Consider the following 57484-nt stretch of genomic DNA (forward strand, 5'->3'; position numbering starts at 1 on the left):
TATCATAATGCCAACTTGTCCATAACCTTAAAAGTAGAGGCGATCAATTGCAGCAAGTTTGCATATCGCCAAGCTTGGTGGCAAGGCAGTACCCCAACTGACGGGCCATTAAAAATAGTTGATGATGCGTTGAATACCAAAACAGAAACCTAAGGATACAGGGGTCATTCCTGTATCCTTTCCTAAATAAAGGAGCAAAACTGATGAGATGAGTGTTCTACCGGTTAGGAAAGTAGAATACTGATTTGATGAGCTTTGATAAAAAGGAGGGAATCACAACCAATTAAGGAAGTACATACGTGTTAATGGAAGCAGACATCCGTGAAGTGACTGCCTCTAGGAAGTATTCAATTCACCAACCAGCTGTAATGATGAAGGCAACAAAATCAAATCGCAATAGACGAAAGGGGTAAATAATCGGTGGTATACATTTTATTACTAGTGTTAGGGCTTGCCTTGCTGGTTCAAAGCTACTTAATCATTACCATACTTAAAAACCAGCGAGAATTACAAGGTAAGGTAAGACACCTGTTTCGTCTAGTACAAACGCCGCGGGTTAAGTCTAAAGTTGCCCCAGCCAAACGAAAAGTACCAACAGAAGGGGGAAGGTCACGATGAATCTAGGCTATGCACGTGGATTTCGATTCACTCAGCAACTGGACCTGCTGGAAGATTATCCAGTAGATGAACTTTTTTCCGACGGCCACGAGGAATCGGAGGCTTTATCTTCCCCAACCAGTGAATTCCAAGCGCTATTGAACTTTGCTCAACCAGGTGATCATCTGGTTATCTCCTCTTGGGAAGTAGTGTCTCGCGACTATCGTCAGCTGCTGAGCTGCTTAGACCGCTTAGAGGCACTGGAGATGACTCTCGATGTCATCAATATGCCGCAGCTGTCGATCGAGGAGTGGCGCCAGCTTTTTCGCTGGTCGCAGCACAATGATCGCCTGCTGCATCCTATTTTACTAAAGTCAGGCAAAGAAAGAGACCGCAACAAGGATGCATACACGCTATTCAGCAAAGAACCAGAAGCGCGGAAATTGTACCGCGAAATTATTTGGCTGCTGGTGGAAAAACGATCCATCCGCCAAGTCTCGCAACAAAAACGTGTACCGCTGGAGACAGCCTATCGAATCCAGCAAGAGCTGAAACAAATTCAATTAGCCGTTGTTTTAGTCGTTTGCTTCCTGCTGGCTATCTTCAGTATCAAGCTGGCAGAATCGTATTTCGATCAACTGTGGGTACAAGTGGTCATTTGTGTAGTCGTGACATTGATTATTTTGTGGAATGTTTTAATTGATACGGAGGAAAATGAAATAAAACCGCCAATCAAAGAAAAGAAGATACCGAAAACATAAAGAGAAGAGGAACCCTCATGATGCAGCATGCACTAGTTTTAACTAAAAATACATTATCAGAAGAAGAAATTATAAAAAAATTGCAGCAGCTAAACTTTGAAACATTATGTTCGGCTGACTTACTAGATATTCTTCAACAAACGGGAACAGCATCCGTCCTATCTTATTTCCAATGGGTCATTTTAAGTGAAAGCTTATGTGACGAGGAGGTAGAGCAATTATTGTTCCAACTTTACGGCCATACGCTGGTGATTTTACGCTTAACAGAAAGCTATCCTAGTGAAGAAGAAGAAGCACGCTGGCAGAACTTAGGACTGACCGACTGGCTGCTGAAGACCTCTGACTTTAGCTCAATGCGGGAAAAAATTAATGTCTTACAAAAACAACTGCCAAAAGGAATGCCTGCTGAAAGACAAATTTTAAACTTCCCAATCAGCAACAACGCCGATACCAGCAATGAGCAAGAAGCGCTAATGAAGTGCTTATCCAAAACGGAGAAGAAGGTCTTTGAAAACCTAGTAGAGGCCTACCCAAGAACCGATATTCTTTCCCGTAAAGAATTGTGCGAATCGCTGTGGCGCAGCGGTGAAACAGCATCAAACATGAGTCAGCTTTCTTGTTTGATAAACAAATTAAAACGCAAATTTGAACAGCAAGGAATTACCGGTGAAACCATTACTACGCTGTGGGGCCGAGGATATAAACTAAGTGATGAATTTTATGAATACTGGATGCAGTGTACCCAACAGGCAGAAAGAATAGCTTACTATTCCGCAACGAATTAAATGCTGTAAAAGCCGCTCAATCATATTGCGTGATTGAGCTTTTCTGCTAAAAACAATGAATTAGGATGCCAGTCCAACTCTTCACAGTCAGGCAACCAACAGAAATTCACCTAAAATGATTCTCTGTAAACGAAGAGGAATGTGTAGTTGGATGGTATACGTGGTGAAAATCAAACTAATTTTTCTGCTAAGAAAAATTAATACATCTAAAATGAACTAGGGGGAGTTTTTATCAAAAAATTTTGTATCGCTGTCCTCCTGCTGGGGTTAGGCAGTCTCTTAGGCTCCCAAAGTGTTTATGCTGATCCAAAAGAAGACACCCAGGCCAGCATTGATCAGCTGCAGGAACGATTGCACCAGTTAAATGACGAGATTTCAGTGACTGTAGTCCAGCAAGAGGAACAGGAGCAGGCAATTCAAGACCTGAATCAAAGCATGACGACACAAGAACAGAAAGTGGCTGACATGACCGAAAAGTTAGCACAGTTGGAAAAAGAAATTCAAGCTCGAGTGCGGGCGATTCAACTAAAGGATGCCGATCAAAAGGCCAGCTTATTTCAATTGGACGGCTGGTCCAAGACTTTAAGTGCATTAAAGGGCGTTGAGTCTGTTCGTAAAACAGACGATGCCAGAGCTAAAGAATACACCGAATTGGTTGAGAAAATTACGAAGCAGCAAAAGCTGCTGGAAAAGAAACAACAAGACTACCAAGCTGCTCAACAGCTCTTGCAAGCAACCATCGAAAAACAAACCAACAGCAAAGAACAGCTGGAGCAAGAATTAAAAGACAACGAAGAATTACTGGCTCAGATTCAAGAAGAAGAACGTCAACAGGAATTAGCCTTGAAAGCAGAACAAGAAGTCCTATGGCAACAGGTAATTCTAGGCCAAAGCCTTTCAACTAATGAAGAAGTCGGCGATAAGGCACAAGCCATCATCCTATCAGCTAAGCAATATATAGGCGTTCCCTATGTGTGGGGTGGAACGTCTCCGAACGGCTTCGACTGCAGCGGACTGATGCAATGGGTATTTGCCCAAAACGGCGTATCCTTACCGCGCGTCAGCCAAGCACAGCAGGCTGCCGTCAAGGAAATTCCCATCAGCGAAGTTCAGCCTGGAGATTTGGTCTTCTGGGGCAGACCTGCTCATCATGTCGCCTTGTATATCGGCGATGGCTATTTCATTCAAGCACCACAGCCAGGAGACGTAGTCAAAATCACCCACAGCAGCTACTATCCATTTGAAAGTGCTGGACGGGTGTTGTACTAAAAGTGAAAAGTATCAGAAATTGTGTTGGCAGGTAGTATCCGTCAACACTTTTTTTGTAAGGATTAAGCAGCAGAATAATTCCTTCCTTGAAGATACATATTTCTAAAAATCGACTGTATACAGATCACTCATTTTGCTTTAAACTATATTTATAACTGGAAACAAGGATTATCAAGTAAATAAAATCAAAATATAATGCAAGCTTGTTATAAAGGAGGGCACCCAATGATCGGTTATCAAATAAAGAAAGTCTGGAAGGAAAGCTGGCAGAATATCACTCGCCACCGATTTCTTTCGATTGTCAGCTGGCTGATTGCCGCGGTCTCGCTGCTTTTCTTCAGCTTCCTGGTGATTCTTTTGCTGAATGTGTCCCACTTTTCTCAGCAGGCGAAAGATAGTATTCAGATCCAAGTCTTTGTGGACTCGGCTGCTGATGCTGAGCGTATCCAAAGCATGGAGCAGGAAATTTATGCCTTAGGGAATATCGATTCTGTCACGCTGGTCTCGAAGGATGAAGGCATGGCCCAACTAGTCGAACAATACGGCAGCTCCTTTGAAATGCTGGAGGGTGACACCAATCCTTTATACGACCGACTAGATGTCAAAGTTGAGGATAACTCCCAGATTCAGGCTACGATTCGCCATATTCGTCAGCTGCCGGATGTCTTTCAGGCTAGTTATGGCGATGAAGCAGCAGATACCTTGCTAAGCGGTTTAAGAAGAGTTCAATGGACCGGCTTTGCGATGCTGGCCTTCGCACTGTTAGTCACCGGATTGATCTTGTTTGCGACTTTGTCCATGAGTATCAAAGCGCGTCAGGAAGAAATCAAAACCCGGATTTTGCTGGGAGCCACTAGAGGCTATATTTACCGGCCGTTTTTCTTACAAAGTGTGCTATTGACCGGCCTTGGCGGATTAGTCGCCGGCGCCATTATGCTAGGTGGTTACCACCGACTGTTGACACGTTGGGTAACGATTCCGCTAGGCTATCAGTGGTTGGAATTTTCGACCTTGCTACCATTAGTCATCGGAGCCAACATCCTGCTAGCGATCATCATCGGCGGCATGAGCGCCAGCTTAGCCATCCGCAGCAGTATTAAATATGCAAATTAGATATGTAGTGAGCCGAGCAGAAAATCCTGCTCGGTTTATTTTTTGTCCCGAGTGTAGCATGCTAGGTCTTCCTCAGTTTTTTTGATGTCCTTTATTCGTGCTCGTGAACTCATCAATAAGCAAGTTTCTAACTCTCGCTAATTTTATTCAATTTTCAAAGATCAAATCGACCACCTGTGAAGTGCCCAAGCTCCACAGGTGTCGTACGTCATGGATCATGATCGTCCAACCAGTGCTTAAATAAAGATAGCACCAGCCCAACAATTATCGGTGCAAATATATACTGCACAATGGGATGCACATCATCACCCCCTTTCAGGAGGATCATGATCCAGACCAATTAAGATGTAAAACCTACGCTAATGATCGATCAAACTAGCGTGCAGCTTGTGGGCGGCTTAGTCGGGATTTTTCTTCTGTTTTTCCTTCGCTTTCCTTCGATTCCTGCGCCGCCGCATCTCCATAATCAGGTTATAAGAATGCGAATCGGTTTCAGGTTGTGTTCCAGGTGTTCTTTCCTCCAATACTTTATTTGTTTCAGGTCCTGCTTTTACTCCTTCTTTTGGCTTATCAAGAGAGACTTGGGGTACTGCTGGTAATTCTTTATAGGTGCTTTGTGATTTCAACTCTTCGAGTTTTTGCTTTTTATCTGCTTCATCAACTTCTTCCACCGTTTTTTCTTCTATAGTTACTTCCGGTACGTCCATCACAGGTGCAGCTGGTGCGTAACCTAACATTGGCTGAGCAAAAACCATCGGCTGGTTTGCTTCACCGAAAAATTCTTCACCAACAAAAACAGGTGTCTCGATGGTTTCAACATACTTGGCACTAACCACTTCTTGGAACAGACCAACGCCATCTTTTTCAAAGATGTCTAAGGTGGTTAGTAATTCTAGCGACTGTTTGATCTCAGCTGGACTTAGATCGGTATTGGGATCTTTGATACTCAGCTTGTGTTTCTTTCCCAAGCTGTTTAGGAAATCAGTGACTAGTTTAATCATTTCAATTTCTCCTTTCATCATTTTTTAGCGTAGGGGACAGGGCAGTAATATCGTCAAAATCAGGTGGCAGCTACTTCAATTGGCAATAACTTGGCAAGTGGCGACAGAATGACAGACTTGGCTTTCTCAATGAAATTCCGAACAGGGAAGACTCTCAAATTTATTCTCTTCCACTCCGACGTCTCGAAGTAATCCTGGAAAAAGTAGATAAATTTCTTCATGGTTTTGGTGACTTTGGTTCGGGTGAATAAGTATTTGACTAGATCTTTTAACACCAAAGCAAATTCCTCCGCACCCAACTGATAGCGCACGCGTAACGCTAGCAATAGTTGGATCGTCGTAGCATTGTCTTGGGTCTCCTCGTAAAAATCCATCATGCGCTGCTCGATGGTGCTTAATGATAAGTTGAAAATTTGGTTGGGTGTGAAGGGTTGCTCTGACATCTTATATCTCTCCTCTAATTAATTTTTTGTTGCTATATTGGTATTTCGACTTTAAAAAAATTTTGACTAAATAAACTGCGAAAAGCAGAACTGGCATCCTCTAATGGATAGAAGGCGATCCCCAACTCCCGCCGTTGTGCGCACAAACTAGTAACAACGGGAGTCGGCTGGATATCCTATCTATACATTTAACTTCTAGCGACGTTTATAGGCAGCTAAGGCTTCTTGTTCTACATCAAAGACTGGTGTTTCAATCGTTTCCACAAATTTGGCACTAACTAATGTCTCATAAGAACGGACGCCATCTTTTTGGAACAGATTAAGTCCGACAAAATCAGTTAACAAGGTTTTGATTTGAGAGGGTGTTTTGGTAATATCTACATCTTTAAAGCTTAAAGTCTGGCTTTTGCCCATCGCATTTCTAAAGTTCACGACTAATTTCTTCATGCTGGTCATCATACTTATTCAGCCCCCTCATTAAGATCTTTGGTTACACGAGATTGCACGGTCATGATGACACTGTCAAAGCTGCTTCCTGCTTTGGAAAGCTCTGCCATAATTTCACCTAGTCGAACGACCTCTGCTTCAGGTGGGTTATCAATCACATTTTGGAAATTCACTTTCTTCTGTTTGTCTTCGCCTTCTTGTTCGATCAATACTTGTAATTTCGTTCCTAGTTTCTGAATCATTGTTATTTTCCTCCGCTTTCTGTTTTTGGGTTTTAGTTTTTGTATTTCCTGTTTTTATTTTCGGGTACCGGCCGGTGATTAAAAGATAAAGCATATTTTGCAAAAAGGCAAAGTCCGCTAACTTAAAACCGTACCGCCTAACTTCAACTTTTGTTTTTTGAGGAATGCTTTAATACCAATGAAAATTAGCATTTTGACATTTTTAAACCATGAAGTTAGTAGGGACGAAAAAAAGTTAGCGAAATTTGGGAGTAAAAGGCAAAAAAAGGCACCTGTCTGTTTTCGAATCGCATTCGAAAACGGACAGGTGCCGATATTTTTCGTGGGTTATTTGTTATTCAAAAAACTTTTTAAGCGAGTCTGTGTCGAATCTGTTGTCACGCCCTCTTCTGATTAGATTGGTGATTTCACGAGCCATCTGCTGGAATTCGTACTGTTTCTTAAAGTCATTGACAGGCACAGTAAATGTGTGGAGTTTTTTGCTTCTGCTCAGTAAACGCAGATAGGGCGTATTGGGCATATTCAAATAATCCAAGGGTCTTTCGCCCAGAATGTCGGTGTACAAATAATCTCTGCGAATCGTTGCTAAAGCAAGCAGCGCATAAGAAGCTCGGGCATTTAAGGTGTGTCGACTGACTAAGGTTTCCACAAGGGTACCGTCCGTCATGATCAGGCGGTTAAGCCCATCGGTTTCTTTGAAGTCATGAATCTTAAGCGGGTTGATCCAAAGGGCATGATGAATAGAAGAGAATACTGGAAATAGACAGGATGTCCTGTTTGCCATCGGTAAAAGCTTGGCACCAGCGAAATTAAAATGTCGAATTGCGCGGCTCCACAACACGTAGTCAAAGGCCTCGAAGACCTGCTCATAACTACGCAAGGTCGCAAAGGTTCGTTGCGGAGAGTAGAAGTATTCGTTGTCAGAAATGATCAGGCAATCCTCACGATCTGGAATTGGGATCACCAGAGAAGGTAAAGTGCTTTTCGTTGGCATATATGGAGATGCGTCATCCAGTGTTTCTTGCCATGCCTGAGTAAATGTTGTGCTATCAAGTGATAGAACGTTTTCATTTTTGTTTTTAGGTGTGTTCGCGCAATTGACTTTACCTTTGCTCTCGCTTACACCTTTATTTTCTTTTTTGTTTACTTTGTTTTTGGTTTTTGTTTCATACTCAATATCCATAGAACATCCTCCTAACACTTTTTCTGCTAGAACTACAAGGATTGCAGTCATTGTGGCATTATTCTGACAATTTGTGGACCAAAAAGGTTTTACCAACAACCCCCAGATATTGTTATACCCTTTTATATAAACCAACCGCTTTAACAAGCATTTCCCAGTCTCTAGAAAACTGGCTGTCACCACCAATAGGTCGATCACTTTTACGGCCGTAAAGATGATCCATGACAAGCATTGATTAAAGCAAAAGCTCTCGTACAGAATTTACCCGATATGAACGAATCTTACCAGACTAGCTAATGAAATTATTCCAACGTAGTAGTTAGACTAATTTCACCCCAATTTTACCTCAGGCAGGCTGATTTTGGTAGTAGGCCTCTTCTAGGGCAGGGAGGATGAAGGGAAATAATAAATTGATGGCGCTATCAAAAATTTTAACTGTAGTGCAAAGATTTCGTATATAATAATATTATAGAAAAATGATCATCGAGTAAGTTTTTAGTGAAATTGAGATCAAAAAAAGAAGAAAAATGAAAAATATTAGAACTTATCAATCATTAAAGTGTGTTCTGAAGACAAAAAAATTCTTGGTCTAGGTTAGACCAAGTTGTAGAGGCGATCGTGAGAGTGTAGTTGTAATATTCTAAGCGTCTTCGCTAGTATTATTATAGATTACGATAAAAAAATACGCAATATATTTTAAAAAAATAATTAAAATGAATGTTTTTGGTGATTCTGCTATAAAGAAATAGTTGCTGAGGTCTAGGAAAAGCTTCTATAGACGGCTTTCCCATAGACCGTCAAGATTACCGTCAAATAATAGAAAGGTTGTGAAGATATGCGACGTGGTGAAAACATCTATTATCGCAAGGACAAAAGATGGGAAGGGAGGTATGTAGTAGGAAAAAAGAAAAATGGAAAAACGAAGTACAAGTCAGTTTACGGAAAAACTTTACAAGAAGTAAGAGAAAAGTTGTATCCTCTAAAGGTTAAATACCAGATTATTTTGCATATTCAAGGGGAGGCAACGATTTCGTTTTACGAATGGGGGCATCAATGGCTGGAAGAGGTACGACCGGGAGTGAAGCAATCCACTTACGCGAACTACAAATACAAATTAGTTGAGTATGTTTTATCGGAAATTGGGGAGTATAGATTGAATGAATTGGATAAACAGGTGGGAGAAAAACTGCTGGAAAGCTTGAAACGACGGGGATTTGCCCCTTCTATGATTCAAGCTGTCTTTCGTATCACGAAGCAATGTATCAACTTGGCTATAGAGAAAGAGCTGATCAAAGAAAATCCGTTCGCCTTGATCAAGCTGCCTAAAGTAGTAAAAAAACAGAATCAAGCGTTGACCAAACAGGAACAAAAGAACCTCGAAACCGCTGCATTTGAGGAAAAAAATGGACGCGGAATTCCCGTATTACTGGCCTTACACGCAGGTTTGCGGATCGGTGAAATTGCCGCTCTAACGTGGGATGATCTGGATTTTGAAAACAATACGATCCATGTAAGCGCCACCTATCAACGGGTATTCAGCGTGTTGGATGCGCATAAAACAGAATTAATTTTCACTGATTCCAAGACTGCGACCTCCGTTCGCTCCGTTCCGATGAGTCAAACGTTAAAGAAGTTATTGGTGCAACAAAAGCAAGACTCTGTGAGTGAATATGTCGTATCTAGCAAGAATAAGCCGATGGAACCGCGTCTTTTAACGTATCATTTCCATCGAATCCGCAAGGATGCGGGTCTGCCAGAGGTCCATTTCCATCAATTGCGTCATACCTTTGCGACGCGTTGCCTGGAAAGTAGAGGGGATATCATGAGTGTGAGTGCCATGATGGGACACAGCTCGACTCAGATGACTCTGGACACATATGCAGGTTCTAATATGGAACAATGCATCCTGGTAGTCGCACAAATGGAAGAAACAATCGCATAAACCGTTTTCAAAAATTGCTAATTTGCATTTTTGGGATGGTTTTTTTTGTTTTTTTAATATGAAATCGATTTCACAAGCTGGAATGAATCTTTCGAGGTCCATTCATCAATTTATGATGTTTTAATATTGTTCTGTTCATTTTTTTCGCAAGGCATAGTAATTATCGTTCGAAAAATCTTAAAGAAAAATTAACTATTTTCTTCATAGACCGTCAGTTCTGGTCAAGTCAAAAGTTCATTTCGTTGATTTTACGGTATTTATAGCCCTTTTTTTGGTCTGTCTTTGTCTAACCTAGACCAAGACAGAAATTGCTATACCGTCAAAGAAAAAGTATAGCACTCAAGGTGAGTGTGAGTCATTAAAAGAGTATTTGTTAACAAAGGACATAAAAGGAAAAAGGAATTAGGAATTAGGAATGTATTGGAGGATGAGCCTACATGTTTGGATTTGGCAAACAGAAAAAAGACACGTATCAAGAACAACCACAAGAAGATTATTTCTACGACGAGTACGATGCCGAAGGATACGACGAGGAGTACGGCTACGAAGCCTATCCGGAGGATGGCTATGATCGACCAGCTGAACCGCGTGGCGACTATGACCGTGGGGAACGGCGAACACGTACCCGCAATGATTCTGAATTTGATGAAGGCACAGCTCCAAGAGAAGACCCTCGGGGATCGACCGAATCACCATTACAACAAGAAGTCGATCGTTTAGAAGAAACAGTGGCTCAGCTGAAGCATCAGCTGGAAGTGAAGCAAACAGAAATGACCAGCATGGCGACCACTCTTACAGATAAAGATCAACAGGTTCAGGATATCAAAGCGGAACAAGAGAAACAGATTCAGACGTTGAAAGCTGGCAATGAGAAACAGCTTCAAGAGCTTCAAGCAGAGAAAGACAAACAAATCCAACTATTAATGGAACAACTGGATCAAAGTGCTAAGCAGCTGAACCAGAATGAAGAGACGCAATCTGAAGCATTGGCAGCGGCTCAAAAAGAAATCGCTGAGCTGAAAAGAGCGCAAGCAGCCAGTGAAGCCATGAAGGATGAATTGGCCAATATCTTGGTTGAATCTAAGAAACAAGAAAAACAAATCTTGGAACGGGCAGAATATGAAGCCAACGGCATTCGCAACCAAGCCCAATTGGACGCGGATCAAATGTTGCATGATTCAGCCTTGGAATTACGGGTAATGAAGCAAGAAATTAAGAACTACCGCAAACGTCTGCGGGTGGTTCAAGAAGAAACGGCACAATTCTTCGTCAAACTATTAGCCAACAGCGATACTTTGCTAGATGAAGAGTAACAGAGGGGATGAAGCGCAGTGAAAGCATTCAATAGTCAAGTTGCACTGTACCCCACCCCCGCACCGAAGATGGCTGACGAACTAACTAAGAACGACTTATTGGCTGCTATTGAACAATCCTGTGAATACTTGTATGCCCCACAAGGGAGCTTGAATGATGGACAACGGGAGAAGATTCGCAGCCACTTTCAACAATTATTTCAGTGGATGGACGGCAGTTATCACTTGGAGCTTCGCTTGGAAGAGGGAACGTTTGATTGGCAAGGCTTTTGGAAAGCTATTCATCAGTTCTTTCCGCAGTTTGCTTGGTTAAAAGCTCAAACAGAGGCACCAAGGTATGGACGTCAGACTTATCGATTCGACTTTGTCCCATTGGTTTCTCGCAAATCCGGCTTTCCTTTTGCGGTTCATTTAGAAGACAGCTTAGCTCAACAGTTTTCTCAGACAACTGCCGAAGGGTTAAAACATGCGGAGCAACTGTTTCAAGAGCTAGCGCAACAGAACTTTTCTGTGGGTAAGAAAGTAGAGAAACCCATTCCACCAGTTACACCGGTGAAGAAGAAAAAGGTCGAACAGCCTATTCCACCCGTGAAGAAGGCAGAAGAAAAGGCTCAATCCGCAGTCAACTCAGTGGATTTGGTAAAAAAAGAAGACGTCAAACAGGATAGCCAAAGCAAGGCTCGATTAAGAGCAGTCAATCAGAAATTAGAAATGGTGATTGAGAAATTAGAACTCTCCATGCTTTACAGCGGCATCCAATACTTCAACCAAGAGCACAAGGAAGAAAGCGATTGGGATAAGCAGATTAAGATCAGCCTTCGGGAATATACCTATTTATTGCAGAAGGCTAGATTCCTTGAACAGATGTGGAACTTGAATGGTGAACTCGTTAATAAGACCGAAAAAATGACCGTCACTGGTAACAAGCTTGTCTACGAACGAGATCAAGTCAAACAAATCAAAGACAATCTTTCGACACGCGATATTCATTTTGTTTTATACGAGTGCCAAGTAATTGAATCACGAGCTAAGGTTCATGCTCGTCCATGGTTTAGAAAACCCTATGTGAAGTTAATGAAGATGGACTACGACAACCTTCTAGGCAAGGCTGCCTATTTTGACTTGCTTCAAGGAGAAAGTTCGATCTTAGAAAAAATAGTACGAGAACAAAAAGATCCACCAGCGAAAAACGCTGAGGAGGTTGGCTGAGGTCGAAGGGTCAAACCTTTTTATCAATGGCCGCTTCTATCAAAAGCCGCGCTCGCGTTTGTCGCTTCCTACATTTTATTTTTAGGTTTGTTCCGCGGTTATTACTGGCTCTATCCCAAATACTATGTCAGTGGGGAATCGATGAATCCGACTTTTTGGGAAGAAGAAGTCATTCAAGTAAAAGCTCATCGTGAACCGGAACGCTTTGATGTGGTGGTGTTACATCCGCCCAGTGATCCGGAAGATATCTATTTGAAAAGAGTGGTGGGATTACCAGGAGAAGAGATTGAGTATTTCAACGGGAAGTTATATGTGAATGGCGAGTATGTACCTGATGAGTTTGCCAGCCAAACGGATAACTTTGTTTGGGCGCTCAGGTACAACCAACCGATTCCGGAAGATTACTATTTCGTCTTAGGAGATAACCGCATGATTTCAAAGGACAGCCGAACCTTCGGCTTAGTTCCAGAAAAACAAATTTTAGGCATCGTCACAGAGGGGAACAGTAAGAAATGAAGACATTACAAGAAAAAATTGAATGGTACACCTTTTGGTATTGGGTTTACTGGCTCTTCTCTTTGGTTGTTCTGCTAGGTGTGTTGATATTAGGAATCTTTTTCTACTTCACCGATTTTCAGGAAGTCGTGACGGTCAGTCAATTGTTTCTATTACTACTACTAATGCTTTTGGCACTGTATATGCGCATCACGGCTCTACATTACCATTCGGTGTTGATGAAGTTAAAACAGGTTGCTTCCCGACCGCCGCGACGTCCGAGAAACCGCCAACCGGCGCGACCACCGCAGGAAAGGCGGAAGCCAGATGAAGAGTAAAGTACTGTTGCTACTCAGCTGTTTCTTATTATCAGGCTGTCAAGCACAGGTGAAGCAAGCGGTTCTAGCGGAAACAAAGGAAACGCATGCGTCCCGACAGGAATTGCTTCCGCAAGAAACCAGCAGCCCTTCAACTGCGACAAGCACACCAGATAGTCAGCCAGTAGAAAACAGTGTTGTGGAGGAATCTTCTTCTATTAAAGAAGAACCAGTCGCTAGTACTGATAATGGGGAATCCAGCGTTATCACTGAACCAACGGAATCAACGGTTGGAAATGTTCCATCCAGTGAGTCTACAGAAGCAACATCGGACTTGAAGTCAGATACAAAGCCGACAACAGAACCTACGGCAAAAGCAGTCCAACAAGTGATTTCGTCACCTGTTACGGCAAAAAAAGTTGAAGAGAACTATCAATTCTCGATGGTAAAGAACCAAACCACGGAGGAATTTATTCAAACAATCGGCAAGGATGCCCAACAGATCGCCTGGGATGAAGGCCTCTACGCATCCGTCATGATTGCTCAAGCAATCTTGGAAACAGGATCTGGCAATAGCCAACTCGCACGACCCCCGCATCATAATTTGTTTGGTATTAAAGGGAGTTATCAAGGGAAACAAGTGAATTTCAATACACAAGAAGATAAAGGGAATGGCGAACTGTACACAATTAATTCAGGCTTTCGTCAATACCCTAGTTACAAAGAATCATTAGAAGACTACGCAGCACTTTTAAAGAACGGACTTTCCGGCAATCCGGGATTTTATCAAGCAACGTGGAAAGAATCAGCTGCGACTTATCAGGATGCAACCAAGGCTCTGACTGGAAAATACGCAACCGACACTTCTTATGATAAGAAGTTGAATGCGTTGATCGAGACCTATGAGTTAACGAGTTACGATCAAGAACCGAATAAAGAAATAGAACCGGAGCTATCGGCTGAAACAGCCGGATCAGCGGAAAGTCAAAAAGAAATAGATTCACCGAATACAGAATCCAGTGAGTCTGGTGAACAAAAACAGATAATCACCACTAGAACAAAATATCCAGTGATGCGGGCGATACCAATCGCCCAACGACCGGCTAACCAAGTATCCGGCAATCGAATTGCGGAATGAAAGAGGGGGAAGGATGACTAGACCAAGCGAAGATCGCAGACGAGCGTATCGAGAACCACCGCCTCGTTATCGACCATCAGAAGATCCGGAATTCAGGCGCTCTCCTTCCAATCAGCGGCCGACGAGACGCTACCGCGAGGAACGTGAAGAGGATGATTATTACTACGAGCAGCAGGAGCGGCGACCGCCAAGACAAGAATACCCAAGGCAAGAATATCCAAGATCGTATGACGAACCGCGAAGAAGGCCGCAACCTGTTGAACGAGGGTATTACGATGCACCGCCTCAACAGCGACGGCCGGTAAGAAATCCAGCTGGGCGACCGCCTTATGAGTCTAGAGGGCGAGAACGGCCGCCGTCGCGACCACGTCCTGTTAATACGAGTAACAGTAACCCAATGCAACAAGCCAAAAAGACAACGAATCGGAAAATCTTTTCGTTCTTCTATAATCTGATCTTTTACACGATCACGATTGGCATATTGATGACGGCAATTATGTTTGCCTTCAGCTCCAATAATAATGCGTCGATCTTAGGCTATCGCTTTTACAACGTATTGACGTCTTCAATGAAACCATCAGAAGACAGTCCGCCAGGCGGATTCGACGCTGGGGCTATTACCATTGTCAAGATGATTGATGGCAGTGACGCCGAAGTAGGGGACATTGTTACCTACGTAGTCGGCGACGATGGCAATTACCTGACTCACCGACTAGTTGAACGCATCGGTGAAATGGAAGGAAAAGAAGGCAATTACGTAATTACCAAAGGAGATGCCAACCGATCCAATGACCCGCCCATCAATGAGGAGCGGATCATGGGGAAAGTACTGTTTGCCATTCCGAAACTAGGAATTGCGATTGAGTTTATCCGAGCACAGTTTTGGCCGTGTCTCGTATGTATGCTCTCCATTTTCGGTTTCTTCATTGTCCTGAAGGCTTACTTATTCAGTGACGAAGACGTCAAGAAAACGAATATGAAACAAGTGCAACATTTTTAATCTGGGGTAGGACCATATTTTTAATATGTGACTATAAATAAATTTTTACAAAAATAGGAGGAAAAGAAATGAAAACAAACAAAGGTAAGAAGAAAAAACTGTTGGCACTATCGGCAGTCTTGGCAATGATTGCTGCATTATCCGGAACATTTGCCTGGTTCACCGAACAAGACCAACGAATTAACAGGATTACTTCTGCGAGTGCCGTAACAGATGGCACGGTATACGTGGATGAAGTATTTGATCCAAAACCTATCAGCCCTGGTGGAGAAGTAACGAAAGAAGTAAAAGTAACTAATGACGGTAACTTCCCAGTTTTTGTTCGGTTATCTTATGAAGAAGTATTTACGTATTTGACAAGTAAAGGTGTCGTAACCAAAGATACCACTCCTTTTACTACACCTGCAACACCAGCTATTACTAATGATATTCCTATTAATTTTAATGGGAACAAGTATAAGACAGATGCTTCTTATACAGATGTTACTAGTAAAACAACCCTTGCCGGTGGTGGAGCGTTACCAGCAAATGTAAAAGTATATGTTAGTGGTTCAATCACTCATAACGTTACAAACAATGAAACTGTTCGTAGTTTTGATCCTCAAGTGTTTAACGAGTATGAACCTGGAAAATTCCAAAAGATGGACAAAAAAATAGTTGTTACTAGTGCACCTGTAGTTGGTGATCCAGTAGCAAACTGGACATTTGAAGCATCTGATTTAGCTTACCACACTTACAAAGGTGGACATTCTTATCAAGCAGCTAGCTGGGCAAAATCTGCATTACCAAGTCAACTTGGTGGAGCTACGGATTATGCAGTCTTAGGTGGAGAAGGACAACAGCATGGTGTTGACTTCAATTACACAACTGGCGTAATTGGTACATTACCAGCTGCAGCACCTGGAACTGGTAATGAAATCCCTACTGTAGCAACTCCTCAAGGGGATGTAAAGGCAGATAAAGCTGCTGTAAGCAAAAATGCAATTCAAATCAAATATGGTACAGATATTGTAGCAGCAACTGGTTTAACAGGAGATGCTGCTAAGGATAAATGGGTGTACAACGAATCTGATGGCTGGTTCTACTATACTAGTCCAGTTAAGTCGAAGACTTCTACTAAAGACCTATTGAAATCGTTGAAATTCGCGAACGATATGGGCGTAGAATATGATCTTTCTACTTTCGACTTGATCGTAAAACTAGAAGTTGTTGAAGCACAAAAAGATGCAATGAAAGAAGCTTGGAAAATGGATGTTGACAATGGTACAAGCAAAACAATTGCAGACTACATTCTAGCACAACCATTACAATAATTAGCGCAATAGACAGAAGGAAGGGAATGCTAAATGAAAACAAGCAATTGGCCCCTGCGATCTGTTGTCATAGTTTGTACCTTAATTATAAGCGTATTATTTCTCCAAACAACAGAACCGCTGGAAGCCTTCGCTGCGTCATCCCTTCCCTCTGGCGTAGTCATCGGCGATGACAGCGGTCTGTATGCAACCTCTGAAGGGGAATATTTTATTGATATCCCCGAGGCGGTTGCAGGAGAAAGCTATGAAAAGGAAATTACTATTCGCTGTTTAGATGTAGAAGAACCTTTTGAGTTAGGGTTGCTCGTGAATAAAGTAACCTCTAAAGGAAGCATTGATTTTAATGAATATATGACCATGACCTTAACCTTAGATGGTGAGCAATTGTATAAAGGCCCGATTTTAGGGGATGGCACGACGGATTGGTCGTTGGAACCTCTGGTTCTAGGAGTCTGCGAATACGGAACGGATCATATGTTGGATGTTCACATTGAAATGGCCAAAGGTCTGTCAGTAACTCAATTCAAGGAAGCCAGCGAACTGCTGTTTCAATGGACGTTTGTGGCGACTAAGAATCAACCGGAACCGACGAAACCAACAGAGGAACCCACTGTTCCGTCAGAAGAACCAATTCCAACGACTCCGTCGAAGGAATTGCCGAGTACGGCTCCAGCACCCAAATCACCGGTTGCCGCATTAATTGATCGGTTGCTGCCAAAGACAGGGGAAGATGTCGAAAACGCCTTACTGAAGATGGTGGCAGGGATTTGGCTGGTGATTATCGCAATTGTTCTATGGAAGCGTCGTAAAGACCGTGAAGAAGAAAGCTGAGGAGGGGAACGATGAATAAGGGAAAAAAATTACTCTATGTCTTTTACCGAAGTAAGATTTCTTTTGCCTTGCTTAGCCTTCTTCTCAGTTTACTCTTGGTGATCGGCAGTACGTATGCCTGGTACACCGACAGCGATGAACGAATCAATCGTATGGTCGGTGCGGAGGACAAATTAGCTGCAGAGATCAAGGAAGACTTCAATCAAGTGTCTGGCTGGGCACCAGGAACGACCCGGGAGAAAAAAGTACGGGTGACGAATACTGGTAAAACACCGGCAATTGTACGCCTTTCTTTCACTGAAGCCTTTGTCGGGTTTGAAGTGGATAAAACGGATAATCACCGGGACAATGCTGCACTGGTTAATGGAAATGGAAATTTGAAGCTTCATGAGTTCGATGAACAAACTGAGAAGTTAATCGATGTAAAAGATCTGAGCACTTGGCAGATCGGCAATGTGTATTCCACTGGTGACAACACGCACTATATCGCCAACGCGAGGGAACCTGAGCAATCTTATGAGTATAACGGCAATCGAGCGATTCTGCTGGAGGCCTTTAAACTCAACTTCAAGACGGCGAAGGTGTTTGATAAACCTGCCGATACGACAGGTCAAACGGATTATTGGTATTACGAAGATGGGTACTTTTACTACTCAGAAATCTTAGAACCCAATGAATCCACGATTGATCTGTTGGAAAGCGTCACTCTGACACCTAAATATGCGAATCAGTATGAGGGTGCGCTGTATAAGCTTGTACCGCAGATGGATGCGCATGATATTACGAAGGTGTTAATCCACGATTGGTCGATTGAAACGACTAGTCATGTTTATACCATGTACCAAGACAAACTCGTCAAGTAAAGGAGGAGAATCATGAAACAGCGGAAAAAAAGGTTTCATCGCCCGTTTTATTTAGCTGTCAGTCTTGTGTGTCTCCTTCTATTAGTTGGCGGCGGTTATCTTGTCTATGCGGCAATGACTGACTCGGATCGGAAGGAAAATGACTTTCAGGTCGGACAGGTAGAGACCAAGATTTTTGAAGAAAACTTTGATGAAGAAATGACTGAAACAGCGAAGGATACGCCGGTTTCGAAAGAAGTTAGGATTGAAAATGTCGGTACGATCAAGCAATTTGTCCGCGTAATGGTTTTACCAGAAGTACGCAAACCTATTGTTGGTGATACTCAGAATGAGCAAGTGCTGCCTATGAAAATAGGTACAGATGTTGAACTAGCAGAAATGAGTACAGCTGATTGGATCGATGGTGGGGATGGGTATTACTACTATAAACACCAACTAGATCCGAAAGCTAAAACCAGCTATTTGTTCAAAACGGTTAAATTACCAGCTCAGACGAGTGATCGTTACGACCAAACGACATTTACGATCACCTTGAAAGTGGAGACCGTCAACTGTGCGGAGTTTGCCTACCGGGATGCCTGGTGGCAAGGAAGTAAACCAAGCACGTCACCATTGCAAGAGGTTGATACTGCGTTGGAAAGTAAGACAGACAAATAGAAATGAGGGATACAGCACTTCGCTGTATCCCATATTATAAAAAAAGCAACACTCATGAGGTGAGTGTTTTACAGGTAAAGCATTGATTTGATAAGTGTTGAAGAGAAGGGGTAGAAAAGATGGAAAAGGGTATGAAGCAGCGAAAAAAGAAAATCCTAAAACGAAGTCTCATTGTTTCGATACTGACACTTCTCGTGGCGGGAGTTGGTTATTATTCATTTCAATCAGAAGAGAAACCGACAGAAAAGATTGAGGCTGCTAAGAAGGAGACGACTGTGGAGACCCATGGAGACTTTGAGCTAACAGTAAAAAATAGTTGGGATAACACGGATAAAAAAAGCTATGCACAATTGAAGTGGGACGGTGTACCGGAATCAGCCCAGTCAGAATATACTCTCTACCAATCTGTGGAGGGGAAAAAATGGGGGAATCCTTCATCGGCTACAGAAAATGTTACTTCTGATTATTCAGTTAAGGATGTGAAGGCACCAGACAAACCAACAGTAGAAGCAAGTGATGGAAAGCTGAATAAGTTGGATGTTCGTATAAATGCTAAGGACAACGGAACAAACTATGGATGGTATGTAGAAGCAAATACTGACACGGGTTCGCTGGCATCGCAAACGATTGAAGAAGAAATTATTAGTAATACTGCGGGGTACTTCTATAGAATCGTCTCAGATCCGAATAGTACCAATTTTAAAGAGGAAATTGAGAATAAAAAGGATGAACATGGACAAATTCCGGAAGGCCTGCTTGATGAAAAAGTAGCACCAGATTACAGCTCTGTTGTGTATTCCACAGACGCCAAAATTTCAATCGACAAAGAAGCTGATGCCGAGAAGCATCTGCAGGTGATTGCTGTAGATCGGATGAGCAATGTTAGTGAGGTGGAAACTGTTGCAGTAGCTGACCTTCTGCCGCCAGTGGAATTTGAAGTCGAACGAACTGCAGACGAAGCCAAGCTAGTGGAAATAAACTTACAACCAGAAATGGATCAAGGGATGGAAGTTATATTCATAAGAACACCCAAGAATTTGGCGCTAAATCCCATTACTTTACCTACGAGTTGGGAACAATATCAAATAATTAATGGAGCTACTCACAATTCTATTGTCTATACGATGGGGAATAATAATTCGTCGGCTAGCATTCAACAATTTCTAGAATCACTCAGGTTCACTATTGGAAATCCTGTAAATCAATCTGGTGAAATTGAAGTTTTATTTTACAAAACGTTAAGAAACACAGTGGAAGTTATCAAAGACAATTATTTGGAATATTTTTCTTTGATAACTGAATCAGGTATGGGGGTAAATGACTCGCATTATGATCCAGCAACTGGAATTTTTACGTATACGCAGAATCTAATGTGGAGACAGGGAGGTTTCTATTTAAAAAATAGAATTTCGTTTGAAGATGATTTTAGATTAGAAGGGCGAGCTAATTTAGGTGATAAAGTTGGGATTCCTGGGCCTAATGGAGGAGCTGACGGTATAGGGTTTTTGTTACACCCAGGAAGCGCCAGTGCTTTAGGTCAAGCCGGAGGATCTTTAGGTGTAGGAGGAATACCAAATGGTTTTGGATTTGTTTTAGATTCTTATTATAATCAAGAGCTAACTACGTATTATTATCCAGATCCCGCAGTCTTTATTAATAAAACCCATGGAGGATTTGTAAAAAATGAAGGAGCCTATGGGGCAAAAAATACGTATATGGGTCCTGATGCACCAGCAAAACAGATACCTGACCCGCAAAATAATATGTTTAGAGATTTTGTAATAGAGTACAAGCATGCTACCCACACCCTATCTGCTAAGTATGATAACGATGATAATTTGGCATGGGAAAAAGATATTTCTGGCTGGTTACTTGCTGGTGTAGACTCGTACGCCTTCTCTTCTCAAGGATCAACAGGGACTTATTTTAATCTGCAACAATTTCAACTGGAAAAGTTTAAGTTCTCAGAGGTTGTAGAGTATACAGAAGAAAGCAAAGGAGATATCTCGTTTTCGGCTGCTATTCCTCAAAAAGTGTCTTTAAAAGCTTACGACGATAAGGGAACTCCATTACCAGAGGGAGATATTTTTGAAGATCAGGAACTGCGGATTGGAAAAGCTGTCACTCAGCCAAAGGAGATAGAATTCTATAGCTTTATTGAGGCGAGAGAAATGAACGATGTACCAAGAGATAAGTACTATAACGTCTCAAACACTTATCAAGAAGGGAAACTAATTTATTCGTTCAGAAGAGCCGATTTGCATGTGAGGCAAGTGATTCAGGGTCCGAATGATGAGTTGGTGGTTCCAAAAGAAGGCTATCTGACGATCCAAAATCAATTGCATAATGATGGTTCACCTGTGTTAGATACCAATTACCAAATCAATACCACCGTTTCTTCTGGTAAAGAAGTCGACAATCCAGGTTTCACAAGGGTTGTTCTTTCGACTAGCCACCTAATGAATGATAACGATGAGGTGCTGTTGTCGGCCATTATCCCAGAGTTCTACAAGTACAATGGCTACAGAATATCGGATACTTTAGCTTCTCATGGTATTGCTCCGGTACTAACAGATGCCAAGATCTCGCTTTCTCGCTTAGGAATTTACAATCAAGGTGAACGCTGGATCACGATCTATTTGGAACCAAACGGGACCAACGATGGCAAGCCGCAGCCCTACAGCTGGGACTATAAGAAAAATGACTTAGGGAAAATTAAGACTAAGTAACAGGAAGGAAGAAGCAATCGGTGGTTTATCTTTTATTACTCGTGCTGGGACTGGTTCTGCTGGTTCAAAGCTACCTGCTGGTTCATCTGCTTCATGCCCAACAGAAGCTGGAACAGCGCGTCGCGCACTTATACCGCAGAAAAAGACCCAAACCCGGCGCGAGAAAAGCACCACCAACACCCATAACTAAGGGGAAAAACTATGAAGAAAGAGGCCGAAGACGATGAATCTAGGGTACGCACGCGGGTATCAATTTACGCAACAATTAGATTTATTGGATGATTATCCAGTGGATGAGCTGTTCTCTGACGGTCATGAAGAAGCCGAGGCCTTATTTTCACCCATGAGCGAGTTTCAAGCGCTGCTGGATTTTTCCAAAGAGGGGGATGTTGTTGTGATCGCCTCTTTGGAGGTTCTTTCGCGGGACTATCGCCAGCTGCTGGCTTGCTTGGATCAATTGGAAGAACGGAAGCTGACGTTGGAGGTATTAAGCCTGCCTCAGATGACGCTGGAGGAATGGCGCCAGATTCTGCTTTGGTCGTTGAGAAACGATCGGCTGCTGCACCCGTTTTTAGTCCGCTCCGGCAAGGAGCGGGACCGTAGTAAGGACGCTTATTCCTTGTTTAGTAAAGAACCGGAAGCGCGGAAGCTCTATCGGGAAGTGATCTGGCTCTTGATGGAAAAACGAACCATTCGTCAGGTGTCCAAGCAAAAACGAATTCCTTTGGAAACTGTTTATCGCATCCAACAGGAACTAAAACAAATTCAGCTGGCGATTGTGCTGGTGGTTTGTTTCTTGTTGGCGATTTTTAGTATTAAGCTGGCGCAATCGTACTTTGATCAGTTGTGGATTCAAGTGACCATTTGTATTGTCGTGACGTTGATTATTTTATGGAATGTGCTGGTAGACAGTGAAGACCCTGAGATCCAAGGCAAACCGACAGTCAAAGAGAAGAAACAGCCAAAAACCTAAAGAAAAGGTGATGAACATGCAACACGCGTTGATTTTGACCAAGAATATGTTAACAGAAGAAGAACTCGTCAAAAAATTGCAGCGAATGAATTATGAAACCTTGTGTTCTACGGATGTATTGAGTCGCTTGAAAAATCCCGCTACTGGCGCTTTCCTTGCCTATTTTCAATGGGTATTGTTCAGTGAGAGCTTGTGTAATCAAGAGGTGGAAGAAATCCTTGAACATTTGAAGGGGTACCCATTGATTGCCGTACGAGTGACGGAATCATACCCAAATGAAGAAGATCAGGTGCATTGGCGGGAATTAGGTTTGGCGGATTGGTTGGTAAGAAGTGCCGGCTTTGAAGACATGCGTGAGCGATTAAGTGTGCTGCGTAACCAGCACCAACAAGACAAGCAGATTCTTTCGTTCCCGATGGAGAACTTAACCCCGGTACCAACCAATTTGGAAAACTTATTTAAAAGCTTCTCCAAGACCGAAAAGAAAGTCTTTGAATATCTAGTGAAAGCATATTCGGAACAAGGAGTCTCCTCTCGAAAAGAATTATGCGACCACTTATGGCGTGAGGGGGATACACCGTCGAATATGAGCCAGCTGTCTTGCTTAATTAATAAGCTGAAACGCAAATGTGAGCTGCACGGCGTGACCGGGGAAATCGTCACGACTATGTGGGGCCGCGGCTATAAATTGAGTGACGATTTCTATCAACAGTGGGTGCAGGATGCTCAGAATTCTAATGCTCAAATCTATTACACGGCAACGAATTAAATGAAGAAGCATCGCTCAATCAATAGACCGATTGGGCGATTTTACCGATAAGGGGGTAACCACCATCAAAAAAGGATACATAGTACTAATGATTGCACTAACTTTCTTCTGTTTCTCGTTGGAGACTCATGCCGATCCGAAGGATGAAACCCAGCAGACAATTGTTCAGCTGCAAGATCGATTGAGTCAATTGAACGATGATATTTCAACGTCGGTTGTCCAACAAGAAGAACAAGAACAACAGATAAAAACCTTAGATCAAGAAATTATTGAGCAGGAAAAGAAAGTGGCTGATATGACCGGAAAACTAACCCAGTTAGAACAGGAAATCCAAGAGCGAGTAAAAGCGATTCAATTAACGGATGCCAACCAAAAAGCAGCCTTCTTCAAAGTCGATGGCTGGTCGAAGATGTTGAGCTCGATTAAGGGGATCGAGAAAGTCCAGAAAGCCGATGCGGATCGGGCGAAGGAATATACGGAGTTAGTGGAAGCTATTACTAAACAACAGAAGGCCCTAGAGAAGAAAAAGCAGGAATATCAGGCAGCGCAGGATTTATTGAAGACGACGATTGAGAAGCAGACAGCTAGTAAGGTCGAGCTGGAGAAAGAGTTGGCTGAAAATCAAGAGTTATTGGTACTGATTCAAGAAGAGGAACGACAACAGGAATTGGCTTTGAAGGCTCAACAAGAAGTCGTGCTGCAACGAGTGGTTTCAGGCCAAAACTTCACTACCGATTTCGCCACCGATGAGGAAGTGAGTCAGAAGGCGCAAGAGATTATTTTGTCGGCTAAACAGTATTTGGGAGTCCCCTATGTATGGGGTGGAACCACTCCAGCTGGCTTTGATTGTAGTGGGTTGATGCAGTGGGTCTTTGCCCAGAATGGCATTGGGATTCCAAGGGTGAGTCAGGCACAACAGGCATCTGTTAAAGAGATTCCTATTAGTGAAGTGCAGCCGGGAGATTTAGTGTTTTGGGGAAGACCGGCACATCATGTGGCTTTGTATATTGGGGATGGGTACTTTATTCAGGCACCGCAGCCTGGTGATGTGGTGAAGATTACCCATAATAGCTGGTATCCGTTTGAAAGTGCAGGGCGGGTGTTAGTTAACGAGTAATTGGGTCTTTGTTTTGTCGGGTTGAGATTGTCTTGAAAGATTTTATTACTAGATTGGAGGAGTTTAATATGGAAAAACACTTTAAAAATAAGATGAAGTATCCAAGTATAATGTTGTTGTATGTACCTGCCAGTTTGGTTTTGGCTTTAATTTTCGGGTTGCTGGTTGCATCGATTTTATTTGGTATGTTGGATGTTCTTTCTACATCTCTTATGGGTAGCCTAGTGGCGGTCGTGATTGTGTTTCTTTTGTTGCTCTCACGCATCCCAGCATCTCCAGACTATGTCATAACGGACAAAGAAGTACGAATAGTCAAAAGAGGAATGGTCGTAAAGACCTACCCTTATTCAAGGTATCAGATGACGCCTCATGTGTATACGCTGTGGTATGCTTTCATACCAATAACAGCTCGGACCATCCTAATGAAGGAAGGGGATGGAAAGCCGAAAAGAGTGGGCATAAATATTCGCAAGCAGGAGTTTGCGGAATTTGTGGAAATAATGGAGAAGTTTAGCTAGGATTCTGTCAATATACCCAATTGGAGCGCAAGGAGCTATTATTCTATTCAACAAGCATTGATTCCGCTTTATAACAAGGTATACTGAAAGTATGTAAAGAAGGGACGTTTTCCGTATTCTAGTGGATGGAAAACGCGATGCTATATTTGGAGGAGATGAAAATGAAAAGGCTTAAATTAGTTGTTTTGCTGGGGACTGTTTTACTTTTAGGGGCTTGCAGCAAGAGTCCGAAAGAAGAATTTATTACGGTTTATGATTCGCTGAGCACTGAAGAATATAATGCCGGGGAATTTGAACTGTCGATTGACGATTTCAAAATGAATCAAACCACTGGGGCGGCTTGGGCCAACATGTTAGGCGAGAATTTGAAAAACATGTCCCTTACAGGGGAGTTTCAATACAATGAGAAGGATGAAAGCTTCAGCTTGGATGCGGATGTGGAAGCCTTCGGGAGTACGATCCCCTTTGAAATGGTCGGAAAAGAAAATGAAGGATACATTTCTACCTCCTTTGTCGATGGCATGTTGACCTTCATGGACAGCTTTGGTGTTGATGCGGAAGCAGACCCGGCACAGGTAGCTGAACTAAAAGGCAAATATCTTTCAATTGACGCGGAAGAAGTGGAAGCTGAAGCGGGTGAGCGTTCTGAGGACGTACCTGATCCTGAGGAAGTAAGAGGGAAAATGAAAGCTGTACTGAATAAAGCCAACGATAAAAGCTTTAAAAGTGAAGACGACACCGTTTCTCACACCTTCACCAGTAAGGAAATGGTCAAAATAGCTCGGGACGCTGATTTAGGTGAAGAAACAGAAAAAAATCTAGGCGACATGACCATGACGATGAAGATTAACAAGAAAACGAAGAAAACCGATTGTACCATTAAAATGAAGGATGCCGATTATCAGATGACGATGAAGGCAGTGGTCACGCCAAGTAAGAAAAAGGGCGCTATTTCCATGCCGAAGGAAAAAGATATTGTTCCGGCTGAAGAACTGGAGAATCTTTTTGTACCGCAGGAATTAAGCGGTCCAGTGGGCGAGTCTGCTTGGGAAGATGAAGAAATCGAACCGATCACGGATGAGGAATTCGAGGTGATGTATACGCAGCTTGAGGCAAACTTGGGCGCATTTAGTGAAGATACACGCCGAGGGATACTAGATTCTTACTCGCCGTATCTGAATGACGAACAGATTGCTCGAATGGAGGCCTTGCTGTTTCCGGTAGAGCCTGCGGTGTAGGGGAATATATCTATAAATGCATGAATAGGTCTTTTGAGAAGTAAAGAACCAGCGCCCCGTCGTACATTCTATATACTGATGAGGCGTTTGTTCTTATACATAAGCTAAGGGGGACGAGAATATGGGGGAAATCAATATAGGGATCGACGACCAGTTAAAAGAAGAAGCAAACAAAGTGTTTGATGACTTAGGCATAGATATGACGACAGCGATCACCTTTTTTCTCAAACAGACGGTCAAAGAACAAAGACTGCCTGTTCAACCTGACTTTGAACCAGTCGCGAATATTTTGGCTAGACAAGAAGCGTTATCTGGAAAAGGTCGTACCTTTGACTCGGTTGAAGAGTAGTTGGGAGAATTGACTAAAAATATGCCCGTAGAAATGCTGGATACTCAAGAAAAGCTAGAGGCGTGGCTAGACGAAGAGGAATGAGATAGTAATTAAGGATAAAATGGAAAAAGCCTGATAAAGAATGAACCTTTTTACTGCCATACCGTAAAAACTTCAAAAATATTAGACTTTTGCAAGGTATAACGTAAAAACTCAAATCTTTTTGGCTTTTTTATGGTGTAGGTATCAGTTTACTTATCGAATACCGCAAAAAACAGACGAGCAGCCTTCTTAAGTTGAAGGCGACTCGTCTGTTCGTGTTGGTTTACTGTTTGTAATCGAAGCTGGTAACAATGATTTCTTTCAGCTCGCTGATTAGTGGTTCTTTTGGATTGGCAGTTGTACATTGATCTTCGTACGCCAATTCAGCCATGCGATCCACAGTTGAGTCTAAGACTTCTTGTGTCACGCCTTGTGCTTTCAGATTCATGTCGATGCCTACTGTAACTCCTAGGTCGTAGATAGCTGAGATTAGTGCTTCAACCAATTCAGCAGTTGTATTACCCTTCAAGCCTAAGAACCGTGCAATGTCTGCATAGTCTGTGTCAGCTCGGAAGAAGTCATATTTAGGGAACATCGCATGTTTTTGTGGATCTTTGGCATTGTAACGGATGATATGAGGCAATAGAATTGCGTTCGTACGTCCGTGTGGAATACCGTATTCTCCACCAATTTTATGGGCTACTGAGTGACAGATTCCCAAGAAGGCATTGGCAAAGGCCATACCTGCCATCGCAGATGCGTTATGCATTTTTTCTCTAGCTTCTGGATCAGCAGTTTTCACTGATGTTTCCAAGTAGTCAAAGACGATCTTGATTGCTTGTAAGCTTAGTCCACGTGTGTAATCAGAAGCCATTACAGATACATAAGACTCGATTGCGTGAGTTAATACGTCCATACCAGTATCGGCTGTGATTGAAGCTGGCACTGTTACAACGAATTGTGGGTCAATGATTGCCACATCCGGAGTCAACGCGTAATCAGCTAATGGATATTTCACGTGTGTTTCGCTGTCTGTGATAACGGCGAACGGTGTAACTTCGGCACCTGTACCAGAAGTTGTTGGAATACAAACCAATTGAGATTTCACTGGTTTTTGAATTCCGTAAGTCCGTTTGCGGATATCCAAGAATTTTTGTTTCGCGCCAAAGAATGAAGTATCTGGGTGTTCATAGAACATCCACATGCCCTTAGCCGCATCCATTGCCGAACCGCCACCAAGACCAATGATTGTATCCGGTTGGAAATCAACCATACGTTCTAAGCCTTTGTAAACAGTGTTGGTTGAAGGGTTAGGCTCAACTTCTGAGAAGACTTCTACTTTCACGTCATTGCCACGGCGATTCAAGACTTCAGTCACAGTGTCAGCATAACCGAATTGAACCATTCCTGGATCACAGACGATCATAACGCGTGAGATGTTTTCCATCTTCGTTAGGTATAATAGAGAGTTCTTTTCAAAGAAAACTTTCGGTGGTAATCTAAACCATTGCATATTTTTTCTCCGTTTCGCGATTGTTTTGACGTTCAACAAATCAAGTGCAGATACGTTATGAGAAACTGAGTTCTTACCGTATGAACCACAACCAAGAGTTAATGATGGAACTAATTCGTTGTAGATATCACCGATACCACCTTCAGAAGATGGTGTGTTTACTAAGATACGGCAAGCCTTCATACGCATACCAAATTGTAATTGCAGATCTTCATCCTCAGAATGAATTACCGCAGTATGGCCTAAACCGCCAAGGTCTAACATTGCTTCACATAGGTCAAAGCCATGTTCAGTACTGTTTGATTTCACCATTGCTAAGACTGGAGAAAGTTTTTCGCGAGATAATGGATAATCTGGTCCAACGCCGTCTAATTCAGCAATTAACATCTTCGTACCAGCTGGAACCTTGATGCCTGCTTGTTCAGCAATCGCAATAGCAGAGAAACCAACAATCGCAGGGTTAACCGCGTATTTGCCTTCGTTCATTACTACTGCTTCAAGTTTGCCAAGTTCTGATTTTTTCACGACATAGGCTTGATGTGCTTCGAATTCTTTCTTCACTTCTTCGTAGACTTCTTTATCCACAATAACCGCTTGCTCAGAAGCACAGATCATGCCGCTGTCAAAGGTTTTAGATAAGAATAAGTCATTAACTGCGCGTTTAATTAAAGCAGTCTTTTCAATGTAGGCAGGTACGTTACCAGGTCCTACACCTAAAGCTGGTTTACCAGTAGAGTATGCTGATTTAACCATTGCGCCGCCGCCTGTCGCAAGGACAACTGCTACGCCTGGGTGATTCATTAAGCCTTGTGTTGCATCTAATGATGGATGTTCAATCCATTGGACACAGCTTTCCGGAGCGCCGGCTGCTACTGCTGCGTCACGAATAATACGTGCTGCTTCGGCAGAACATTTTTGAGCGCTTGGATGGAAGGCAAATATAATTGGATTCCGTGTTTTAATAGCGATTAGGGCTTTGAAAACGGTGGTTGAGGTTGGGTTTGTAGTAGGTGTTACCCCGCAAATAACGCCAACAGGCTCTGCCACTTGGATCAAGTGTCGTTGCTTGTCTTCATGAATGACGCCTACGGTTTTATCATGTTTAATGTTGTTCCAAATGTACTCTGAAGCATACATGTTTTTAATCGCTTTGTCTTCGACGATGCCGCGACCTGTTTCTTCAACAGCCATTTTAGCCAATAACATATGTTTGTCTAATGCTGCCATTGCCATTTCATGAACAATGTGGTCAACTTCCTCTTGTGTGAAGCTCAACATAGTCTTTAATGCTGCGTTACCTTTTGCCGCTAAGTCGTCAATCATTTGTTCCACGTTGATTGTTTCTTTCTTAGCCTTTTCCGTTGATTTAGCCATTTGTTTCCTCCTACTAAATATTTTTTACAAACTAATCATAGGCCAAAAAAAGCCTCGTGTAAACGTTTTCTGAATATATTTTTCTTTTCACAAACGAGTTCAAATTATGAAATAACAGCTGTGAACTAATTGGTTTGTAATCGTTTTCTTATCTAATTCCATAAAAACGAGCAATAGCAAGGATCGCTGAGCCGTTTTATTCAGATTATGAATTTAAGATAATAAAAATGAGAAAAAACTTTTTGAAAACTTTTTTGTTTTTGCTGGATTTTATGAAAAAGGTAACAAGCGGTTTAATTAGAAATTAATGACAAAGCATACTATATAAATGAGATCAATTCTCATTTAGAGCGCAATTGTACAAATGACTGGTATAAAGGTAAACGATCGGTAAAGAGCACGGTAGAAAGTTGCAAAAGCCCCCTAAAACCAGTATGATGATACATGTTGTAAATCCATACATATCAAGGAAAGTAGGAAGATAAATGACACAACCTGCAATTTCTTATCGTTTAATAAAGAAGGAAAAGCACACCGGGGCACGCCTTGGTGAAATCATTACCCCTCATGGCACATTCCCGACACCGATGTTTATGCCAGTTGGCACATTAGCGACGGTGAAGACCATGTCGCCAGAGGATCTGAAAGAGATGGGCGCCGGTATTATTTTGAGCAATACCTACCATTTATGGCTGCGTCCAGGAGAAGACCTGGTTGCTGAAGCAGGCGGCCTGCACAAATTCATGAACTGGGATCAGCCGATTCTAACCGATTCCGGCGGCTTCCAAGTGTTCTCGCTAGCTGATATGCGGAACATCGTTGAAGAAGGGGTGCACTTTAAGAACCATATTAATGGTTCGAAAATGTTCCTGTCACCAGAAAAAGCGATAGATATTCAAAACAAATTAGGCTCAGACATTATGATGAGCTTTGACGAATGTCCTCCATATAATGAAAGCTACGATTACGTGAAGAAATCGGTGGAACGGACATCACGTTGGGCAGAGCGAGGCTTGAAGGCTCATGCCAACCCAGATACTCAAGGCTTGTTTGGGATTATTCAAGGGGCCGGCTTTGAAGACCTGCGTCGTCAAAGTGCCAAGGATCTTGTCAGCATGGATTTCCCAGGTTACTCAATCGGTGGTCTGTCGGTGGGCGAAACAAAAGCTGAAATGAATCGGGTATTGGACTTCACTACGCCATTGATTCCAGAAAACAAACCACGTTACTTGATGGGTGTCGGTGCAGCTGATTCCTTAATCGACGGTGTGATTCGCGGCGTGGATATGTTTGACTGTGTATTGCCAACTCGGATCGCTCGTAACGGTACTACTATGACCTCACAAGGTCGTTTGGTTGTCAAAAATGCTAAGTTTGCTCGTGACTTCCGTCCGTTGGATGAAAATTGCGATTGCTACACTTGCCGCAATTACAGCCGGGCTTATATCCGTCATTTGATTCACTGTGACGAAACTTTTGGTATTCGTTTGACTTCTTATCATAACCTGTATTTCTTGATCAATTTAATGAAGCAAGTTCGTCAGGCGATTATGGATGACAACCTGTTGGACTTCCGTGAAGCATTCTTTGAAGCCTATGGTTTTAACAAAGAAAACGCAAAAAGTTTCTAAAAAAAGACCCAAAGTACTAGTTTAAGTCTGTTAACTTTGTTACAGTATTCAGTGACTATTAGAATGTGAGGGGAATAAAAAACATGGGAAGCTTTCCAATGATTTTGATGATCGTGGTTATGATGGGGTTATTCTTTATGATGAACCGCGGTCAAAAGAAAGAGCAACAAAAGCGTCAAAACTTATTAGATTCAATGAAGCCAGGGGATAGTGTTGTCACTATCGGCGGCCTGCACGGAGTTATTTCTGAAATGAACAGTGCAGACAAAACCGTGACTTTAGACTGTGAAGGAATTTTCTTAGTCTTTGATCGCGCATCAATCCGTACGGTAAAACCTACAGCATCAGCTACTGCTGCACCAGTTGAAGAAGCTGAAGCAGTAGAACCTGAAATGATTGATCCAGAACCAACTGAAAAAGAAGACTAAACCGTCTATTAACAGGCAGCAAGCAAGCGTAACAGCTTACTTGCTGTCTTTTTTTGAGCTTTTAAAACTAGATTATCCAGCTATTGTTGTGAAACATTGAATTAAATAAGGCTTGCCATTTTAAGCAAGTTGTGATTTTTTTAAGAATGAAAAATGTCACACAAGCCTTGATCTAAGCACATTTGTTAAAGAATAAAAAGGTGTGAAAAAAATCACAAAAAAGTATTTACAAACTCTTGCACCTGTTGTATGATGTGAATGTGAATAAATTAACAAATAATTTTATGTTATTAGGAGGACTCACATGGCAAAAGCAGTTGAGAAAGAAACAAAGGACACGATCAATGTTGAGCAAATGATCGATGCAATGGCAACTAAAGCAAATGTAGCTTTAGACGCAATGGCTGATTTCGATCAAGAAAAAGTTGACCATATCGTTCACGAAATGGCAATGGCAGCACTAGACAAGCATATGATGTTGGCAAAAATGGCAGTTGAAGAAACTGGCCGTGGGATTGTCGAAGATAAAGCGATCAAAAACATGTATGCGTCAGAGTACATCTGGAACAATATCAAACATGATAAAACTGTTGGTATTATCGGCGAAGACAAACAAAAAGGTTTGATCGAAGTCGCTGGACCTGTCGGTGTTATCTGTGGGGTTGTACCAACAACTAACCCAACTTCAACAACTATCTTTAAAGCGATGATTGCTTTGAAAACAGCAAATCCAATCGTATTCTCATTCCATCCATCTGCACAAAAATGTTCAGTGGAAGCTGCACGTATCGTTCGTGACGCTGCGATTGCTGCTGGAGCTCCTGAAAACTGTATCCAATGGATCGAAACACCATCGATCGAAGCAACACAAGGCTTGATGAACCACCCAGGCGTTGCAATTGTTTTAGCAACTGGTGGCCCAGGCATGGTTAAATCAGCTTACTCTACTGGTAAACCTGCGCTAGGTGTAGGTGCTGGTAACGCGCCTGCTTATATTGAAAAAACTGCGAAAATCAAACGTGCAGTCAATGACTTGTTCGTTTCTAAAACTTTCGATAACGGTATGATCTGTGCTTCTGAACAAGGAATCATCGTTGATAAAGAAATTTACGACGAAGTAAAACGCGAATTCGAAGCGCATCAAGCATACGTTGTGAAGAAAAATGAATTGAAAAAATTAGAAGATGCTGTAATGAACGAAGGCAAATACGCAGTTAACCCTGCGATTGTTGGACATTCAGCAATGGATATCGCACAACGCGCTGGCATCAAAGTTCCTGAAGGCACTAAAATGCTGATTGCTGAACTAGATGGCGTTGGGGCAGATTACCCATTATCTCGTGAAAAACTTTCTCCAGTTTTAGCTATGGTTAAAGCAAACAGCCAAGCAGAAGCACTTGATATGTGTCAAGGCATGTTAGAGCTAGGCGGTTTGGGACATACTGCAGTTATCCATACTGAAGATGAAGACTTGCAAGTGAAATTTGGTTTGCGTATGAAAGCTTGCCGTATCTTAGTAAACACGCCATCTGCTGAAGGTGGTATTGGTGATATCTACAATGAAATGATCCCATCATTGACACTTGGTTGTGGTTCATACGGTAAAAACTCTGTATCTAAGAACGTATCTGCTATTAACTTAATCAATGTTAAAACTATAGCGAAACGGAGAACGAATATGCAATGGTTTAAATTACCACCAAAAATCTTCTTTGAAAAGAACTCTTTGTTATACCTAACTAAAATGCAAAACGTTGAACGCGTTATGTTGGTTTGTGACCCAGGTATGGTTCAATTCGGCTATGCTGACATCGTTCGCGAAGTATTAGGTCGTCGTAAAAATGATGTGAAGGTTGAAGTCTTCTCAGATGTTGAGCCTAACCCTTCAACTAACACAGTTTACAAAGGTCTAGAAATGTTTAACGATTTCCAACCAGATACAGTTATCGCACTAGGCGGCGGTTCTGCAATGGATGCTGCTAAAGGCATGTGGATGTTCTTTGAACACCCAGATACTTCATTCTTTGGCGCTAAACAAAAATTCTTGGATATCCGCAAACGTACGTACAAAATTGCTGATCCTAAGAAAACGCAATTTGTATGTATCCCAACTACTTCTGGTACTGGTTCTGAGGTTACTCCGTTTGCCGTTATCACTGATAGCGAAACACACGTGAAATACCCATTAGCAGATTACGCGTTGACTCCAGACGTAGCGATCATTGACTCTCAATTTGTTATGACTGTGCCACCTTCAGTAACTGCTGATACTGGTATGGACGTATTAACTCACGCAATTGAGTCTTATGTATCTGTAATGGCATCTGACTACACTCGTGGATTGAGCTTGCAAGCAATCAAGATCGTCTTTGAAAACCTTGAAAACTCAGTTAAAACAGCTGATCCAGAAGCACGTGAAAAAATGCATAACGCATCTGCAATGGCAGGTATGGCCTTTGCCAATGCTTTCTTAGGAATTTGTCACTCAATCGCTCACAAGATCGGTGGAGAATACGGCATTCCTCACGGACGTACGAACGCAATTCTATTGCCTCATATCATCCGTTACAATGCGAAGGATCCGCAAAAACATGCAATGTTCCCTAAATATGACTACTTCCGTGCTGATGCAGACTACGCTGACATCGCGAAGTTCTTAGGTCTTAAAGGCAACACAACTGCAGAATTAGTGGATGCATTGATCAAAGCAGTTTACGATTTAGGTACTACAGTTGGTATCGACATGAACTTGAAAGCACAAGGTGTGACTCAAGAAACATTAGATTCTACAGTGGATCGTATGGCTGAATTGGCTTACGAAGACCAATGTACAACTGCTAACCCTAAAGAACCATTAATCAGCGAGCTGAAAGAAATCATCGTGACAGCTTACGATTACAAAGCATAATCAAGTCTTTAGAAACCGGTCTGAATCTCAGGCCGGTTTCTTTTTTTTATTTAAATTTGATCGCATGGATTGTTCTATTTTCTAAAACAGGATAGACTGGTGTTAGTGGAAGAAAAGAGGGACGGACGCCAGTGGAAAAGCTAACACGGGAGATTCGAGAACTCAGCCAAACGAACGCCGAATTGGCCTCTTTAAGCGAGTTTTTAACGAGTCAAAAACAATTAATGAATAAAAAAGCCGCGCAGATTTTTATCTTAGATTTGCGGGATTATGTAGAAGCTATAGAAGTGGTTACACAATTAGTACCGACAGTGGATGTCGAGGAGCGCGAAACGAGAAAAATCAACAGCCTGCTAACCAAGGAATATGAACTGATCAAATTAATTCAGCGGGATTTTAACCGCTTGCTGAAGGCTCAAGGAGAAGAGGTTCAACTATTTGATCGGAATGCCGAACAAATCAGAGCACTGGTTCAACGACTGGATGATCTGCATATTTTGAATCAATTCCTTTTACACGACAATTTGGTCTTTCAAGGAATGATCAATACGAAAGAAACATCAGGTAATGTCCGGGTAGGAACTAAGAAGAAAAACTTTTGGCAGAAGCTGTTGCGCAGAAAGTAAAGTACAGGTGTGATGAATTAACACGGGGAGACAAACATGAAAACAATCGGGTTGTTAGGTGGTATGAGCTGGGAAAGTACAGTCACCTATTATACGTTAATCAATCAAGGGATTCATCGCAAGCTGGGTGGCTTGCATTCAGCTAAGATTCTATTAGCCAGTGTCGAGTTTCAGGAAATTGAAACCTGTCAGGCCCTAGGAGATTGGGAAAAAAGCGGTGATATTTTAGCTGATTATGCCAAAGGCTTAGAAGCTGCTGGAGCCGATTTTCTATTGATTTGTACCAATACGATGCACAAGGTAGCACCGCAAATTCAGGCGCAGCTGGGGATTCCGATTTTGCACATTGCCGATGCGACGATTGAGCGGCTGCAGCAAGAAGGCATCACCAAGGTTGGTCTGTTAGGGACTAAGTACACCATGACCCAGGATTTCTATAAGGAACGGATTATTGAACAAGGCATTGACGTCTTGATTCCGAATGAAAAAGACGTAGAAATAGTAAACAAGATTATTTTTGATGAGCTGTGCTTGGGAGAAATCAAGGAAGCTTCAAAAGAGCAGTATAAAGCAATTATTGCAAAATTGCAGGCGGCGGGTGCACAAGGGATTATTCTCGGCTGTACCGAGATTGGCCTATTGATTCAGCAGGAAGATGTAAAATTGCCATTATTTGATACCACGGAGATTCATTCTGCGGTAGCGGTGGAAAAGGCTTTAAACGAATAAAAGAGGAAAAACCTATGCTTTTTAAGCAGCGGTTTTTCCTCTTTTTTGCTCTTTTGTTGTCCGGCTTCCCAAACTAACTTTGTCGACAATAAGCGAAAATATGGAGAAACTTGAGGAGCAGTTTATCCATATTTTAGTCTTATTGCTCCAAAGCTGGGCGAGTTTGCGAAGCCTTTCTTATTATCGAGTGGCCAATTTTCTTAGGTCAATGCCTCGCAGCTCTGCCCAATCTTTTGGTGCACCAGTGATGATCAGCTGGTTTTTCTGCACATCTTTGGTAGTGGCTTTGCCGGTTAGGGCATACAGCGTACGCAGCTGCGCTTTCCAGTCTTCCACCATTTCAATGGTAGCATCGACACCGTCAGACATTACAGCGTTTAGGATCGTCCCAGAGATGCCTACCGCGTTAGCTCCTAAGCTGACTGCTTTGAAGATATCAAAGGCATCTCGGACACCACCAGATGCTAATAAAGTCACATCATCCACAAAAGGCTGTGCCTCTAGTAAAGAAATCACGGTTGATTGACCCCAGTCATTCAAATAAAACAGTTCATGGCGTTTCCGCCGAGAATTTTCAATTTGAGTAAAGCTGGTACCGCCGCGACCAGAAACATCCACAGCTTGGACACCTAAGTCCAACAGCTTTTGAATCGTTTCGTGAGCCATGCCGAAGCCGACTTCCTTTACGATGACCGGCACATCCACCGCTTGAATCGTTTCACGAATATTGTCTTCCCATAGTTCAAAGTCATGTTCACCCTCAGGCATTACCAGCTCCTGGGGAACATTGATATGAATTTGAAAAGCATCAGCTTGCAGCAAATCGATCATCTTCTGAGCATCCTCTGCCGAACGACCGGCGCCCATATTAGCCAGCACTAGGCCATCAGGGTTTTCTTCTCGGACAATCGTATATGAATCCGCCACGGAAGGATCTTTCAAAGCCGCTGAAACTGAGCCGGTCGCCATCATTAAGCCGGTTGCCTTGGCAACCATCGCCAGCTGCTGATTAAAGACTTTGGTTTTTTCACTGCCGCCAGTCATGGCGTTAATGTAAAAGGGCACTTCCAGTTCAAGGCCTAAAACCGAAGTCGACAAATCAATCTGGTCATCGGAAATCGAAACTAGCGATTGATGAACAAAGGAGACAGAGTCAAAGTCATTTTCTTTTGGCTTATGCTGCTGGGCCTTAGCCAGCAACAGGTGTTCATCTTTGCGATTCATTAGTTAGTTTCCTCCGTAAAATGGTAGACATGCAGTGGTAGTGGGGTGATTCCCGCTTTTTCCCACGAACTCATCAAAGGTAAAATCCCTGCGCGTTTGTCAACGATCACAATGCCGCAATCGCCGCCGCCAGCGCCAGAAGATTTCGCGGCCCCTTCATATTTTTCAGCTAGGTCATTTAAGACCTTCAGCTGTTGCGTTTCAATCGATACGTTACTGAAAGTCGTTAGTTGATTTAATAGCCCACGATTTTTGCGAATCATGGCTTGAATTTCAGCTATGTCTTCGTGCTTGAAGCCTTCGATCATTTGATCGACACAAGCTTTGCTGTCAGCCAAGAATTTTTCGTAGGCTGCCGCTTTTTCTTCTCGTGACTGATGGACTTGGTCCACCAAATCAGAAGTCGAAGCCGGGCTGCCGGTCCAACCGATCAATAGACGCAAATCATCCGGTGCCTTCAATGGTTCAATCCGCAGACTAGGCCATTCGCTTTCAATAATCGTAGACAAGTTTTCCTGCTCCAATTTTTCCAGCAGCCAGTCATGGTCAAAGGTAGAAAAGGCAATCCAACCGCCATAACAGCTGGCTGCGATATCGCCACAAGAGCCGTTGCCTTGAACATTCAAGTGAGCTAATGTAGCTAATTTGAATAGTTCCAGCTGAGACAGCTGCAAATCGTAAAAAGCATTCAAGGCCTTCACAGTGGCTACCGTTACCGCACCGCTGGAACCTAGGCCGTATTTACGACCGTTAGAATTATCCAATTCACTGGTGACCTTCAAATTAAAGAAAGCCAGCTTCTTGCCTTTTTCCTGGGCATAGCGTTCGGTGAAATGGATCGCTGCCAGGATGTAATGGAAAGGATTATCCCGAATATTTAACACCAATTCGTTGTTCTGACGCGTCCAACGAACCGGCATATCACTGTATTGAGCCGATTGGATACTGCCGCTTTTTTTGGCAGCCTCAATCGAGACGTTAATAAACTGATCAATCGCTACGATAACAGCTGGGTGACCAGCTTCGACTACGGCATATTCGCCAGCAATATATAATTTACCAGGAGCTGAAACTTCAATCATGCTTCTACTTCCTTCGTCTGTATTTTGATCCCAGGCCCGGCATGGGCGGTGATCAATTGGTCTGCTGCAAAATGTTCCGTTAATTTAGCAACTAAAGCTGCTTCATTTTTTCGTTCTACCAGAATTTTAACGTTAGGACCGGCATCCATGGTGAAGTAGCAGGCCAAACCTTCATTGCGGAATTGCCGCACGAGATTCATCACTCGCATACTTTCCGCAGACCAGTAAGTAAATGGAGGAACGGCTGCTAACGTCGTGCCGTGCATTTTCAGTGCACTGGCTTCGGTAACTTCTCCTAGGGCTTGAAAATCCTTCCCTTGGATGGCTGCTCGCGCTTTTTCCAAATCTTGTGGCACGGTAGCTAACCAGCCATCGTAAAAGGCAGAAGTCTCAACCGTGCGCTGCATACCGTCGCGGCTGGAAACATCTTTTTGATGGTCATTAACGACTACGAATACCATACTTAAATCTGCTTCGAAATCGTCTGAAGCAATTGGAACCGCATAAGAGGTCTCATCAGAATTGCCTTTTTGCCATTCTGCAAACCCGCCATAAACGCTGCGGCTAGCAGAACCAGATCCACGACGGGCCAAGCGGGATAATTCCCGCTCATCCAAAGACAAGCCTAAAGCGGCACTGGCTGCACCTGCTAAGGCTGCCAGACCGCTCGCTGAAGAAGCCAGCCCAGCTGCTGTCGGGACGAAATTTTGACTGTCCACTTTGGCAAATAGCTGACTTTGTGCTTTATTGCGAATTAAATCCAAAAAGCGGCTGACCTTAGCCGTCGCTTTTTGGTCTTGTAATTGCTGATCTAAATAAAACTGATCCTCGGTGTATTCCGAGGAAAAGGTAACGGATGTTTCGGTGTAGAAAGCATCCAGTGTTAATGACAAACTATTATTCATTGGCAGGATCAGCTCTTGATCAGCCTTCCCCCAATATTTAATCAACGCGATGTTGGTGTACGCTCGCGCGTGACCTTTATACATGTGCATATACCCCTAACCCTTCGATCCACGTATCTCGTGCACCAGCATCCAGTAAAATCTGCTGCAGGCGACGTCCGCGTTCTTCATTTTCTGCTAATGCAATCATACACCCGCCACGACCGCCGCCAGTCAACTTCGCACCCAACGCGTGATTGGCTATGGCAGTTTCAATTAAATGGTCCAAGGCATAATTGCTGGTTCCCAACGCTTGTAAATGTATCTGTGCCCGGTTCATACATGCACCCAGCACGTCCGGTTGATTCAATGAAATAGCCTGCTGCGCCTGTTTGGTTAATTGACCTAGTTGACGAATGCGTCCGCCAGTTTCCAAACGACTTGTCTCCATTAAAGTGGCCACATCTTTTACGGCTTTACGGGTTTGTCCCTTGTGCCCAGTATCAGCCACTACCAAGAAGGCGTCCATGTTTAATTGGAACGGCTGAAAATCCAGGCCTTTTTGATAAAGCAGCGGTTCGGTTCCGCTAATCGTTGCAGCATCAATACCGCTAGGATTGCCATGAGCCACTTTTTCGGCTTGGTTGACAAATAATAAAATATCTTCCTGATTTGACGGCAACTCCAGCCAGTCAAAAAAGGCGCGTGTAATCGATACAGCAACGGCTGCACTGGAACCCATCCCTCGTTCAGCAGGAACTGTACTTTCAATTGTTACGTAAAATGGCTTCGAAATGGCAAATTGACGAATCAGCTGCCACAGCAAAACAGTCACATTTTTCATCGAGTGAGGAGCTTTGGCTAATGGACCATGATAGAAGCTTGATTCAATCCATGATTCATTTCCATGATGAAAGTGGACGGTAGTAGTAATACCAGTACCGGAAAAAGGAAAAGCGATGGCCGGTTCTCCGTAGACTACGGCATGTTCTCCCATTAAGATGATCTTTCCGCTGGCATGTCCTTGACCAATGGTTTTCATTCAAAAAACTCCTTTTTTACCCTAAAAAAGATTTTTCTTCTGTATTCAATCTCTTCTATTTTACTCAGAGTAAACAAACAAGTAAATGAATCCGTCGAAAAGTTTTATAAATTGAACTATTTTTTAAACATTCATTGACAAGCACTGTAATGTGTGATTAAAGCTTTTTTTGTTGACGACACCAGATATTGGGGGTATATTAGTAAATGTTGAAAAAAAGCACCACATTTTGTATGAAGTGAGTTGGAGGTAAATGAGCGTGATTGTATTAGCAGGTACTATTGGAGCCGGAAAATCCAGTTTGACTGCGATGTTATCAGAACATCTAGGCAGCCAAGCTTTTTATGAATCAATTGAAGACAACGAGGTATTGCCATTATTCTATGCAAATCCTGAGCAGTATGCCTTTTTGCTGCAAATTTATTTTTTGAACAAACGTTTTGAAAGTATTAAAAAAGCGATGCAGGATGACAACAACGTGTTAGATCGTTCCATCTATGAGGATTCATTACTGTTTCATTTGAATGCTGATTTAGGTCGAGCAACTGACACAGAAGTGAAGGTTTACGATGAGTTGTTAGACAATATGATGGAAGAATTGCCTTATGCCGCCCATAAGAAACATCCGGATTTGTTGGTCCACATCAAAGTTTCCTTTGAAACCATGCTGGATCGGATCGAAAAACGCGGCCGTGAATATGAACAGCTAAGCTTTGATCCTAGTCTGTATGACTACTATAAAGAATTGAACTATCGCTACGACCAATGGTATGAAGACTATAATGAAAGTCCTAAAATCCAAATCGATGGCGACAAGCTGAACTTTGTGGAAGACGCCGAAGCACGGGACATCGTGCTGCAATTGATTGATGAAAAAATTGCTGAAGTCCAAGAAATTTCAGTCATCTAGTATAATAGAAGAAAACGCTCAAAAGGTCCGGTTGTTGGCTGGATCTTTTGGGCGTTTTTTTGTTTAGACAGTTTAATCTAAACCAAGCTGAGAATTGATTTCTTCAGCTTTTTTTGTGCATTCTCTTTTCTACTCATTTATAATAGAAGAGATGAGGAGGCGAAAAAGCATGGAAACGCGAAAAACATTCAACCAAGGGCTGTGTACTTGGATCAATATTGATTCTAAAGATCCAGAAGAAATTGCCCGCTTAAAAGAGACGTATCATATTAGCGATGAAATGCTGACGTATTCTCTGGATAAAAATGAACGTGCCCGAGTGGAATATGACCCGCTGGATCAGGCGTTACTGGTCATTTACAATGTGGCTCATTTAGAAAAGACCGATAATCATTACGAAACCAGTCCAATGGCCTTTATTATGAAGGACCATCATGTTTTTTCCTTTATCTCTGAAAAGACCGAATATGTCGTGGAGCTGATGAACAATGTGTTGAAGCGCGATCCTCAGCAGAGCACGGCTAGTTTGCTTTTCCATACGCTATTTTTGATTTCCGACTACTATTTCCCCAATATCGAGGAAGTAAACAGTCAGCGAATTCGTTTAAATAAAAAACTGCGGGAAAAAACCACCAATAAAAATTTACTGGAGCTTTCCGATTTGGAGATCGGTTTGGTTTATTTGGTGACCGCTACGAAGCAAAATGTCGTTTTGCTGGAGCAGATCAAAGCCCAAGGATTGTTTTCGAGTTTCACCGATAAGGAAAAAGAAGAACTGGATGATGCCTTGATTGAGGCCAAGCAAGCGGTAGAAATGACCAAGCTGGCTAGTGAAATTTTGGATCAGCTTTCTGGTACCTACAACAACTTATTGAACAATAACCTGAACGATACTATGAAAATTTTGACGATTTGGTCCTTATTGTTGACGATTCCAACGATTGTGACCGGCTTCTTTGGCATGAACATGCCCCTGCCCTTGGAACACTCCGAGGCGGGATGGATCATCTCGCTGTTAATCAGTTTGGGACTTTCTGTCTGGCTGATTGTCGTTTTGTGGCGGAGAATACGGTAAGGAGGCTTTAGTGATGGATCAGTCGCTGAACACTTTTTTTCAGAATTTAGCTGAGGATATCCAGGGGAATATTAATGATTCGCGGGATCTTACCGGGAAAGTGGTTTTGTCGGTGGGATTAGTCCTGCTGCTGATTCTTTCGGAGCGATTGGTTCGCTTTGTGGTCAGACATCTGGTAGATAATTTGAAAGCCATAAATGTTCTAACCAGCGTCAGTGCCTATTTTTTGCGGATTGCTTCAGCGTTGTTACTGGTGCGCATTTGGGTAAATGCCCTGGATTTCTTGCTAGTAATTCTGCTGGTGATCGGCGGCTTCGCATTACTCTCGCTGAAAGGCTTGTTTGCAAATCTAGTCGGCTGGTTCTTGATTATCAACAAGCATCCCTTTAGAGTCTATGATCGAATTGAGATCGATGGGGTAAAAGGGGAAGTCATGAAGATTCGGCCCTTTTACTTCGTCATGATGGAGTTGAGCAACTGGTTTGATGCCGAATCACCCACGGGACGGACCGTCAGGATTCCCAACAAGCAGGTCTTGGAAGAACCCTTGTTCAATTACAACGAACTGACGCCCTATATCTGGAAGGAAATTAAGTATCTACTGACGTATCAAAGTGATTGGGAAGCGGCTTTGGAAATTATGGAGACGGAAACGAATGCTTATTATCAAGAATTTTTGAGGCAAAATTTCGAAAACGAAACCCAGCGGCAAGCAGCATTTAAAGAATTCGAGTTGTTTGATGGCGACCCCGATCCAGTGACGATTATGGATGTACAGGATCGCGGCATTGAGGTGAAGATTCGCTATTTGGTCTTTTACAAAGATGGAACGGCTGTCCAAACGCAGCTCCATCAGAAAATACTGAAAAACTTCCAAGCGAATCCTCAGATTCAACTAGTCGGCAACACAATAGCAATAGAAAAAACCGAGTAGGCGGCTACTCGGTTTCTTTGTCAAAAGTTTCGTGTAAATCGAATTTTTGATTGTAAAACTTCAATCCAGTGGTCATAATCCAAGCCGCCGCCAATCCCAGCAAGCTGCCTAAGACAATTCCTAAGAACCGGTATTGAATCAGTGAATACAAATATTGCTGACGGACCAGCATAGAAAGCATTAAGGACATCGGTGTGGTGAAAAACTGGGCAATCGCGTAATTGCGTCGGACGAAAAATTCCACCGTTACAAACAAAGCAGTGATTACTAACAGTGTTTGAAATACGGTAAATGGCAAATTAAGCAGTCCAGCTGCGATAACTAAACCGACTAATGTGCCGAAAATACGTTGAATATTCCGATGCAGCATCGCTCGCAGGTTGTCGCCTTGCAAAATGGCCGCACAAGAAACCACCAGCCAATAAGGATTTTTCAGTTGCAGTCCCATACTCAGATAAACCGCAAAGAACAAGACACAGCTGTAAAACAAGCTGTCGATCAGTACTGCTGGATCGTCACTCAGGCGTTCCTTCAAGCTTCTTTTTGGTTCAATTTGTGGTGTGCGCTTATCAAAGAAATGCATTAAAAGGCCAAAGATGATCGCAAAACAAACGCCAATAAAGAAGTAAAAGCTCATTACCGGAATTCTATGTAGTGGAATCTGAGTACTGGCGCCCATCGCAGAAACCATTACAATAAAAAAGGCCCCCGGTTTGGCAATCCCATACAAACGGAAGAAAAAGCGGCCGATCAAGCCGACTAACGCGACAAATAAAGGTGCAGTCCAATGCCAATGGGTAGAAAGCATGCCGACGAAATTTCCGGCCGTCAGAAAAGTACCGATTAAAGTCAAACGAATCAGCAGCTGTTTTAAGGGTAATGGTTGGTAGTACAAAAAGGTGAAAATTCCTAACGAACCAAAGCTGGCGATGGCAAGCTGGTTAGTGAAGTAGCCGGTGAAGAGCACGCTGAGCATACAAAGCCCGGCACCAATCAGCCGTATGTAGGAATCTTTTGGTTGGTTATAGCGAATCAATTCGCGGAAAAACGATTGTTCCAAGGAATCACTTCTTTCTATGTATCTATTCAATTTTGCAGGAACGTTTTAGATTCTTATTTAGCTTAGCATATAAAAGTAAAGAAAACCAAGCGATATTTTCTGAAAACCAGCATTTTTCCAAAAAACGTTTGACTTCTTCAGTAATTTTCTGTATACTATAAAAGTTGAGAAATGAAAGCAGAAGCACCCGCTTCTCGCCTTAGTTGATAGATATCACTGGGCTAGATAGTTAATGACTTGTCTTGTAGATAAGTATGGCTAAGTTGCGGGTTCATTACGAACTCGTTTTTTTTGTGCCAAACTGCGGCTTTTATTTTCTCTCAAAAATTTTGGAGGTGAATGACCATAGCAAAGGATATGATGGTTAACGACGGCATTCGTGCACATGAGGTACGTTTGATTGGACAGGACGGCGAACAGCTAGGTGTTAAGTCTAAAGCTGAAGCTTTAAAGATCGCTGAACAGGCGAACCTTGATGTTGTTCTTGTAGCTCCAGGTGCGAAGCCACCAGTAGCGAAGATTATGGACCACGGCAAGTATCGTTTTGAGATGCAGAAGAAAAACCGTGAAGCTCGTAAAAAACAAAAAGTGATTAACATCAAAGAAGTACGCTTAAGCCCAACAATCGATATTAACGACTTTAATACCAAACTTCGTAATGCACGTAAATTCCTGGAAAAAGGCGATAAAGTGAAAGCTTCTATCCGTTTCAAGGGCCGTGCCATTACCCACAAAGAGATTGGTCAGAAAGTTCTTAATCGCTTAGCTGAAGAAACAGATGATGTTGCTACTGTTGAACAGAAAGCGAAGATGGACGGACGTAGCATGTTCTTAGTGCTTGCACCGAAAGAGAAGAAAGACTAATAGTCAGCAAAATATTTTGAGGATGCTTGTTCAACTTTTACATTTCATGTAGTTGAACGGTATGCCAAACGAAATGTAGGAGGAAATTAAAATGCCAAAACAAAAAACACACCGCGGTTTAGCAAAACGCGTAAAACGTACTGGTGGTGGCGGACTGAAACGCTTCCGTGCCTTTACTAGTCACCGTTTCCACGGCAAAACTAAAAAACAACGTCGTCAATTGCGTAAAGCACGTATGGTGTCATCAGGCGATTACAAACGTATCCGTCAACAACTTGCTCGCATGAAATAATTGCAGCACCTAGCTTTACAAAATCAATTTAAAATTCAACAGAAACATTAGGAGGAAATATACATGGCACGTGTTAAAGGTGGAACAGTAACTCGTAAACGTCGTAAAAAGACACTAAAACTAGCTAAAGGTTACTACGGTTCTAAACACACTCTATTTAAAACAGCTAAAGAACAAGTAATGAATTCATACAACTACGCATACCGCGATCGTCGTCAGAAAAAACGCGACTTCCGCAAATTGTGGATTGCTCGTATCAACGCTGCTGCTCGTATGAATGGCTTAAGCTACTCAAAATTAATGCACGGCTTGAAACTAGCTGGTATCGAAATCAACCGCAAAATGTTAGCTGACCTAGCTGTACATGACGCAACTGCTTTCACAGCTCTTGCTGACCAAGCTAAAGATTCATTAGCTAAATAGTTTTTCTAAACTTTCATCCCCGCTCACTTGAGCGGGGATTTTTTGTGTTTATCTATCAAAAAAACTGATAACCAGGTATCAATAATAGCTATTATCCAGACAGATTTCTCCATGATACAATTACCTCAATCGAAATCACTATTATAATAGAAGAAAAGAGGCGCAATATGGGGAAAATAGTCAATAATATTCTGGAATTAACCGGAAACACACCAATTGTTAAATTGAATCACGTCGTACCTGCGGGAGCTGCAGATGTGTATGCGAAGCTGGAATTCTTTAATCCGGCAGGCTCAGTTAAGGATCGCATTGCATTGGCAATGATTGAACAAGCTGAAAAGGATGGCCATTTGAAACCAGGTGGAACCATTGTCGAACCAACTTCCGGCAATACTGGTGTCGGCTTAGCTTTTGCTGGAGCTGCTAAAGGTTATCATGTGGTGATCGTTTTGCCAGATACTTTTTCCATTGAACGACGCAAGCTGATCCAAGCCTATGGGGCAGAACTGGTTCTAACTCCAGGAGCGGATGGGATGAAGGGCGCGATCGCTAAAGCGAAAGCCTTAGCTGAAGAAAACAATTGGTTCTTGCCGATGCAATTTGACAACTTAGCCAATCCAGCGATCCATGCAGCAACCACCGGCAAAGAAATCATTGAGTCCTTCGAATCAGAAACCTTAGATGCGTTTGTTGCAGGCGTAGGTACTGGTGGAACGATTACTGGAGCCGGCGGGGCACTTAAAGAAGTTTATCCGGAAATCGGGATTTATGCAGTGGAGTCCGCTGAATCACCAGTCCTATCCGGTGGTGACCCTAGTCCGCATAAAATCCAAGGAATTTCTGCAGGCTTCATTCCAAGTATCCTAGATACGGATATCTATCAAGAAGTATTGCAAGTGTCCAGTGACGATGCTATTCAAACTGCTCGTACTGTCGGACAAAAAGAAGGGATTCTAGTCGGCATTTCCAGCGGTGCAGCGATTCACGGTGCGATTGAAGTAGCGAAACGATTAGGTGAAGGCAAGAAAGTCTTAGTGGTTGTACCCGATAATGGTGAACGCTACCTGTCTACCGTTCTTTACGATTTCCCAACTGAATAAACAAATGCAATGAAAAGAAAAGTACATGTAAGAATTGCAGTCAGAGAGCTCCGGTATGCTGAAAAGGAGTTGCAGGACTTAGGTGGAAAATGGTCTTTGAGCAAGGACAGATGAGAGCAATCAAGTTTGTCACGGAAGTGCCCGTTATCGCACCGCGGAATGCGCAACAAGCAAGTTCCAGCAGAGGTTATTGCGGTAACGCAATAATAAAGTTAGGTGGTAACACGGAAGTAAAGCTTTCGTCCTAAGTGTAGTTTCTACATTTAAGACGAAAGCTTTTTTATTTACTAAAAAATGGAGGATGACAAAATGAAAAAAAGAATTTGGTTAGCAATTGCAGCAGTAGTAACGTTAGGTTTGGCAGGGTGTAGTGAAGGCAATAGTACCGAACAAACGGAAACCTTGGTGGTAGGGACGATGCCTACTCCCCATGGAGAAATCCTGGAGCACGTCAAACCATTGCTGGAAGAAGAGGGAATCAATCTAGAAATCGTAAATTTTGATGACTACATTTTACCTAACAAAGCCTTAGCGGATGAAGAAGTGGATGTGAACTATTTCCAGCATGTTCCTTTTCTAAATGAGGCCATCGCGGAGAATGATTACGACTTTGTCAGTGCTGGGGCCGTTCACGTGGAACCGATGGGCCTTTACTCGAAGAAAATTCAAGACATTAAGGATTTAGCAGATGGAGCCACGATCATCACCTCTAATTCGATACCCGATTGGGGCCGCATTTTGACTATATTGCAGGATGCTGACTTGATCACTCTAAAAGAAGGCGTTGATCCAGAGACAGCAACCTTCGAGGACATCGACCAAAATCCGAAAAATCTGGAGTTCAACCATTCAATAGACCCGGCGCTATTAACCAGCACCTACAACAACGAAGAAGGAGATCTAGTCGCAATCAATGCCAACTTTGCTTACGGAATCGATCTGAATCCAGTGAAGGATGCTCTGTTGCTGGAAGGCGACAACTCCCCTTACGGTAATGTCCTGGCCGTTCGTTCAGAAGACGCTGACGATGCGCGAGTGCAAAAGCTGGTGGAGGTTTTGCATGACGATGAGGTTCAGGACTGGATTCTAGAGAAATGGGACGGATCGGTGAAGCCGGTGGAGGAGTAAAGAAAGAGCTCGTTGACGTGATGCTGTCTAACTATGTAAACTTAAATTGATGCTAGAAGTCCCTGCTCCCACCGAGCAGGGACTTTTCTATTTCCATTGATCAGCGAAGGTCAAAATCTCAATAGATGTTACTTTAAAAGCTTTAATTTGCAAAGTTATGTTCAATAAAAAAGAAAAAATTGCAGCTAAATGAAAGCAGATTTTTTGCAAAAAATTAAGGAAGCGTCTAAGCTATAACTAAGCATGCATGTTATCAAAAGTATTTAATCGATCATAAACAAAAGTAAAACAGGACCTGTTTATTAACGATTTAGCAATTGGACTTTTCTGATCAGAAGTTATTGCTAGCAATGAAACACCTGCAGGATTTATTACCCTTGTCGACTAGTCTAAAGGAATGAAAGCAGTAGATAGTTTTACAATTAATCAAAGAAAGTGAGTGATAGATATGATTTGGTCATTAATAGTAGGCGGTGTAATTGGAGCGGTTGCTGGAGCAATTACTAGTAAAGGTGCTTCAATGGGAATCATCGCAAATGTTGTTGCCGGCTTAATTGGTGCTTGGTTAGGTCAAGCATTATTCGGTACATGGGGCCCTGCTTTAGCAGGAATGGCAATTGTCCCTTCTATTATCGGGGCAGTTATTTTAGTAGCTGTTGTCTCCTTCTTATTTGGAAGAAACAGGTAGCAGGTAATACACAACTTAGCGCATAGGGGCATTCCGAAAAAGGTTTCATTTGATAGGTCTGCCTGTAGTTTGAAGTAAAAACGTATAAATCAACTCCTTTAATTGTCAAAAGTTAAAAAATTGGTGGGCAATTGGGAAAATGTGCGTAGCGTTGCAGTATCTTTTCCAAGGTTAGAGCTGTTGTGATGAAGAAGTATGAAGTTATGTTAACGAATGTTGCCTATAATTTTTCTCAAGATAAAGAAGCATTATGGCAGTTAAATAAAAGGTGAAGCACCGAAAGTATCGAAACTAACGCTTAAAATATACGGTGCGCTAAGAATAGAAAAAGAGGCACGGAAATCTGAACAAAGCGTTCATATTTCCGTGCCTTTTTTGATAAAACATTCAGTTATTACTGAGTCATCAGAAAGCTGTCATGAAGTAAATCAATGATTTCGCTCTTTTCAACCGAGCCGTCAAGTCTGATCGTCAACCAATGCTCCTTGTTCATGTGGTAAGCGGGGAGAAAGCCTTCTTTGTGCTTCAATAGGGCAACAAGTTCAGGCGGAGCTTTAATCACCAAGATTTCTATCTTGCCAGACTCAGCTAATCCCAGCTGTATTTTGTTCACTTGCATAATCAGGCCGTACCATTTGGTATTGCATTTATGACGCAATACCGCGTAGTCGGGAAATTTTTTAAAAGGATAATCAGTTTGAGTATTGTAAGTGTCCAGTGCATAGGATAAAATTTCTTCTTTTAAAGACATGGTTCAGCTCCTTCTAAAGAGAGGACTATGGCGCAAATTACAGCATTTGATTCAGCATATGCGCAATGCCGTCCTCATTATGGGAAAGGGTCACGTGATCAGCAGCTGCTTTTAATTCCGGTACGGCATTGTCCATCGCGACCCCTTTGCCTGCGTAACGAATCAAGGTAATATCATTGTGCCCATCGCCAAAGGCTGCGACATCCTCGGCCGCGATGCCCAGCGGTTTTAATACAGTGTCCAAGGCTTTGGCTTTGTCGATTCCCTGGGCAGTGAATTCAAAATAAAAATCAGCGGTGAAGACACAATTCAGCGAATCCTTGAAGGGAGCCATCATTTCCTGATGATGTTCTGCTAAATATTCTGGCTCTCCTGCAGTAAGAATTTTACTGATGCTGCTATCTAAGAAAGCTGCTAAGTCTATAATTTCACACAGCTTGTAGTTGCCGCCCCGGGACTCATACTCAATGATATTGATTTTGCTTCCTTTATAAGTAATATCGCAGTTGTATACATCATTCACGTACATGTAATCGTCTTTGTCGATCATTACTTTTACATCAAATTTCTTCATGTGTTCAAGGACTGCTTTGCCCTCTTCTAGAGTCATTGATTGATTAAACAGTTCGTCACTTGTCTGACAGTCAATTACTTTTGCTCCGTTGTAAGACACCAGTAACCCATGATGCTTTTTCATTTCCAACTCTTCCGCAAAATTTAACATGCTTGCTGTCGGCCGGCCGGAAGCCAATATTAGTTTAATGCCTTCTTCCTGTGCTCGAATCAGCATGGCTTTGGTTGCTGGGGTAATTTCTTTTTGATCATTTAACAAAGTACCGTCAATATCTAAAACAATTGCTTTAATCGTCATGTTGGTTCTCCTCTTTTTGCTAAAAGTATAACAAGAAAAGAGCGCAATAGGACTGTTGTCAGCTACTTTGAAAAATCTTTTTCAAAAATCCGCCAGATGATGCCAGCTAGTGGAAGCTTTATCTCAATTTCTTGTTCATCTTCTTGTAGTTGGTAATTTTAAAATCAATATTTCGATCGTAATCATGATTGAAATAGACCGCATACAAGGTATCTAGGATCATCAACAAGGACATTCTCGTGGAAAAGGAAGAAATTTTGTCATAATGATTTTCAATGGAAGCCATATAGATTTTGTGGGCAGCGTATTTTGCCAAGGGATTATCCTGAGCGGAAGTAATTAAGACAATGGGCACTTGATTCTCATGCAGAATTTTGACTACGTCATTAAGGGTTTGGCCTCTGCCGCCGTAAGAAATAACCAAGGCTGCGTGCTTTTCGTCACTATTGGCCGCAGAGAGTCGCTGTATATAGTCTTCTTCGGGAACGTTGACTAAGACACCGATTTCCTGCATTTGAAATTTGAAGTTTTGGGCGAAAAACAGATTAGCTGAAGCAGCATAGATATCAATGACCTGGGCATCAAGCAGTACTTGAACCGCAGTGACTAACGCCTCAGGATCAGAAAAGTTCAAGGTTTCGTCAATCGTTCGCTGGTAAATCTTGCTTAAATTTTCCGTGATTTGAAAGGGTGTATCTGATTCTAAAATCGGATAATCATAGTCAATATCCGTCGAGGCTTCAGCAGTTCGTAAAGTAGACGCCAGCTCCACTTTCAGTTCACCCATACCGGTGAGACCTAGTTTGTTGATTAAGCGATAGACAGTAGCTACAGAAACAAAAGCCGCTGCTGCCAAGTCCTTCGGTTTGAAGGAGAGCGTATTTTTAGGGTTAGCCAAAATATAGTCTGCCAATACTTTTTCATTATTGGTTAGTTCTGTCAATTCAGTAATTTTGGTTAGAAGATTCATGAGGTATGCCTTTCTCTCAAGTATTAATGAGCTATTTATTTTAAAAAAATTATAGCATGATTATGCGGATATATTAACCATCCTTTGAGTTAAAAGCAAAGCATAATTACAAAAGAAAGCTAATTTCCGGATAATGAATTTTATTGTTCAGTCGATTATGATCCAAAACGCTACTTTTGTGAAGATTACCTTTAAAATGGAAAGGCTCCCATTAAAATCTCTAAGAATACTCTACGCCATGAAAGTATTCGCAGAATTATAGCTTATAGGAGGTGAATTTGTTTGCACTATAACGGGGTTGATCATTGGCAAAAATAAAGAAAGGTAATTCATGTGTTCAGGTTGGTGCAAACAAAGAATAGGTATGAAAAATATCCACAATGTTGTTCAGCAGTATGGGTGGAAGCTGGAGGTAAGCTGGTATGCTTTTGAAGGAGGATACTTTGTTTACATCACGCCGTATAAAAGGCAGGCCAGTGATTTTACGGGACTTACTCATTTAACCAATACTTTGTCATTGGAAGCGAAACAAATGTATTACTTCATCCAAAAAGACGGGGCTTGGTTACCAGTTGTGTATGCAGAGACACTGGATGACGGCGTGCGTAAATTAGATCAAAAATTAGAAGGTGTTGTAACGAAAGATTGGCTGGATCGTGTTCAGCGGGCATATGAGGACATTCTTCTGGTCTTTAAGGAAGCAACAGAGGCTCAAGCAAAAGAAAACGAAAATAAATCGACGGATTAGACGAGCTTGTCAAATAGGCTTATCAGCAACTTTCTTTGTTGGAAAAGTTTCTGATAAGCTTTTTTGTTCGCTTCAAAAACTAGCGTGGTTTTTGAAGCAGTCTGGATACTGATAATGGCTATAAGAGATGACTTTACTTGTCCTAAAATCAATTATCTTTATGAAATTTGAATAAAAAAGAATTTTTTTCGCGAAATTTTATTTTTGGGAAAAAAGTAAAATACTGAAACTATTGACCATCTATTCTAATGATAATATAATCCTCAGGTAACGAAATGATAATGTGACTATTTGTTGGCTTATGGTCATTTTGTTAATCTTCATTAGAAGAAATATTTGAATTAGGAGAGAAATACAATGAAAAGAACATCATCTTTAAAAGCTCTATTAAGTGTAGGGCTGTTAGGCGCAATAGTTGCTGGCTCTGTTGTAAGTGCAGATGCTGCTGAGTACAAGGGTAAATCACAAGGTTCGGTATCCTTTACGACAGGTTCGATCAAGCTTCCTGGAGAGGGCGAAAATCCTGGGGGAACTGAAGAACCAGAAACCGATCCAAGTGCAAATTTTGGTTTGCTTTATGTCCCTAAAGAATTCACTTTTATGGCAACTGAAGTACCTACATCAACAGTTGTCGGAGACACATTGATTTCCTTAGATACACCAACAGCCGATAACCCTGCAACGAAACATTATGCAGTAGCTGATGTTCGGGGAGCGCGTACTGCTGGCTGGAAACTAGAAGCTAAATTAACTACTCCTTTAAGTAGTACAAAGGGATCAGTTACCAAAACTTTAGCCGGGGCAACAATTGAGATGAGTCAAGGGCTTAACAAGCTGAATCCAACGACTTGGGACACTTCAAAACCAGCTGACGACGACGTGCATAAACCTGATACAGTCTTAGATAAAGTATCGTTAAGTACAGCTACTCAAGTAGTGATGAGCGCATCTAAAGAAACAGCAACCAACGCGGCAGATGGACGCGGAGAAGGCTACTGGCAAGGTGAATTAACCGATATTCAATTGAAGGTTCCTGCTGGAGATATGAACAATGTCAGAGCAGACGAAACATATACTGGAACGGTTGATTGGGTCTTAACTGATTCAATCTAAGTTTATCAAATCAAAGGGTTGAAGATCGTGTTATCTTCAACCTGTTTTTTAAGGAGCAGTAAATGACTAGTAAAAAACTATCGACAATCCTGTTAATCAGCTGTCTTTTTATGTTGTGGCCTAGCAACAAAAGCTATGCTGCTGAAAGCAGTGGAGTGACCGAAACACAAAAACAAGCCAAATTTACGGTGCAGGCTGTTCTACCAGAGAATCAAATCAATGATCGAATCAGCTACTACCATCTGTTGGTTCAACCAAACGAAAGACAGACCCTAAAAGTCAAGATTTTCAATAATGCGGCTGAAAAGCAAAGCTACAAGGTCGAAGTTATTCCTGCAGCGACTAATAAAAATGGCTTAATTACATACGATGAACGCGAAAAATGGCCGGATGTGAGTATGAAAGTAGCGATCACTGATATTGCCAAGCCGAAAGAGACCGAAGTGACAGTAGCAGCCAATTCAGAAGGGGTAGCGGAGATTGAACTAGCTGTGCCGCAAGAAACTTTTCCCGGGATTGTCTTAGGCGGAATTCGAATTGCTCAGAAAGCAGTGGAAGAAGGAAGCACGGAATCGGGTATGTCGTTGAATAATACATATGGTTATGCAATTGGTTTGATGTTGACAGAAAAGGCCGACAATCCGGTTTATGGCGAAACTGAACTGGAATTGGTGAAGGTATCACCGGCAATCGATTATGGCAGTAAAGTACTAGAGGCAGCCATTCGCAATCCTAACCCTGAAGCCATGCAGGAATTGACCGTTTACGGAGAGATTATCGCAAAAGGGAACGGAAACACGGTTGCTGAAATGAATATGGAGAAGGTCAAAATTGCGCCTAACTCGATTTTCCCGCTGCAAGTTGATTGGGGAATGCAGGAAGTTGCCGCCGGCGATTACACCTTTAAGGGGAAAATCGCTGGAAAAACCAATGAATGGAGCTTTGAGGAAGACTTTACGATTACTCAAGAAAAGGCCCAGGAAATGAATCAAGAAACATCGTTTAAAGTCTTCGTTCCCGATTGGTGGATGTGGCTATTCTATCTAAGCGGGGCAGTATCTATTATGGTATTCGTGCTTTTAATTTCAAGATGTCTAAGGCGGAAAGAGGCGAAGTAAAAGATGAAACAAGCGATCAGTCTAGCGATTTTTTTACTGTTTGTTTTTGGCAGCCAAGCGCGTGTCCTGGCAGCAGATTCTCAAGGAAAATCTGGCGTGGGTGTAAGCTTTGTAGAAAAAGAAAGGGAGCATGCTCCACAAACGATAGATAAGAATTCTGCTGGAAGACTTCCTAAAACTGGTGAAAGGACAAAAACAAACGTCGCGCTGATCGGGATCTTGCTAGTTGGTGCAGCTAGTTTCTTCTATTTAAGTAGAGATAGGCGGGAACGACCATGAAGAGAAGGTTGAAATTCTTATGTCTAAGCATATTGATGGTTACTCTGGTTTTTGGCAATAGCCTGCCAGCATTAGCAGTGGTGGACCTAAATACTCCGGCAAGAGAAATTACCGTGGCCTTTGAAAACCAAGATGGTTCTGAATTGCCAGAGCAGATAAATTTGACTGGAACCTATATTACAGAAAAGAATAACGGACAAGATTGGGGTGATCAGTTAAACATTATTAATTCGTATAACCAGTATTTACCCAGCGCTGCTATCTTAAAGGAACCTAACCATAATATATTCAAGATTAAAATCCCTAAATTCGAACAAAGTGCTAAAAGGTGGGGGACCCAGTATCCGTATCAATCTATCACAGCCGGTTTTACCCAGTTGAAAATCAATACAAATCTATCCCATATTAAAGAATTCACGCTGGCAACACCTAATACACATCCAGTAGAAAGTATCATGGATCAATCTGTACCTAGTGTTGAGGAACAAAAAGTAATTGCTGACAAGTTTATTAAAAGCAATCAATCCTTTATTTTGGATGGTTCAGTTTACCAATCTAAAAATAGTAATTATCTTGATCTTGGGTTTACTATTGTCTCAGACAGCTATCGGGGTCCTACAACCGGCTGGAGTATTTACGGCGCGGACGGACAAGTCTACACCTATGTCACCACGTATCATACGATCAAAGAAATCTTTGAAAATCCAGCAGGTCAGCGAATACCTGTACCTGAAAACTATACTCAAGACAAAGTGACTGAAGTGATAAGTACTCCTTTCACCTACACGATGGAAAAAGGCAGCGAATTACCCCGAACCTATGTTGCTGACAATCAATTGTATGTTTACAAAGGCTGGTACAAAGGCTCTGGCAACAAATCAAGAATAGATGCAGCTTATCCGCCAACAATCAGCTTTTCACCTGAACTCAATGAGTCGAAGGATGAAGTACACATTGTTTACGAGGCAAATCCCTCAAAACTTGTAAAAGAGGAATACCTTGATCAAGAGTCGAATGTAATCGAACCTTCCTGGAATACGGAAACCCCCGTTCTTCAAGGCGAGCTGTACCAGAATACACCTGATGCAGAAAAGCTGGACAGCTCAGATGCAGCGTGGGTTTATCAAGGCTGGAGGTTCCTCGGGGAAAGTATGCTAAGAACCACGGCAGTAGAAGCAAAAATCGATGATGATACAACGATTCAATATATCTATCAGAAAAAACAGCATAAAATAGAAGAAAAATGGATAGACAGTAAGACAGGAAACTTACTAGAACTTCCATCAAACCCAGTTATATCGCCAATTAAGGACAATGAGACCTTCACTAAAGAACCACCGGAAGTAGTAACTGATTTGTCAGGTGTGAAATGGGCGTATAGTGGTTGGGAAAATGTGACCGTGGCTCCAGGTCAATTAACTAAAGAACCTGTGGCAATTGCTGGGGTAAAAAGCGATACGGAAATCAAGTACCATTACACGCGAGTGGATACGACAGCTGCATTGGATGTTCAACCAAAGAGTCAAATTGTCAAAAATGGTGAAACAGTGACTTGGACTGCACGAGTAACTAACACTGGAGCTGTCGATCTTCAACTGGGATCGTTGAAACTTGGCGAAGTGGCAGCTGGGATAACCTTGCCAAAGCAGCTGATCGTCACTTTAGCAGATAAAACTCAGCAAACCTTTTTAATCGAAGATCAGACTTCTGAAGTCGATTTACAGCCGCTGACTATTCCAAGTGGTAATCAAAACTATGCAGATATCACCTTTGAGACTAAAGTAACGGGAACCATTAACCAAGTATTGCCTTTGAGCTTGGCTATTTCAGGGAATCTGACAGCAGAAGTAACTGGGCAATCCTTCGTCCGAATCGATGATCCCGACGAACCGAATCTGCAACCGGCAAACGACATCGGTTTTGTTAATCTGCCTGATTTTACCTTTGAAGAAACCGAAGTATCGCCAGCTCCTCAGAGTAAAGGATTAGAGGCAAAAAATTATCAGCCAGGCTATCAACCCTATATTCGTTTCGTAACACCGGCGGATAATGGGAACTGGTCACTGACGGCTAAGCTTAGCCAATTTGCCAATAAGAAGCGTGCTCTTCCGAGAAATACGGCTCTAACATTAACCGGGGGACAGCTGAAACAGGTCAATAACTATAATCAATCAGATGAAAGCCTTCAAGAAGTTACTTCGGGGATAAATCACAGCCTTAAAGCAGACGGATCAGCTATGCTTATTACCGAGACTAATGGAGCTGGAGCGCATCAACTAAATTACCAATTCGATCAAGTAAGGTTAGAAATTCCAGAATATGCTGGCATTGCCGGAGAAACATACTCTGCCAATCTAGATTGGACATTGGTGACTGGCCCATAAGGAGGAGAAACGATGAAACATTATATTTGGCTTGCGGCAATTTTTGCCTTCATCACATTAATCGCCAATCTTTTTTTCTTAATCAAAGATGTCGGTTATTGTGAACGTGAGCAATTAATGAAAAAGAATTATCTGCTATGGAATGGACTAGCGTTCATCACCACTTTAGGATGGGGAGCGTTAGCGATCAGCTTATACGTCATCATTCAACAGCAGCTGCATGGATAACATACGAAAAGATCTTCAGTAGCATAAAAGCTGCGGAAGATCTTTTTTATTACCGCTAACTTATCCAAATATTAATCCGCTTAACCTTTTGTTTATCAATATTCTAGGTTTCTCCTTATATTCTTAGGGTTTGTGTAATTTCTTTCAACTATAGTTAGTACATAGATAACTTGTGGATGGACTTGGTGTTTAACTCTCAATGAGACTTAAAACGACGGTTTGTTTCATATCTTCAGAGCTGCAGGTTCGATTCCTGCCGTCCACATATTTCAAAAATAAAAGGGGGACTTTCTCATGAAACATCTTATTCTAAACTCAAGTCTGCTGGCCGCAATGTTTTTCTTTTGGATGGTCCGCAAGGAAATTCATCGCGACTTGGACATTCGAGCGATCGACAAAAGCAAAAAGAACAGCTATTATCCAGATTGATCGCGCGATGCAGTTAATGAAATAATTCTATCCACATTGTGA

At 42.3% G+C, this 57484-nt stretch carries 58 protein-coding genes and 2 other annotated features; of the genes, 43 read left to right on the top strand and 15 right to left on the bottom strand.

Annotation, left to right across the window (positions count from 1 at the left end; translation table 11 throughout):
• Positions 1-614 precede the first annotated feature (614 nt).
• The 4 genes from JZO70_RS16715 to JZO70_RS16730 all read left to right on the top strand — a co-directional run bounded on the left by JZO70_RS16715 (position 615) and on the right by JZO70_RS16730 (position 4525).
• Positions 615-1358: a recombinase family protein gene (locus tag JZO70_RS16715; RefSeq protein WP_207674815.1), complete on the top strand. Its 744-nt coding sequence runs from the start codon at positions 615-617 to the stop codon at positions 1356-1358.
• 17 nt (positions 1359-1375) lie between these two features.
• Entirely contained in the window at positions 1376-2143 is a 768-nt protein-coding gene (locus JZO70_RS16720; RefSeq protein WP_347565184.1) for a winged helix-turn-helix domain-containing protein, read from the top strand.
• Positions 2144-2494: 351 nt separating this feature from the next.
• Complete coding sequence (locus JZO70_RS16725) at positions 2495-3412, top strand: C40 family peptidase (protein WP_242703992.1); 918 nt, start codon at positions 2495-2497, stop codon at positions 3410-3412.
• Positions 3413-3637: 225 nt separating this feature from the next.
• Positions 3638-4525: a permease-like cell division protein FtsX gene (locus tag JZO70_RS16730; protein WP_207674816.1), complete on the top strand. Its 888-nt coding sequence runs from the start codon at positions 3638-3640 to the stop codon at positions 4523-4525.
• A gap of 208 nt (positions 4526-4733) precedes the next feature.
• Here JZO70_RS16730 and JZO70_RS16735 read toward each other — a convergent pair whose 3' ends face one another.
• From JZO70_RS16735 to JZO70_RS16760, 6 genes are all read right to left on the bottom strand, one after another.
• Entirely contained in the window at positions 4734-4853 is a 120-nt protein-coding gene (locus tag JZO70_RS16735) for a type I toxin-antitoxin system Fst family toxin (protein WP_207674929.1), read from the bottom strand.
• 70 nt (positions 4854-4923) lie between these two features.
• Positions 4924-5526, bottom strand: coding sequence for a DUF2922 domain-containing protein (locus tag JZO70_RS16740; RefSeq protein ID WP_207674817.1), 603 nt, complete (start codon positions 5524-5526; stop codon positions 4924-4926).
• A gap of 59 nt (positions 5527-5585) precedes the next feature.
• Positions 5586-5969: a hypothetical protein gene (locus JZO70_RS16745; protein WP_207674818.1), complete on the bottom strand. Its 384-nt coding sequence runs from the start codon at positions 5967-5969 to the stop codon at positions 5586-5588.
• A gap of 195 nt (positions 5970-6164) precedes the next feature.
• On the bottom strand, positions 6165-6428 hold the full coding sequence (locus JZO70_RS16750) for a DUF2922 domain-containing protein (RefSeq protein ID WP_242703993.1): 264 nt from the start codon (positions 6426-6428) through the stop codon (positions 6165-6167).
• Positions 6429-6430: 2 nt separating this feature from the next.
• Positions 6431-6658 carry a hypothetical protein gene (locus JZO70_RS16755; RefSeq protein ID WP_207674819.1) on the bottom strand — a complete coding sequence of 76 codons (228 nt, stop codon included), beginning with the start codon at positions 6656-6658 and terminating at the stop codon, positions 6431-6433.
• Positions 6659-6992: 334 nt separating this feature from the next.
• Positions 6993-7841: a hypothetical protein gene (locus JZO70_RS16760; protein ID WP_207674820.1), complete on the bottom strand. Its 849-nt coding sequence runs from the start codon at positions 7839-7841 to the stop codon at positions 6993-6995.
• Between the two features lie 835 nt (positions 7842-8676).
• On the opposite strand from JZO70_RS16760, the gene JZO70_RS16765 reads away from it, so the two are divergent.
• From JZO70_RS16765 to JZO70_RS16850, 18 genes are all read left to right on the top strand, one after another.
• On the top strand, positions 8677-9783 hold the full coding sequence (locus JZO70_RS16765; protein WP_207674821.1) for a tyrosine-type recombinase/integrase: 1107 nt from the start codon (positions 8677-8679) through the stop codon (positions 9781-9783).
• A 437-nt stretch (positions 9784-10220) separates the two neighbouring features.
• Positions 10221-11096: a coiled-coil domain-containing protein gene (locus JZO70_RS16770; protein WP_207674822.1), complete on the top strand. Its 876-nt coding sequence runs from the start codon at positions 10221-10223 to the stop codon at positions 11094-11096.
• A gap of 69 nt (positions 11097-11165) precedes the next feature.
• Positions 11166-12305, top strand: coding sequence for a hypothetical protein (locus JZO70_RS16775; RefSeq protein ID WP_242704001.1), 1140 nt, complete (start codon positions 11166-11168; stop codon positions 12303-12305).
• A gap of 87 nt (positions 12306-12392) precedes the next feature.
• Positions 12393-12821 (top strand): signal peptidase I, encoded by a 429-nt coding sequence (lepB, locus tag JZO70_RS16780; RefSeq protein ID WP_207674824.1) that lies wholly within the window; start codon positions 12393-12395, stop codon positions 12819-12821.
• Positions 12818-13138: a hypothetical protein gene (locus tag JZO70_RS16785; protein ID WP_207674825.1), complete on the top strand. Its 321-nt coding sequence runs from the start codon at positions 12818-12820 to the stop codon at positions 13136-13138. The genes lepB and JZO70_RS16785 overlap by 4 nt, the downstream gene beginning before the upstream one ends.
• Positions 13128-14255, top strand: coding sequence for a glucosaminidase domain-containing protein (locus JZO70_RS16790; protein ID WP_207674826.1), 1128 nt, complete (start codon positions 13128-13130; stop codon positions 14253-14255). The genes JZO70_RS16785 and JZO70_RS16790 overlap by 11 nt, the downstream gene beginning before the upstream one ends.
• Before the next feature lie 13 nt (positions 14256-14268).
• Positions 14269-15255 carry a signal peptidase I gene (locus JZO70_RS16795; RefSeq protein ID WP_207674827.1) on the top strand — a complete coding sequence of 329 codons (987 nt, stop codon included), beginning with the start codon at positions 14269-14271 and terminating at the stop codon, positions 15253-15255.
• Between the two features lie 68 nt (positions 15256-15323).
• Positions 15324-16568, top strand: coding sequence for a TasA family protein (locus tag JZO70_RS16800; RefSeq protein WP_207674828.1), 1245 nt, complete (start codon positions 15324-15326; stop codon positions 16566-16568).
• A gap of 33 nt (positions 16569-16601) precedes the next feature.
• A complete protein-coding gene (locus tag JZO70_RS16805; protein WP_242703994.1) occupies positions 16602-17399 on the top strand; it encodes an LPXTG cell wall anchor domain-containing protein in 798 nt (265 codons plus the stop codon).
• Positions 17400-17410: 11 nt separating this feature from the next.
• Positions 17411-18262, top strand: a complete 852-nt coding sequence (locus tag JZO70_RS16810) for a BsaA family SipW-dependent biofilm matrix protein (RefSeq protein ID WP_207674829.1) — start codon at positions 17411-17413, stop codon at positions 18260-18262.
• Positions 18263-18274: 12 nt separating this feature from the next.
• A complete protein-coding gene (locus tag JZO70_RS16815; protein WP_207674830.1) occupies positions 18275-18919 on the top strand; it encodes a hypothetical protein in 645 nt (214 codons plus the stop codon).
• 119 nt (positions 18920-19038) lie between these two features.
• Positions 19039-21648 (top strand): lectin-like domain-containing protein, encoded by a 2610-nt coding sequence (locus JZO70_RS16820; RefSeq protein WP_207674831.1) that lies wholly within the window; start codon positions 19039-19041, stop codon positions 21646-21648.
• 223 nt (positions 21649-21871) lie between these two features.
• Positions 21872-22621 (top strand): recombinase family protein, encoded by a 750-nt coding sequence (locus JZO70_RS16825; protein ID WP_207674832.1) that lies wholly within the window; start codon positions 21872-21874, stop codon positions 22619-22621.
• Between the two features lie 16 nt (positions 22622-22637).
• Positions 22638-23390 carry a helix-turn-helix domain-containing protein gene (locus JZO70_RS16830; RefSeq protein ID WP_207674833.1) on the top strand — a complete coding sequence of 251 codons (753 nt, stop codon included), beginning with the start codon at positions 22638-22640 and terminating at the stop codon, positions 23388-23390.
• An 88-nt stretch (positions 23391-23478) separates the two neighbouring features.
• Positions 23479-24507, top strand: coding sequence for a C40 family peptidase (locus JZO70_RS16835; RefSeq protein WP_242703995.1), 1029 nt, complete (start codon positions 23479-23481; stop codon positions 24505-24507).
• A gap of 68 nt (positions 24508-24575) precedes the next feature.
• Complete coding sequence (locus JZO70_RS16840) at positions 24576-25025, top strand: hypothetical protein (RefSeq protein WP_207674834.1); 450 nt, start codon at positions 24576-24578, stop codon at positions 25023-25025.
• A 161-nt stretch (positions 25026-25186) separates the two neighbouring features.
• The gene (locus tag JZO70_RS16845) at positions 25187-26263 is read left to right on the top strand and encodes a hypothetical protein (protein ID WP_207674835.1); all 1077 of its coding nucleotides are present in this window, start codon (positions 25187-25189) and stop codon (positions 26261-26263) included.
• A 121-nt stretch (positions 26264-26384) separates the two neighbouring features.
• Complete coding sequence (locus JZO70_RS16850) at positions 26385-26612, top strand: type II toxin-antitoxin system RelB/DinJ family antitoxin (protein WP_207674836.1); 228 nt, start codon at positions 26385-26387, stop codon at positions 26610-26612.
• Positions 26613-26919: 307 nt separating this feature from the next.
• Here JZO70_RS16850 and adhE (JZO70_RS16855) read toward each other — a convergent pair whose 3' ends face one another.
• Positions 26920-29523, bottom strand: coding sequence for a bifunctional acetaldehyde-CoA/alcohol dehydrogenase (adhE, locus tag JZO70_RS16855; protein WP_207674837.1), 2604 nt, complete (start codon positions 29521-29523; stop codon positions 26920-26922).
• Between the two features lie 485 nt (positions 29524-30008).
• Between adhE (JZO70_RS16855) and tgt the strand changes: the two genes are divergently transcribed.
• The 5 genes from tgt to JZO70_RS16880 all read left to right on the top strand — a co-directional run bounded on the left by tgt (position 30009) and on the right by JZO70_RS16880 (position 35845).
• The gene (gene tgt, locus JZO70_RS16860) at positions 30009-31154 is read left to right on the top strand and encodes a tRNA guanosine(34) transglycosylase Tgt (RefSeq protein ID WP_207674838.1); all 1146 of its coding nucleotides are present in this window, start codon (positions 30009-30011) and stop codon (positions 31152-31154) included.
• An 83-nt stretch (positions 31155-31237) separates the two neighbouring features.
• Complete coding sequence (gene yajC, locus JZO70_RS16865; protein WP_207674839.1) at positions 31238-31582, top strand: preprotein translocase subunit YajC; 345 nt, start codon at positions 31238-31240, stop codon at positions 31580-31582.
• 304 nt (positions 31583-31886) lie between these two features.
• Complete coding sequence (gene adhE / locus JZO70_RS16870) at positions 31887-34490, top strand: bifunctional acetaldehyde-CoA/alcohol dehydrogenase (protein ID WP_207674840.1); 2604 nt, start codon at positions 31887-31889, stop codon at positions 34488-34490.
• Between the two features lie 131 nt (positions 34491-34621).
• The gene (locus JZO70_RS16875; RefSeq protein ID WP_207674841.1) at positions 34622-35116 is read left to right on the top strand and encodes a hypothetical protein; all 495 of its coding nucleotides are present in this window, start codon (positions 34622-34624) and stop codon (positions 35114-35116) included.
• A 36-nt stretch (positions 35117-35152) separates the two neighbouring features.
• Positions 35153-35845, top strand: a complete 693-nt coding sequence (locus JZO70_RS16880; RefSeq protein ID WP_207674842.1) for an aspartate/glutamate racemase family protein — start codon at positions 35153-35155, stop codon at positions 35843-35845.
• Positions 35846-36025: 180 nt separating this feature from the next.
• On the opposite strand, the gene fni is transcribed toward JZO70_RS16880, so the two are convergent.
• Genes fni through mvk form a run of 4 tightly spaced genes read right to left on the bottom strand, consistent with a single transcriptional unit; the run spans position 36026 to position 40077 of the window.
• Complete coding sequence (gene fni, locus JZO70_RS16885; protein WP_207674843.1) at positions 36026-37069, bottom strand: type 2 isopentenyl-diphosphate Delta-isomerase; 1044 nt, start codon at positions 37067-37069, stop codon at positions 36026-36028.
• On the bottom strand, positions 37069-38151 hold the full coding sequence (locus tag JZO70_RS16890; RefSeq protein WP_207674844.1) for a phosphomevalonate kinase: 1083 nt from the start codon (positions 38149-38151) through the stop codon (positions 37069-37071). The genes fni and JZO70_RS16890 overlap by 1 nt, the downstream gene beginning before the upstream one ends.
• Complete coding sequence (mvaD, locus tag JZO70_RS16895) at positions 38148-39140, bottom strand: diphosphomevalonate decarboxylase (RefSeq protein ID WP_207674845.1); 993 nt, start codon at positions 39138-39140, stop codon at positions 38148-38150. The genes JZO70_RS16890 and mvaD overlap by 4 nt, the downstream gene beginning before the upstream one ends.
• Positions 39133-40077: a mevalonate kinase gene (gene mvk / locus JZO70_RS16900; protein WP_207674846.1), complete on the bottom strand. Its 945-nt coding sequence runs from the start codon at positions 40075-40077 to the stop codon at positions 39133-39135. The genes mvaD and mvk overlap by 8 nt, the downstream gene beginning before the upstream one ends.
• Before the next feature lie 253 nt (positions 40078-40330).
• Between mvk and JZO70_RS16905 the strand changes: the two genes are divergently transcribed.
• The 3 genes from JZO70_RS16905 to JZO70_RS16915 all read left to right on the top strand — a co-directional run bounded on the left by JZO70_RS16905 (position 40331) and on the right by JZO70_RS16915 (position 42996).
• Positions 40331-40987 carry a deoxynucleoside kinase gene (locus JZO70_RS16905; protein WP_207674847.1) on the top strand — a complete coding sequence of 219 codons (657 nt, stop codon included), beginning with the start codon at positions 40331-40333 and terminating at the stop codon, positions 40985-40987.
• A gap of 169 nt (positions 40988-41156) precedes the next feature.
• Positions 41157-42062: a magnesium transporter CorA family protein gene (locus tag JZO70_RS16910; RefSeq protein WP_207674848.1), complete on the top strand. Its 906-nt coding sequence runs from the start codon at positions 41157-41159 to the stop codon at positions 42060-42062.
• 13 nt (positions 42063-42075) lie between these two features.
• On the top strand, positions 42076-42996 hold the full coding sequence (locus JZO70_RS16915; RefSeq protein WP_207674849.1) for a mechanosensitive ion channel family protein: 921 nt from the start codon (positions 42076-42078) through the stop codon (positions 42994-42996).
• A 4-nt stretch (positions 42997-43000) separates the two neighbouring features.
• On the opposite strand, the gene JZO70_RS16920 is transcribed toward JZO70_RS16915, so the two are convergent.
• The gene (locus tag JZO70_RS16920) at positions 43001-44056 is read right to left on the bottom strand and encodes an FUSC family protein (RefSeq protein WP_207674850.1); all 1056 of its coding nucleotides are present in this window, start codon (positions 44054-44056) and stop codon (positions 43001-43003) included.
• A gap of 169 nt (positions 44057-44225) precedes the next feature.
• Positions 44226-44356 (top strand) — a sequence feature (ribosomal protein L20 leader region).
• A 39-nt stretch (positions 44357-44395) separates the two neighbouring features.
• Here JZO70_RS16920 and infC point away from each other — a divergent pair.
• The 6 genes from infC to JZO70_RS16950 all read left to right on the top strand — a co-directional run bounded on the left by infC (position 44396) and on the right by JZO70_RS16950 (position 48551).
• Positions 44396-44920 (top strand): translation initiation factor IF-3, encoded by a 525-nt coding sequence (gene infC / locus JZO70_RS16925; RefSeq protein ID WP_207674851.1) that lies wholly within the window; start codon positions 44396-44398, stop codon positions 44918-44920.
• Positions 44921-45011: 91 nt separating this feature from the next.
• Positions 45012-45212: a 50S ribosomal protein L35 gene (rpmI, locus tag JZO70_RS16930; protein ID WP_207674852.1), complete on the top strand. Its 201-nt coding sequence runs from the start codon at positions 45012-45014 to the stop codon at positions 45210-45212.
• 63 nt (positions 45213-45275) lie between these two features.
• The gene (gene rplT / locus JZO70_RS16935) at positions 45276-45635 is read left to right on the top strand and encodes a 50S ribosomal protein L20 (protein ID WP_207674853.1); all 360 of its coding nucleotides are present in this window, start codon (positions 45276-45278) and stop codon (positions 45633-45635) included.
• Positions 45636-45802: 167 nt separating this feature from the next.
• Entirely contained in the window at positions 45803-46735 is a 933-nt protein-coding gene (gene cysK / locus JZO70_RS16940; protein ID WP_207674854.1) for a cysteine synthase A, read from the top strand.
• Positions 46736-46985: a binding site (T-box leader), on the top strand.
• A 59-nt stretch (positions 46986-47044) separates the two neighbouring features.
• Positions 47045-47863, top strand: coding sequence for a MetQ/NlpA family ABC transporter substrate-binding protein (locus tag JZO70_RS16945; protein ID WP_207674855.1), 819 nt, complete (start codon positions 47045-47047; stop codon positions 47861-47863).
• A 442-nt stretch (positions 47864-48305) separates the two neighbouring features.
• Positions 48306-48551: a GlsB/YeaQ/YmgE family stress response membrane protein gene (locus JZO70_RS16950; RefSeq protein ID WP_207674933.1), complete on the top strand. Its 246-nt coding sequence runs from the start codon at positions 48306-48308 to the stop codon at positions 48549-48551.
• Between the two features lie 394 nt (positions 48552-48945).
• On the opposite strand, the gene JZO70_RS16955 is transcribed toward JZO70_RS16950, so the two are convergent.
• From JZO70_RS16955 to JZO70_RS16965, 3 genes are all read right to left on the bottom strand, one after another.
• A complete protein-coding gene (locus tag JZO70_RS16955; RefSeq protein ID WP_207674856.1) occupies positions 48946-49302 on the bottom strand; it encodes an MmcQ/YjbR family DNA-binding protein in 357 nt (118 codons plus the stop codon).
• Positions 49303-49339: 37 nt separating this feature from the next.
• Positions 49340-50173 (bottom strand): Cof-type HAD-IIB family hydrolase, encoded by an 834-nt coding sequence (locus tag JZO70_RS16960; RefSeq protein WP_207674857.1) that lies wholly within the window; start codon positions 50171-50173, stop codon positions 49340-49342.
• A 118-nt stretch (positions 50174-50291) separates the two neighbouring features.
• Entirely contained in the window at positions 50292-51143 is an 852-nt protein-coding gene (locus tag JZO70_RS16965; RefSeq protein WP_207674858.1) for a MurR/RpiR family transcriptional regulator, read from the bottom strand.
• Positions 51144-51507: 364 nt separating this feature from the next.
• Between JZO70_RS16965 and JZO70_RS16970 the strand changes: the two genes are divergently transcribed.
• From JZO70_RS16970 to JZO70_RS22655, 7 genes are all read left to right on the top strand, one after another.
• Complete coding sequence (locus JZO70_RS16970; RefSeq protein ID WP_207674859.1) at positions 51508-51891, top strand: hypothetical protein; 384 nt, start codon at positions 51508-51510, stop codon at positions 51889-51891.
• A gap of 357 nt (positions 51892-52248) precedes the next feature.
• A complete protein-coding gene (locus JZO70_RS16975; RefSeq protein ID WP_207674860.1) occupies positions 52249-53004 on the top strand; it encodes a WxL domain-containing protein in 756 nt (251 codons plus the stop codon).
• A 62-nt stretch (positions 53005-53066) separates the two neighbouring features.
• Complete coding sequence (locus JZO70_RS16980; RefSeq protein ID WP_207674861.1) at positions 53067-54122, top strand: WxLIP family cell surface protein; 1056 nt, start codon at positions 53067-53069, stop codon at positions 54120-54122.
• 3 nt (positions 54123-54125) lie between these two features.
• The gene (locus JZO70_RS16985) at positions 54126-54401 is read left to right on the top strand and encodes an LPXTG cell wall anchor domain-containing protein (RefSeq protein WP_207674862.1); all 276 of its coding nucleotides are present in this window, start codon (positions 54126-54128) and stop codon (positions 54399-54401) included.
• Positions 54398-56785 (top strand): WxL domain-containing protein, encoded by a 2388-nt coding sequence (locus JZO70_RS16990; protein WP_207674863.1) that lies wholly within the window; start codon positions 54398-54400, stop codon positions 56783-56785. Before JZO70_RS16985 ends, JZO70_RS16990 begins: the two co-directional genes overlap by 4 nt.
• A 12-nt stretch (positions 56786-56797) precedes the next feature.
• Complete coding sequence (locus JZO70_RS16995) at positions 56798-57013, top strand: hypothetical protein (RefSeq protein WP_207674864.1); 216 nt, start codon at positions 56798-56800, stop codon at positions 57011-57013.
• Positions 57014-57307: 294 nt separating this feature from the next.
• A complete protein-coding gene (locus tag JZO70_RS22655; protein ID WP_278252618.1) occupies positions 57308-57442 on the top strand; it encodes a hypothetical protein in 135 nt (44 codons plus the stop codon).
• Positions 57443-57484: the final 42 nt, after the last annotated feature.

It is taken from the genome of Candidatus Enterococcus moelleringii (genome assembly GCF_017377575.1).
In the GTDB taxonomy this organism is placed as follows: Bacteria; Bacillota; Bacilli; order Lactobacillales; family Enterococcaceae; genus Enterococcus_A; species Enterococcus_A moelleringii.

Excerpts from the sequence above, each read along its gene's own strand:
- JZO70_RS16755 (WP_207674819.1), bottom strand. The coding sequence starts at position 6,658 with ATGATTCAGAAACTAGGAACGAAATTACAAGTATTGATCGAACAAGAA.
- JZO70_RS16945 (WP_207674855.1), top strand. The coding sequence starts at position 47,045 with ATGAAAAAAAGAATTTGGTTAGCAATTGCAGCAGTAGTAACGTTAGGT.
- fni (WP_207674843.1), bottom strand. The coding sequence starts at position 37,069 with ATGAATCGCAAAGATGAACACCTGTTGCTGGCTAAGGCCCAGCAGCAT.
- rplT (WP_207674853.1), top strand. The coding sequence starts at position 45,276 with ATGGCACGTGTTAAAGGTGGAACAGTAACTCGTAAACGTCGTAAAAAG.
- JZO70_RS16890 (WP_207674844.1), bottom strand. The coding sequence starts at position 38,151 with ATGATTGAAGTTTCAGCTCCTGGTAAATTATATATTGCTGGCGAATAT.
- JZO70_RS16910 (WP_207674848.1), top strand. The coding sequence starts at position 41,157 with ATGGAAACGCGAAAAACATTCAACCAAGGGCTGTGTACTTGGATCAAT.
- JZO70_RS16730 (WP_207674816.1), top strand. The coding sequence starts at position 3,638 with ATGATCGGTTATCAAATAAAGAAAGTCTGGAAGGAAAGCTGGCAGAAT.
- JZO70_RS16990 (WP_207674863.1), top strand. The coding sequence starts at position 54,398 with ATGAAGAGAAGGTTGAAATTCTTATGTCTAAGCATATTGATGGTTACT.
- mvk (WP_207674846.1), bottom strand. The coding sequence starts at position 40,077 with ATGAAAACCATTGGTCAAGGACATGCCAGCGGAAAGATCATCTTAATG.
- JZO70_RS16915 (WP_207674849.1), top strand. The coding sequence starts at position 42,076 with ATGGATCAGTCGCTGAACACTTTTTTTCAGAATTTAGCTGAGGATATC.
- JZO70_RS16800 (WP_207674828.1), top strand. The coding sequence starts at position 15,324 with ATGAAAACAAACAAAGGTAAGAAGAAAAAACTGTTGGCACTATCGGCA.
- tgt (WP_207674838.1), top strand. The coding sequence starts at position 30,009 with ATGACACAACCTGCAATTTCTTATCGTTTAATAAAGAAGGAAAAGCAC.
- rpmI (WP_207674852.1), top strand. The coding sequence starts at position 45,012 with ATGCCAAAACAAAAAACACACCGCGGTTTAGCAAAACGCGTAAAACGT.
- JZO70_RS16965 (WP_207674858.1), bottom strand. The coding sequence starts at position 51,143 with ATGAATCTTCTAACCAAAATTACTGAATTGACAGAACTAACCAATAAT.
- JZO70_RS16790 (WP_207674826.1), top strand. The coding sequence starts at position 13,128 with ATGAAGAGTAAAGTACTGTTGCTACTCAGCTGTTTCTTATTATCAGGC.
- JZO70_RS16770 (WP_207674822.1), top strand. The coding sequence starts at position 10,221 with ATGTTTGGATTTGGCAAACAGAAAAAAGACACGTATCAAGAACAACCA.
- adhE (WP_207674840.1), top strand. The coding sequence starts at position 31,887 with ATGGCAAAAGCAGTTGAGAAAGAAACAAAGGACACGATCAATGTTGAG.
- JZO70_RS16720 (WP_347565184.1), top strand. The coding sequence starts at position 1,376 with ATGATGCAGCATGCACTAGTTTTAACTAAAAATACATTATCAGAAGAA.
- cysK (WP_207674854.1), top strand. The coding sequence starts at position 45,803 with ATGGGGAAAATAGTCAATAATATTCTGGAATTAACCGGAAACACACCA.
- JZO70_RS16735 (WP_207674929.1), bottom strand. The coding sequence starts at position 4,853 with ATGATCCTCCTGAAAGGGGGTGATGATGTGCATCCCATTGTGCAGTAT.
- JZO70_RS16955 (WP_207674856.1), bottom strand. The coding sequence starts at position 49,302 with ATGTCTTTAAAAGAAGAAATTTTATCCTATGCACTGGACACTTACAAT.
- adhE (WP_207674837.1), bottom strand. The coding sequence starts at position 29,523 with ATGGCTAAATCAACGGAAAAGGCTAAGAAAGAAACAATCAACGTGGAA.
- JZO70_RS16745 (WP_207674818.1), bottom strand. The coding sequence starts at position 5,969 with ATGTCAGAGCAACCCTTCACACCCAACCAAATTTTCAACTTATCATTA.
- JZO70_RS16830 (WP_207674833.1), top strand. The coding sequence starts at position 22,638 with ATGCAACACGCGTTGATTTTGACCAAGAATATGTTAACAGAAGAAGAA.
- JZO70_RS16810 (WP_207674829.1), top strand. The coding sequence starts at position 17,411 with ATGAATAAGGGAAAAAAATTACTCTATGTCTTTTACCGAAGTAAGATT.
- JZO70_RS16750 (WP_242703993.1), bottom strand. The coding sequence starts at position 6,428 with ATGATGACCAGCATGAAGAAATTAGTCGTGAACTTTAGAAATGCGATG.
- JZO70_RS16850 (WP_207674836.1), top strand. The coding sequence starts at position 26,385 with ATGGGGGAAATCAATATAGGGATCGACGACCAGTTAAAAGAAGAAGCA.
- JZO70_RS16880 (WP_207674842.1), top strand. The coding sequence starts at position 35,153 with ATGAAAACAATCGGGTTGTTAGGTGGTATGAGCTGGGAAAGTACAGTC.
- JZO70_RS16970 (WP_207674859.1), top strand. The coding sequence starts at position 51,508 with ATGAAAAATATCCACAATGTTGTTCAGCAGTATGGGTGGAAGCTGGAG.
- JZO70_RS16980 (WP_207674861.1), top strand. The coding sequence starts at position 53,067 with ATGACTAGTAAAAAACTATCGACAATCCTGTTAATCAGCTGTCTTTTT.
- JZO70_RS16985 (WP_207674862.1), top strand. The coding sequence starts at position 54,126 with ATGAAACAAGCGATCAGTCTAGCGATTTTTTTACTGTTTGTTTTTGGC.
- infC (WP_207674851.1), top strand. The coding sequence starts at position 44,396 with ATGACCATAGCAAAGGATATGATGGTTAACGACGGCATTCGTGCACAT.
- JZO70_RS16835 (WP_242703995.1), top strand. The coding sequence starts at position 23,479 with ATGATTGCACTAACTTTCTTCTGTTTCTCGTTGGAGACTCATGCCGAT.
- JZO70_RS16765 (WP_207674821.1), top strand. The coding sequence starts at position 8,677 with ATGCGACGTGGTGAAAACATCTATTATCGCAAGGACAAAAGATGGGAA.
- JZO70_RS16760 (WP_207674820.1), bottom strand. The coding sequence starts at position 7,841 with ATGGATATTGAGTATGAAACAAAAACCAAAAACAAAGTAAACAAAAAA.
- JZO70_RS16815 (WP_207674830.1), top strand. The coding sequence starts at position 18,275 with ATGAAACAGCGGAAAAAAAGGTTTCATCGCCCGTTTTATTTAGCTGTC.
- JZO70_RS16785 (WP_207674825.1), top strand. The coding sequence starts at position 12,818 with ATGAAGACATTACAAGAAAAAATTGAATGGTACACCTTTTGGTATTGG.
- JZO70_RS16805 (WP_242703994.1), top strand. The coding sequence starts at position 16,602 with ATGAAAACAAGCAATTGGCCCCTGCGATCTGTTGTCATAGTTTGTACC.
- JZO70_RS16825 (WP_207674832.1), top strand. The coding sequence starts at position 21,872 with ATGAATCTAGGGTACGCACGCGGGTATCAATTTACGCAACAATTAGAT.
- JZO70_RS16905 (WP_207674847.1), top strand. The coding sequence starts at position 40,331 with ATGAGCGTGATTGTATTAGCAGGTACTATTGGAGCCGGAAAATCCAGT.
- mvaD (WP_207674845.1), bottom strand. The coding sequence starts at position 39,140 with ATGTATAAAGGTCACGCGCGAGCGTACACCAACATCGCGTTGATTAAA.
- JZO70_RS16795 (WP_207674827.1), top strand. The coding sequence starts at position 14,269 with ATGACTAGACCAAGCGAAGATCGCAGACGAGCGTATCGAGAACCACCG.
- JZO70_RS16845 (WP_207674835.1), top strand. The coding sequence starts at position 25,187 with ATGAAAAGGCTTAAATTAGTTGTTTTGCTGGGGACTGTTTTACTTTTA.
- JZO70_RS16960 (WP_207674857.1), bottom strand. The coding sequence starts at position 50,173 with ATGACGATTAAAGCAATTGTTTTAGATATTGACGGTACTTTGTTAAAT.
- JZO70_RS16740 (WP_207674817.1), bottom strand. The coding sequence starts at position 5,526 with ATGATTAAACTAGTCACTGATTTCCTAAACAGCTTGGGAAAGAAACAC.
- JZO70_RS16975 (WP_207674860.1), top strand. The coding sequence starts at position 52,249 with ATGAAAAGAACATCATCTTTAAAAGCTCTATTAAGTGTAGGGCTGTTA.
- JZO70_RS16715 (WP_207674815.1), top strand. The coding sequence starts at position 615 with ATGAATCTAGGCTATGCACGTGGATTTCGATTCACTCAGCAACTGGAC.
- JZO70_RS16820 (WP_207674831.1), top strand. The coding sequence starts at position 19,039 with ATGGAAAAGGGTATGAAGCAGCGAAAAAAGAAAATCCTAAAACGAAGT.
- JZO70_RS16775 (WP_242704001.1), top strand. The coding sequence starts at position 11,166 with ATGGCTGACGAACTAACTAAGAACGACTTATTGGCTGCTATTGAACAA.
- yajC (WP_207674839.1), top strand. The coding sequence starts at position 31,238 with ATGGGAAGCTTTCCAATGATTTTGATGATCGTGGTTATGATGGGGTTA.
- JZO70_RS22655 (WP_278252618.1), top strand. The coding sequence starts at position 57,308 with ATGAAACATCTTATTCTAAACTCAAGTCTGCTGGCCGCAATGTTTTTC.
- JZO70_RS16840 (WP_207674834.1), top strand. The coding sequence starts at position 24,576 with ATGGAAAAACACTTTAAAAATAAGATGAAGTATCCAAGTATAATGTTG.
- JZO70_RS16995 (WP_207674864.1), top strand. The coding sequence starts at position 56,798 with ATGAAACATTATATTTGGCTTGCGGCAATTTTTGCCTTCATCACATTA.